Origin of the sequence: Rhodococcus sp. G-MC3 (assembly GCF_030063335.1) — a bacterium.
GTDB lineage: Bacteria > Actinomycetota > Actinomycetes > Mycobacteriales > Mycobacteriaceae > Rhodococcoides.
Window position 1 is genome coordinate 1 of the sequence record NZ_JASISW010000025.1, and the last position, 56,559, is coordinate 56,559.

The 56,559-nt window shown below is 62.3% G+C and carries 56 protein-coding genes and 1 pseudogene (1 of these 57 only partly in view); 32 read left to right on the forward strand and 25 right to left on the reverse strand.

Features of this window, described 5'->3' with window-relative positions; all coding sequences use genetic code 11:
• Positions 1 to 217: 217 nt before the first annotated feature.
• Together QMK17_RS22170 and QMK17_RS22175 are read right to left on the reverse strand one after the other, a co-directional pair.
• Entirely contained in the window at positions 218 to 1,066 is an 849-nt protein-coding gene (locus QMK17_RS22170) for a choline/ethanolamine kinase family protein (protein ID WP_283511467.1), read from the reverse strand.
• A gap of 7 nt (positions 1,067 to 1,073) precedes the next feature.
• Entirely contained in the window at positions 1,074 to 1,523 is a 450-nt protein-coding gene (locus QMK17_RS22175; protein WP_283511468.1) for an amidase family protein, read from the reverse strand.
• A gap of 92 nt (positions 1,524 to 1,615) precedes the next feature.
• Here QMK17_RS22175 and QMK17_RS22180 point away from each other — a divergent pair, with 92 nt between their 5' ends.
• From QMK17_RS22180 to QMK17_RS22195, 4 genes are all read left to right on the forward strand, one after another.
• On the forward strand, positions 1,616 to 2,167 hold the full coding sequence (locus QMK17_RS22180) for a DUF3558 domain-containing protein (RefSeq protein ID WP_283511469.1): 552 nt from the start codon (positions 1,616 to 1,618) through the stop codon (positions 2,165 to 2,167).
• Between the two features lie 10 nt (positions 2,168 to 2,177).
• Positions 2,178 to 2,558 carry a hypothetical protein gene (locus QMK17_RS22185; RefSeq protein ID WP_283511470.1) on the forward strand — a complete coding sequence of 127 codons (381 nt, stop codon included), beginning with the start codon at positions 2,178 to 2,180 and terminating at the stop codon, positions 2,556 to 2,558.
• Between the two features lie 148 nt (positions 2,559 to 2,706).
• A complete protein-coding gene (locus tag QMK17_RS22190; protein ID WP_283511471.1) occupies positions 2,707 to 3,726 on the forward strand; it encodes a crotonase/enoyl-CoA hydratase family protein in 1,020 nt (339 codons plus the stop codon).
• Between the two features lie 51 nt (positions 3,727 to 3,777).
• Positions 3,778 to 4,674 (forward strand): helix-turn-helix transcriptional regulator, encoded by an 897-nt coding sequence (locus tag QMK17_RS22195; protein WP_283511472.1) that lies wholly within the window; start codon positions 3,778 to 3,780, stop codon positions 4,672 to 4,674.
• A 5-nt stretch (positions 4,675 to 4,679) separates the two neighbouring features.
• On the opposite strand, the gene QMK17_RS22200 is transcribed toward QMK17_RS22195, so the two are convergent.
• Positions 4,680 to 5,882: an MFS transporter gene (locus QMK17_RS22200; RefSeq protein ID WP_283511473.1), complete on the reverse strand. Its 1,203-nt coding sequence runs from the start codon at positions 5,880 to 5,882 to the stop codon at positions 4,680 to 4,682.
• Between the two features lie 412 nt (positions 5,883 to 6,294).
• Here QMK17_RS22200 and QMK17_RS22205 point away from each other — a divergent pair, with 412 nt between their 5' ends.
• Positions 6,295 to 6,894, forward strand: coding sequence for an FKBP-type peptidyl-prolyl cis-trans isomerase (locus QMK17_RS22205; RefSeq protein ID WP_283511474.1), 600 nt, complete (start codon positions 6,295 to 6,297; stop codon positions 6,892 to 6,894).
• Positions 6,895 to 7,064: 170 nt separating this feature from the next.
• On the forward strand, positions 7,065 to 8,798 hold the full coding sequence (locus QMK17_RS22210) for a TerD family protein (protein WP_283511475.1): 1,734 nt from the start codon (positions 7,065 to 7,067) through the stop codon (positions 8,796 to 8,798).
• Positions 8,799 to 9,407: 609 nt separating this feature from the next.
• On the opposite strand, the gene QMK17_RS22215 is transcribed toward QMK17_RS22210, so the two are convergent.
• Positions 9,408 to 10,373, reverse strand: coding sequence for an ERCC4 domain-containing protein (locus QMK17_RS22215; protein ID WP_283511476.1), 966 nt, complete (start codon positions 10,371 to 10,373; stop codon positions 9,408 to 9,410).
• Between the two features lie 265 nt (positions 10,374 to 10,638).
• Between QMK17_RS22215 and QMK17_RS22220 the strand changes: the two genes are divergently transcribed.
• Together QMK17_RS22220 and QMK17_RS22225 are read left to right on the forward strand one after the other, a co-directional pair.
• Entirely contained in the window at positions 10,639 to 11,022 is a 384-nt protein-coding gene (locus QMK17_RS22220) for a hypothetical protein (RefSeq protein ID WP_283511477.1), read from the forward strand.
• Positions 11,023 to 11,036: 14 nt separating this feature from the next.
• On the forward strand, positions 11,037 to 11,417 hold the full coding sequence (locus tag QMK17_RS22225) for a hypothetical protein (protein WP_283511478.1): 381 nt from the start codon (positions 11,037 to 11,039) through the stop codon (positions 11,415 to 11,417).
• Positions 11,418 to 11,642: 225 nt separating this feature from the next.
• On the opposite strand, the gene QMK17_RS22230 is transcribed toward QMK17_RS22225, so the two are convergent.
• The 3 genes from QMK17_RS22230 to QMK17_RS22240 form a co-directional block, all read right to left on the reverse strand.
• Entirely contained in the window at positions 11,643 to 11,924 is a 282-nt protein-coding gene (locus QMK17_RS22230) for a type II toxin-antitoxin system Phd/YefM family antitoxin (protein WP_283511479.1), read from the reverse strand.
• Positions 11,925 to 12,025: 101 nt separating this feature from the next.
• On the reverse strand, positions 12,026 to 12,418 hold the full coding sequence (locus QMK17_RS22235) for a hypothetical protein (protein ID WP_283511480.1): 393 nt from the start codon (positions 12,416 to 12,418) through the stop codon (positions 12,026 to 12,028).
• A 270-nt stretch (positions 12,419 to 12,688) separates the two neighbouring features.
• A complete protein-coding gene (locus tag QMK17_RS22240; protein ID WP_283511481.1) occupies positions 12,689 to 13,027 on the reverse strand; it encodes a hypothetical protein in 339 nt (112 codons plus the stop codon).
• 36 nt (positions 13,028 to 13,063) lie between these two features.
• On the opposite strand from QMK17_RS22240, the gene QMK17_RS22245 reads away from it, so the two are divergent.
• Positions 13,064 to 13,462, forward strand: coding sequence for a PPOX class F420-dependent oxidoreductase (locus tag QMK17_RS22245; protein WP_283511482.1), 399 nt, complete (start codon positions 13,064 to 13,066; stop codon positions 13,460 to 13,462).
• 1 nt (position 13,463) lies between these two features.
• Here QMK17_RS22245 and QMK17_RS22250 read toward each other — a convergent pair whose 3' ends face one another.
• The 3 genes from QMK17_RS22250 to QMK17_RS22260 form a co-directional block, all read right to left on the reverse strand.
• Positions 13,464 to 14,039, reverse strand: coding sequence for an AAA family ATPase (locus tag QMK17_RS22250; protein ID WP_283511483.1), 576 nt, complete (start codon positions 14,037 to 14,039; stop codon positions 13,464 to 13,466).
• The gene (locus tag QMK17_RS22255) at positions 14,036 to 14,407 is read right to left on the reverse strand and encodes a TA system antitoxin ParD family protein (protein ID WP_283511484.1); all 372 of its coding nucleotides are present in this window, start codon (positions 14,405 to 14,407) and stop codon (positions 14,036 to 14,038) included. The genes QMK17_RS22250 and QMK17_RS22255 overlap by 4 nt, the downstream gene beginning before the upstream one ends.
• A gap of 72 nt (positions 14,408 to 14,479) precedes the next feature.
• A complete protein-coding gene (locus tag QMK17_RS22260; RefSeq protein WP_283511485.1) occupies positions 14,480 to 16,105 on the reverse strand; it encodes a long-chain fatty acid--CoA ligase in 1,626 nt (541 codons plus the stop codon).
• Positions 16,106 to 16,248: 143 nt separating this feature from the next.
• On the opposite strand from QMK17_RS22260, the gene QMK17_RS22265 reads away from it, so the two are divergent.
• Positions 16,249 to 16,920: a SanA/YdcF family protein gene (locus QMK17_RS22265; protein ID WP_283511486.1), complete on the forward strand. Its 672-nt coding sequence runs from the start codon at positions 16,249 to 16,251 to the stop codon at positions 16,918 to 16,920.
• Here QMK17_RS22265 and aztA read toward each other — a convergent pair.
• A complete protein-coding gene (gene aztA, locus QMK17_RS22270) occupies positions 16,877 to 17,557 on the reverse strand; it encodes a zinc ABC transporter ATP-binding protein AztA (protein WP_283511487.1) in 681 nt (226 codons plus the stop codon). The two genes, QMK17_RS22265 and aztA, sit on opposite strands and share 44 nt — an antisense overlap.
• Before the next feature lie 21 nt (positions 17,558 to 17,578).
• Here aztA and aztB point away from each other — a divergent pair, with 21 nt between their 5' ends.
• The 6 genes from aztB (at position 17,579) to QMK17_RS22300 (ending at position 24,571) form a co-directional block, all read left to right on the forward strand.
• Positions 17,579 to 18,451, forward strand: coding sequence for a zinc ABC transporter permease AztB (gene aztB / locus QMK17_RS22275; RefSeq protein WP_283511488.1), 873 nt, complete (start codon positions 17,579 to 17,581; stop codon positions 18,449 to 18,451).
• A 148-nt stretch (positions 18,452 to 18,599) separates the two neighbouring features.
• Positions 18,600 to 19,733 carry a hypothetical protein gene (locus QMK17_RS22280; protein WP_283511489.1) on the forward strand — a complete coding sequence of 378 codons (1,134 nt, stop codon included), beginning with the start codon at positions 18,600 to 18,602 and terminating at the stop codon, positions 19,731 to 19,733.
• The gene (locus QMK17_RS22285) at positions 19,730 to 20,620 is read left to right on the forward strand and encodes a metal ABC transporter substrate-binding protein (RefSeq protein ID WP_283511490.1); all 891 of its coding nucleotides are present in this window, start codon (positions 19,730 to 19,732) and stop codon (positions 20,618 to 20,620) included. The genes QMK17_RS22280 and QMK17_RS22285 overlap by 4 nt, the downstream gene beginning before the upstream one ends.
• A 139-nt stretch (positions 20,621 to 20,759) precedes the next feature.
• On the forward strand, positions 20,760 to 21,983 hold the full coding sequence (gene aztD / locus QMK17_RS22290; protein ID WP_283511491.1) for a zinc metallochaperone AztD: 1,224 nt from the start codon (positions 20,760 to 20,762) through the stop codon (positions 21,981 to 21,983).
• A 181-nt stretch (positions 21,984 to 22,164) separates the two neighbouring features.
• Positions 22,165 to 23,172: an AurF N-oxygenase family protein gene (locus QMK17_RS22295; RefSeq protein WP_283511492.1), complete on the forward strand. Its 1,008-nt coding sequence runs from the start codon at positions 22,165 to 22,167 to the stop codon at positions 23,170 to 23,172.
• A 70-nt stretch (positions 23,173 to 23,242) separates the two neighbouring features.
• A complete protein-coding gene (locus tag QMK17_RS22300) occupies positions 23,243 to 24,571 on the forward strand; it encodes a plasmid pRiA4b ORF-3 family protein (RefSeq protein ID WP_283511493.1) in 1,329 nt (442 codons plus the stop codon).
• Positions 24,572 to 24,596: 25 nt separating this feature from the next.
• Here QMK17_RS22300 and QMK17_RS22305 read toward each other — a convergent pair whose 3' ends face one another.
• Entirely contained in the window at positions 24,597 to 25,400 is an 804-nt protein-coding gene (locus tag QMK17_RS22305) for an acyl-CoA thioesterase (protein ID WP_283511494.1), read from the reverse strand.
• Between the two features lie 177 nt (positions 25,401 to 25,577).
• On the opposite strand from QMK17_RS22305, the gene QMK17_RS22310 reads away from it, so the two are divergent.
• A complete protein-coding gene (locus QMK17_RS22310) occupies positions 25,578 to 27,173 on the forward strand; it encodes an ABC-F family ATP-binding cassette domain-containing protein (protein ID WP_283511495.1) in 1,596 nt (531 codons plus the stop codon).
• On the opposite strand, the gene QMK17_RS22315 is transcribed toward QMK17_RS22310, so the two are convergent.
• Positions 27,174 to 28,226, reverse strand: a complete 1,053-nt coding sequence (locus QMK17_RS22315) for an alpha/beta hydrolase family protein (RefSeq protein ID WP_283511496.1) — start codon at positions 28,224 to 28,226, stop codon at positions 27,174 to 27,176.
• Positions 28,227 to 28,345: 119 nt separating this feature from the next.
• On the opposite strand from QMK17_RS22315, the gene QMK17_RS22320 reads away from it, so the two are divergent.
• From QMK17_RS22320 to QMK17_RS22335, 4 genes are read left to right on the forward strand one after another with little or no spacing between them, the layout of a single operon-like run.
• Positions 28,346 to 29,200 (forward strand): tryptophan 2,3-dioxygenase, encoded by an 855-nt coding sequence (locus QMK17_RS22320; protein ID WP_283511497.1) that lies wholly within the window; start codon positions 28,346 to 28,348, stop codon positions 29,198 to 29,200.
• A complete protein-coding gene (locus tag QMK17_RS22325; protein ID WP_283511498.1) occupies positions 29,200 to 30,417 on the forward strand; it encodes a kynureninase in 1,218 nt (405 codons plus the stop codon). Before QMK17_RS22320 ends, QMK17_RS22325 begins: the two co-directional genes overlap by 1 nt.
• Positions 30,398 to 31,258 (forward strand): PaaX family transcriptional regulator, encoded by an 861-nt coding sequence (locus tag QMK17_RS22330; protein ID WP_283511499.1) that lies wholly within the window; start codon positions 30,398 to 30,400, stop codon positions 31,256 to 31,258. The genes QMK17_RS22325 and QMK17_RS22330 overlap by 20 nt, the downstream gene beginning before the upstream one ends.
• A gap of 48 nt (positions 31,259 to 31,306) precedes the next feature.
• Positions 31,307 to 31,975 carry a DUF998 domain-containing protein gene (locus tag QMK17_RS22335; protein WP_283511500.1) on the forward strand — a complete coding sequence of 223 codons (669 nt, stop codon included), beginning with the start codon at positions 31,307 to 31,309 and terminating at the stop codon, positions 31,973 to 31,975.
• A 42-nt stretch (positions 31,976 to 32,017) separates the two neighbouring features.
• On the opposite strand, the gene QMK17_RS22340 is transcribed toward QMK17_RS22335, so the two are convergent.
• Entirely contained in the window at positions 32,018 to 32,551 is a 534-nt protein-coding gene (locus tag QMK17_RS22340; protein WP_283511501.1) for a CGNR zinc finger domain-containing protein, read from the reverse strand.
• 39 nt (positions 32,552 to 32,590) lie between these two features.
• On the opposite strand from QMK17_RS22340, the gene QMK17_RS22345 reads away from it, so the two are divergent.
• Genes QMK17_RS22345 through QMK17_RS22360 form a run of 4 tightly spaced genes read left to right on the forward strand, consistent with a single transcriptional unit; the run spans position 32,591 to position 34,674 of the window.
• Positions 32,591 to 33,571, forward strand: a complete 981-nt coding sequence (locus tag QMK17_RS22345; protein WP_283511502.1) for an EamA family transporter — start codon at positions 32,591 to 32,593, stop codon at positions 33,569 to 33,571.
• Positions 33,568 to 33,792 carry a hypothetical protein gene (locus QMK17_RS22350; RefSeq protein ID WP_283511503.1) on the forward strand — a complete coding sequence of 75 codons (225 nt, stop codon included), beginning with the start codon at positions 33,568 to 33,570 and terminating at the stop codon, positions 33,790 to 33,792. Before QMK17_RS22345 ends, QMK17_RS22350 begins: the two co-directional genes overlap by 4 nt.
• Complete coding sequence (locus tag QMK17_RS22355; RefSeq protein ID WP_283511504.1) at positions 33,759 to 34,259, forward strand: nucleoside/nucleotide kinase family protein; 501 nt, start codon at positions 33,759 to 33,761, stop codon at positions 34,257 to 34,259. Before QMK17_RS22350 ends, QMK17_RS22355 begins: the two co-directional genes overlap by 34 nt.
• Before the next feature lie 55 nt (positions 34,260 to 34,314).
• The gene (locus tag QMK17_RS22360) at positions 34,315 to 34,674 is read left to right on the forward strand and encodes a VOC family protein (RefSeq protein WP_283511505.1); all 360 of its coding nucleotides are present in this window, start codon (positions 34,315 to 34,317) and stop codon (positions 34,672 to 34,674) included.
• A gap of 52 nt (positions 34,675 to 34,726) precedes the next feature.
• Here the strand turns inward: QMK17_RS22360 and QMK17_RS22365 are convergent, their stop codons facing one another.
• The 3 genes from QMK17_RS22365 to QMK17_RS22375 form a co-directional block, all read right to left on the reverse strand.
• On the reverse strand, positions 34,727 to 35,209 hold the full coding sequence (locus QMK17_RS22365) for an SRPBCC family protein (RefSeq protein WP_283511506.1): 483 nt from the start codon (positions 35,207 to 35,209) through the stop codon (positions 34,727 to 34,729).
• On the reverse strand, positions 35,206 to 35,568 hold the full coding sequence (locus tag QMK17_RS22370) for an ArsR/SmtB family transcription factor (RefSeq protein ID WP_283511507.1): 363 nt from the start codon (positions 35,566 to 35,568) through the stop codon (positions 35,206 to 35,208). The genes QMK17_RS22365 and QMK17_RS22370 overlap by 4 nt, the downstream gene beginning before the upstream one ends.
• 107 nt (positions 35,569 to 35,675) lie before the next feature.
• On the reverse strand, positions 35,676 to 36,443 hold the full coding sequence (locus QMK17_RS22375; RefSeq protein ID WP_283511508.1) for an RsiV family protein: 768 nt from the start codon (positions 36,441 to 36,443) through the stop codon (positions 35,676 to 35,678).
• Between the two features lie 107 nt (positions 36,444 to 36,550).
• Here QMK17_RS22375 and QMK17_RS22380 point away from each other — a divergent pair, with 107 nt between their 5' ends.
• On the forward strand, positions 36,551 to 37,543 hold the full coding sequence (locus QMK17_RS22380; protein WP_283511542.1) for an isopenicillin N synthase family dioxygenase: 993 nt from the start codon (positions 36,551 to 36,553) through the stop codon (positions 37,541 to 37,543).
• 2 nt (positions 37,544 to 37,545) lie between these two features.
• Here the strand turns inward: QMK17_RS22380 and QMK17_RS22385 are convergent, their stop codons facing one another.
• On the reverse strand, positions 37,546 to 38,775 hold the full coding sequence (locus QMK17_RS22385; protein WP_283511509.1) for a DUF2786 domain-containing protein: 1,230 nt from the start codon (positions 38,773 to 38,775) through the stop codon (positions 37,546 to 37,548).
• A gap of 265 nt (positions 38,776 to 39,040) precedes the next feature.
• Here QMK17_RS22385 and QMK17_RS22390 point away from each other — a divergent pair, with 265 nt between their 5' ends.
• Complete coding sequence (locus tag QMK17_RS22390) at positions 39,041 to 39,889, forward strand: aldo/keto reductase (protein WP_283511510.1); 849 nt, start codon at positions 39,041 to 39,043, stop codon at positions 39,887 to 39,889.
• Positions 39,890 to 39,937: 48 nt separating this feature from the next.
• On the opposite strand, the gene QMK17_RS22395 is transcribed toward QMK17_RS22390, so the two are convergent.
• On the reverse strand, positions 39,938 to 41,488 hold the full coding sequence (locus QMK17_RS22395) for an FAD-dependent oxidoreductase (RefSeq protein ID WP_283511511.1): 1,551 nt from the start codon (positions 41,486 to 41,488) through the stop codon (positions 39,938 to 39,940).
• Between the two features lie 62 nt (positions 41,489 to 41,550).
• Entirely contained in the window at positions 41,551 to 42,567 is a 1,017-nt protein-coding gene (locus tag QMK17_RS22400) for an AurF N-oxygenase family protein (RefSeq protein ID WP_283511512.1), read from the reverse strand.
• Between the two features lie 230 nt (positions 42,568 to 42,797).
• Between QMK17_RS22400 and QMK17_RS22405 the strand changes: the two genes are divergently transcribed.
• Complete coding sequence (locus tag QMK17_RS22405; protein ID WP_283511513.1) at positions 42,798 to 43,733, forward strand: ADP-ribosylglycohydrolase family protein; 936 nt, start codon at positions 42,798 to 42,800, stop codon at positions 43,731 to 43,733.
• Positions 43,730 to 43,987, forward strand: a pseudogene (locus tag QMK17_RS22410) (macro domain-containing protein); the annotation flags it as partial. The gene QMK17_RS22405 and the pseudogene QMK17_RS22410, both read left to right, overlap by 4 nt.
• Before the next feature lie 44 nt (positions 43,988 to 44,031).
• On the opposite strand, the gene QMK17_RS22415 reads toward QMK17_RS22410, so the two are convergent.
• The 4 genes from QMK17_RS22415 to QMK17_RS22430 form a co-directional block, all read right to left on the reverse strand.
• On the reverse strand, positions 44,032 to 44,703 hold the full coding sequence (locus QMK17_RS22415) for an NUDIX hydrolase (protein ID WP_283511515.1): 672 nt from the start codon (positions 44,701 to 44,703) through the stop codon (positions 44,032 to 44,034).
• A 226-nt stretch (positions 44,704 to 44,929) separates the two neighbouring features.
• Positions 44,930 to 45,664 carry an excalibur calcium-binding domain-containing protein gene (locus QMK17_RS22420; protein WP_283511516.1) on the reverse strand — a complete coding sequence of 245 codons (735 nt, stop codon included), beginning with the start codon at positions 45,662 to 45,664 and terminating at the stop codon, positions 44,930 to 44,932.
• Positions 45,665 to 45,836: 172 nt separating this feature from the next.
• A complete protein-coding gene (locus tag QMK17_RS22425; RefSeq protein WP_283511517.1) occupies positions 45,837 to 47,000 on the reverse strand; it encodes a hypothetical protein in 1,164 nt (387 codons plus the stop codon).
• A 362-nt stretch (positions 47,001 to 47,362) separates the two neighbouring features.
• Positions 47,363 to 47,716, reverse strand: a complete 354-nt coding sequence (locus QMK17_RS22430; protein ID WP_283511518.1) for a VOC family protein — start codon at positions 47,714 to 47,716, stop codon at positions 47,363 to 47,365.
• 346 nt (positions 47,717 to 48,062) lie between these two features.
• Between QMK17_RS22430 and recC the strand changes: the two genes are divergently transcribed.
• The 3 genes from recC to recD are packed head-to-tail and all read left to right on the forward strand — an operon-like array spanning position 48,063 to position 56,487.
• Positions 48,063 to 51,335 carry an exodeoxyribonuclease V subunit gamma gene (gene recC, locus QMK17_RS22435; RefSeq protein ID WP_283511519.1) on the forward strand — a complete coding sequence of 1,091 codons (3,273 nt, stop codon included), beginning with the start codon at positions 48,063 to 48,065 and terminating at the stop codon, positions 51,333 to 51,335.
• The gene (locus QMK17_RS22440) at positions 51,293 to 54,613 is read left to right on the forward strand and encodes a UvrD-helicase domain-containing protein (RefSeq protein WP_283511520.1); all 3,321 of its coding nucleotides are present in this window, start codon (positions 51,293 to 51,295) and stop codon (positions 54,611 to 54,613) included. The genes recC and QMK17_RS22440 overlap by 43 nt, the downstream gene beginning before the upstream one ends.
• Positions 54,610 to 56,487: an exodeoxyribonuclease V subunit alpha gene (gene recD / locus QMK17_RS22445; RefSeq protein WP_283511521.1), complete on the forward strand. Its 1,878-nt coding sequence runs from the start codon at positions 54,610 to 54,612 to the stop codon at positions 56,485 to 56,487. Before QMK17_RS22440 ends, recD begins: the two co-directional genes overlap by 4 nt.
• Here the strand turns inward: recD and QMK17_RS22450 are convergent.
• Positions 56,449 to 56,559 carry the end of a TY-Chap domain-containing protein gene (locus tag QMK17_RS22450; RefSeq protein ID WP_283511522.1) on the reverse strand. Its footprint extends 756 nt past the window's final position, so the window shows 111 of its 867 coding nt (coding positions 757-867); its start codon lies beyond the right edge, outside the window; the stop codon is at positions 56,449 to 56,451. The two genes, recD and QMK17_RS22450, sit on opposite strands and share 39 nt — an antisense overlap.

Genomic DNA, 56,559 nt, shown 5'->3' on the forward strand with positions numbered 1-56,559 from the left:
TTTGCGCACGATGTCTTCAGCAGAGTTGCGCTTTCGTCCAGCCATGTTTCTCCGTCGTCCTATCCGCCCAGTTCACGGGCAACAAGACTCTAAAACAAAATGGCCCCGTTCACCGGGGACACGCCACCCCCGCCACCCAATATGCCCATCGCGGGTCCGCCATTATGATCCTCGCCCGCGCCAGCTTCCAGGACCCATATTTGTGGTAATCGAAGTTTCAGGCACCACTGAGCTTGTGGTTCACACACCCCCACAGGCCCCACTTCACGTCGGCGAGGAAACTGCACACCTGCACCCGGAGAACCATGTTCCATTCCGTCCGCCCGTAGAACTTCTCGATCAGCTCCATCGTCTGCTGCTCGATGTAGAACATCTCGGTGACCATGACAGCCAACTCGTAGGCCCGATCGTTGTTCGACGCGAACTCGTAATCCACCAACTTCATCGGCAGACCATCACCGATGAGGAGGTTGCCGGGCATCGGGTCGTTATGGCACGCAACCAGATCCAACCCCGACGCCAACATCGCAGCCTTCACCTGGCGATACTCGGCCAGGATCACCTCGGCGTCGCGCGGCAACCGCACACCGAGCTCGGCGACCTGCGCGAGGTGCTCGTCGATCATGTCGAACACTGTCTTCGTGACGCTGAGCTTGCTCCCCGAATGCAGCACCCGATATAGATCGATCATGCCCAGCGGAATCTCCGGGCGCTTCAGATCACCGTTGGTGCATGCCCGATAGCCCTTCAGGAACTCGATGACCTCGACGCCGGTCACCGGATCGAACTGCACCACCTCAGGCCCGATGTCCAAAGCACCCGCTCGTCGGGCAGCTTCGTTGGCGAGGGATCGGTCGATGAACGACTCGGTGCCGGCGCCGGACAGCTTCATGAAGTATCGCTTCGGTTTGCCTTCGACGGTGATGCGCCAGTTGCTGTTCATCAGCCCGCCGGGAACGGGGGAGTAGCTCATGGCCAGGCCCTCCCACTCAGGGACGGCAGCGAGTGCTTTCTCGACCTGGCGTTCTGGTTCGGTGCGGGCGGATCCGATTGCAATGTCATTCATGGTCACCTCAGATGTTCCGTAGTCGGTCGTCGAAATGGGGATCGCGCAAACCCGCTCGGGCACGCAGGAATTGCCAATCGGAGAACTTCGAATACTCGACGGTGCGGGTTATCGCCCCCGCCGAATGCATCGTCGACGGCGCGAGATGCGGAATGCGTCCTTGCGCCGGCTTCAACGCGACGAGCCCGCAGTGACCGGCGGGAAGCCGGGCTGATCCGGCGATATCGGAACCGACAGAACCGAATCCGATGCCCGACGCCGACGCCGACGCCGACGCACCGGAACTTGAGCCGCCGGTGTTGCGGCTGAGATCCCACGGGTTGTGCGTGATCCCGTACAGCGAGCTGACGCCCGCGGCCATCATGCCCATGTGGGGCATCGTGGTCCTGCCGAGAATGACGGCCCTGGCTTCTTCGGCCGCGCGCCTGCGTGGTCGACGAAGGTCCATTGCGTCCATGTCGACTGTCCGCGCAGCTCGTGTGAGGGGTGTGTAACTCTTGAAAGTTCGGTTCGAGCGGAACCGATCGGTCCGTGGGTGCGTCTAATCTGTTGACTGAGCTGATGGAGGGGGTTCCTGTGCGGAAAGCGGTGGTGGCGGTGATCGCTGCAACGGCGCTGGTCGGGGGGTGTGGGGGTGAGAGTGGTTCTGCTCAGCCGACGGCGGAGCGGTGGGATCCGTGCAGCATTCCTGCGGATGCGATCGAGAGGACGGGGCTGGATCCGCACTTCGTGAAACCGGGTTTGGGCGAAGGAATTGGCTTGCCGGATTGGGATGTGTGCAGGTTTCAAGGTCCGAGCGCGGCGCCAACCTACTTCGTCAACGTGACTTCGTCTGATATTCACACGATCGACGATGCTCGGAACAATCCCACGTACACGAGCGGGTTCGATTTGACGATCGGTGACCGCGACGCTTTTCGCTTCTACACGACGGCGACCGAACCCGGACGGGACTGCAACGTCGCAATCAGCGTGCGTACAGGTGTTGTGGTCTTTGGTGTCGACTTCAAGGGAGGAATTGAGCCGACCAGAGATCCCTGTGATCTCGTACTTCAGCACGCCGAAGATCTTGAAAATGTACTTCCGGGCAACGAGAAGTAGGTACGAAGCAATGGGCAATCCAGAAGTCCCGATGACATATTGGCAGTCACTTGCGGCTGCGGCCGACCGAGGGGAACTATTCCTCGACCCAGAGGTGGCGGCGATCTGCAGCAAGTCATGTACGAACTACGTAGCGAAACTTCAGGAATCGATCGCGAGCGCAAAACTTTTGGCTGGTATCGATGGGTGGGGCGAGTTCCAATCCGGACAGGCGCTTCGCGAGATATACGCAAAGAAGGCCGTCGGGGGCGAGAACAATATGGTCGACGTCCTGCAGAGCCACATCGATGTAGTGACAGAGATGCAGGCTGTTTTCAAGAAGTTCTTCGTCGACACCACCGTGACGGATGTGGGCACTGCCGCCGATATCGGGCAACAGATTCCGAAGTAGTTAACGAACAGATGACCGGTTTTCCGACTTCGACACCATCCGACACCACGCCCTCGTATCGTCGGCGATATGGCGCTCGTATCGCAGGGGTCGCTGGCGGAACCACGCGTACCTCTAGCCGTCCCGGTCTATCTGAAAGGCTTTACCGTTGAACGAGCATGACGATCACCGTGGTAGCCGACCCGCAGCGTGGTACGAAGGGTTGACCGAAGGCCCGGATTCGCCGTTCACCGATCGGCCACAGCAAGATCCTGCAGTCCAATACCGCACTCTGACTTACGAGGTCACCGACCGGGTCGCGCGAGTCACCTTCAACCGCCCCGAACGCGGCAACGCGATCACCGCCGACACCCCGACCGAGTTGGCCGCAGTGGTGGAGCGAGCCGACCTGGACCCCCGAGTCCACGTGATCCTCGTGTCGGGGCGCGGCAAAGGCTTCTGCGGCGGCTACGACCTGTCAATCTTCGCTGAGAACCTCAACGACGCGGGCGTGGATCCAACCGCCGGAACAACCGTGGACCCTCAGGTTCAGGCAAGCAACCACAATCCGGCCGGCACATGGGATCCGATGATCGACTACCAGATGATGAGCCGATTCAATCGAGGCTTTGCCAGTCTGCTGTATGCCAACAAACCGACCGTGGCCAAGGTGCACGGTTTTGCCGTCGCGGGCGGCACCGACATTGCCCTGTACGCCGACCAGATCATCTGCGCCGACGACACCAAGATCGGCTATCCGCCCACCCGGGTCTGGGGCATCCCCGCCGCAGGCATGTGGGCGCACCGCCTCGGCGATCAACGCGCCAAACGGCTTCTGTTCACCGGTGACTGTCTGAGTGGAAAGCAAGCCGAGCAGTGGGGTCTGGCTGTCGAATCGTGGCCAGCGGAGGAACTCGACGCGCGCACCGAAGCTCTCGTCGAGCGCATCGCGCGGATGCCGATCAATCAGCTGATGATGGCCAAGCTCGCCCTCAACAGCGCACTACTGGCTCAGGGCGTCGCCAATTCTGGCATGGTCAGTACCGTTTTCGACGGCATCTCTCGGCACACCCGCGAGGGCTACGCTTTCCAGCAACGTTCGGCCACAGTCGGTTTCCGTGAAGCAGTCCGCGAACGCGACGAACCCTACGGCGACTGGAAGCGTGCCCAGTTCGACAAAAACACCTAGACGACGCGGTTGCGGCGCTGCGTCGACGGCGGAATATTGCCGGAGGCATCGGTGCTGAACGCGAATGTGCATGGGATTTCGGATCGCGACCACGTGGGCGATGCCCTCGACCGAGCTTTGGGAGCACTGGAATGGGATCTGCAGGCGTCGCGGCGCAGCACGTTAGCCGCCCACGAACAGCTGGACACCATCGGGGAGGGCCCAGGGTTCTTGTACATCCTGAACGGAATGGCCGAGATTCGCACTGGTGCGATGTCCACCGATGTGGCCGAAGGTGACTTCCTGCTCTTCTCGCATGGCATTCGGCGACAGATCCGCGCCCGCACCGACATCGAGCTGATCAACGTGACGTTCGCCCCGCCTGCCCGGAAGCGACCCGCGGTGGAGACATTGCCCGACGCCATGGTGGTGCGGCAGTTCGATGAGCGCGAGCCGGCCATGGTCGGTCTCATCGAGAGTATGGCGTGTGGCCCGGCCCTCGCCTCGAAATTCACGCGGGCAGGTGATGGCGTGATCTGCAGCCGAATTGCTGTCACGATCGTGTCGGCTGCCGTCCGTGCCTGGTCCGAGCTCGGATGCGCCCCTGAGCGTTGGCGGCAACGGGTGATTGATCCTCACCTGGTTCACGCGCTCGACGCTCTTCACGCTGACCTGCGCCGCCCATGGACTGTGGAAAGCCTCGCACGGGTAGCTGCGATGTCGCGTTCGGGTTTTGCCGAGAGATTCCGTGCCGCGATGGGGCAGTCACCCGCCGCATACCTGACCGCCGTGCGCATGGATGCAGCCGCCGATCTGTTGATTCGTGAGCACGCGAGCGTGGCCGAGGTGGCGCGCCGTCTGGGGTACGAGTCCGAGGCCGGTTTCAGTCGGGCGTTTCGGCGTCACATCGGGTCGACGCCCAGTCGGTGGCGACTGGGCGTCGCCGCGCCCGTCCAAACCGCTGTCTGAGCCGATCACCGCGCGACGACGAGCGGCGAATCCGCTCGACCTCTGACCAGGCCGAACATAAGCCCGCCGACCAAGCTTGAGATCGCTGCGAAGATCAATGCCAACTCGATGCCCCCGCTGTCGACCAACAGGCCCCCGAGGCCTGCTCCCAGAGTGATCGCGAGTTGGAATCCCGCCACCAGAAGGCCGCCCCCGGCCTCCATCTGGTCGGGTGCGTTGCGCCCCATCCAGGTCGCGGCGACGATCAGCCACGCCCCGAACGCGAAACCCCATATTCCGACGGCGAAAATCACGAGCCACGTCTGACTGGGGAAGGCAGCGAGGCCGGCGATCCCTGCAGCAATCAGGGTTGGAACTAGAAGACGCATGGTTTGCAGGTGGTTGTCCACGAGGAGGCCGATCAGCAGATTGCCCGCGAAACCGCCGATGCCGAAGACCGCCAGCACCACGGCAACGCCCCCCGCGTCGAGGTCCGGAACGCGATCCAATGCGGCCCGGACATAGGTGAAGGCAACGAAATGCCCGAGAACGGTGAGCACGTGGCCCGTCAGCGCCACCCGCGTTCCGCCAATAGTCAGGGTCGTGCGCAAGGCTTCGAGACCTGTGGCCGCGGCTGGCGCGACTGGAGGCAGGGCCAAGAACACGAGGACCGCAACGGCGAGGGTGAGAGCTGCAACGCCTATGAACACTGCGCGCCAGCTGGACAGCGAACCCAGATAGATTCCGAGCGGCACTCCGGCGACCGTGGCGAGCGTCGTGCCGGTGTTGACCAACATCAGGGCGCGGCCGAGGTGGTGCGGTGCTGCAAGTCGGGCGGCGACGGCGATGGACATGGCCCAGAAGCCGCCGATGGCCGCACCCAGCAAGAGTCGCGCAACCAGGAGGACTGCCAGGTTGGGCGACATCGCCACCAGGACGTTGGATACCGCTGCCGAAATCGCCAACGCGCCGAGTAAGGTCCGACGATCCATCCGGGGGAACAGCATCCCGATCGTGGGAGCTGTCACGAACCCGATCAACGCCGTGGCTGTGACCGCTTGCCCGGCTTGCCCTTCGGTGATCCCAAGTGACGCTGCCATCGAAGGAAGCAGACTCGGTGGAAGGAATTCGGCAACGACGAGCACGAAACTCGTGGCCGTCATCGCGAGGATCGCACCCCACGACGTACGCGAGGGTGCGGCTGTCTCAGTGGTGTTGTCGATGGACATGTTGTCAGTCTTACGGGCGCAGATCTGATTCGGGTGATCGATCGTCCAGGGCACCCGACCATTCGTCTACTTCCTTGCCACCGATCCTGCGATACGTACATCTCGAAGCTCCAGATACGTCAGGGTGAGGCTAGGCGGTTGGCAACGGTGGAAGGTTGGGGCGAGTTTGACTCCGGCAAGGCGCTCCAAAAGCTCTACGCAGACAAGGCAGTTGGAGGCGACAACAACATGGTGGATGTACTGCAGAGCCATATCGATGTCGTCCGCCTGATGCAAGCAGTCTTCATGAAGTTCTTCGTCATACCGGTGCTACTGATGACAGCAACGCCACCGACCTCAGTAAACAGGCCCCCGGTCGATAGTCGACCGCCCGTTTTGGAACCCCCGGCGGTCCGTAGGTACCGTTGCCGTCGTGAACTCAACTCGCGTGCCTTGGTCAGGCCTAGTCGCAGCCGGTGCTGCCTCCATCGTTCTTCTCGCTGGGTGCAGTTCCAATTCGGACACGTCGGCCACCCCGTCTGCCGCTCCATCCGCATCTACCGCTGCCGCCACCTCGTGTCCCACAGCAGCGCCAGACGCGACAGGCACACCGGAGGCGACGTTCGCAGGATCCACAGGCAACGCGTCGGTCACCGGTTCCACGGATTCGTCGGCGCCGCTGGTCGATGTCGAAGCACCGTTCAGTGTCACCGAGACGCAGGTCCAGACACTGACGGCCGGGGACGGTCCTGTCGTCGCGGACGACGCGGAGGTGTCGGTCTGCTACATGGGCGTCAACGGCCGAGACGGGTCGGTCTTCGACAACAGTTACGAGCGCGGTGCCCCCGTCGATTTCCCATTGACTGGAGTCGTACCGGGCTTCCAGAAAGCAATCGCCGGACAGAAGGTTGGATCAACGGTCGCCGTCGCCATGAACTCCGCGGACGGGTACCCCAACGGGCAACCGCGTGCCGGCATCGAGGCAGGCGACAGCCTTGTTTTCGCAATCAAGATTCTCGACGTCACTGGCTGAGCAACAGCGCGGGTATCCACAAGCCACAGATGCAGGCTTCATTCACTTGAATGAAGCGTTGTGATCGAGGCGATGACACTCGCAGTTCCGCCAGCCCCGCAGCCGCCGCTGATGCATAGTGAACCTAACAAGATGCGGCGTTGTGAAAGTGGGAATTCGTGCGGAGTGGCGTGCTTGTCGACGATCGCTGGGTCGTCGTTGATGTCGAAACGTCCGGACTCAAAGCCAGCCGAGACCGGGTGCTCAGTGTCGCGGCGCTGACTCTCGACGAGCACGGTCGAGTCGGACGTGAGCTGTCGACGCTCGTCAACCCGGGGTGCGATCCAGGACCGGTGCACATCCACAAGTTGACCCGCGAACGACTGGCCGGCGCACCCACGTTCGACGCCATTGCACCGCGGCTGATGGAGTTGCTCGACGGCCGGACGATGGTTGCGCACAACGCGAGCTTCGATCACAGCTTCCTGCGATTGGAAGCGATGCGTGCGGGTGTGGAGATGCCCACGACGCATCGGCTGTGCACCGTCGCGCTGTCCCGGCGACTTCAACTCGATCTTCCGAATCACAAGCTCTCGACGTTGGCGTCGCACTGGAAAGTGCTGCAGGCCAACGCGCATGACGCCTACGATGACGCCCGAGTGTTAGCTCAGGTATTCACGCACAGCTCGCGCCTCGCTCGATCGCTGGATTTGCCCCTCCCCGTGGTCAGGTGCACCGAGCGGCTGTCGCTATACCCGGATTCGGTACCGCGCACCGAGTGCGGCTGGGAGAACCCCGGTCGGCTCGAGTTCGACGCGCCTCTGGTGCAGGGCATGCGCGTCGTCATCAGCGGTGACACCCGACTGCCGCGGTTGAAGCTTGCTGCGGCATTCACCGCCGCGGGGCTCGACGTGATGAACTCGGTGAGCCGATACACGAGTCTCGTTGTCTGCTCGAATCTCTCGTCGAATTCGGCAAAGGTTCGACGGGCAAGGACTCATGGTCTTCGGGTCGTCACCGAATCGCACGCCATCGACTTGCTGGACTCGGTACGGGCGGGAACGTTGAAGGGAGGCCGTCCCGCCGTCGCCGTCAAGCCGGTTCGTGCGCCGATACAGACCGTCGTGATCAAGCCATGGCACGACCGTCGAGTACTCGTGATGGGCGGCTCGCACGCGGAGTCCGTCCTGATGAGGTCACGGTTGATCCAGTTGGGAGCCACACCGGCAGTAAACCTCAGCGCCGGTGTCACCGATGTGCTGGTTCTGTCCGACGGCGAGGGCGACCCGAGGATGCCGCGTGTCGTCGATCGAGGTCTGTCGTTGCTGACGCCCGTGCTGATCGACGGAGCGCTGAATATCGAGCAACCGGTGACCGCGCGGCCTGTGCGTCGTGCCATTCCGCCGCTGGTACCGCGCGGAGGGGCCGTGGACCTGGATCCGACGACTACATCGTTGTCGGTCAACAGTTCGTGGCATGCGCGGGACTTCGATCCGATTAACGTCGATGTCGTGGCGTTCCTGCTGAACTCGGACGAATTGGTCATCAGTGACGAGGATTTCGTGTTCTACAACGCGCCGTCGACTTCGGACGGTGCTGTCGCATTGACCATCGACGGTGACAGCGAGCAGGGGATTAGGATCGACCTGAGTGTGATCCCGCATGACTGCAGCAGGATCGTCGTTGCTGCGGCCATCGAAGGTGACAGGACATTCGGCGATATCGGCGCAGTGTCGATCGCGCTCGATGGTAGCGAATCCTCCATCGCCACATCTGTTCTCGATGCTGCGACGACAGAACGGACCCTCCTCCTCGCTGAGATCTACCGTCGGGGTCCGGGTTGGCGATTCCGCGCCATCGGTCAGGGCTATGACGACGGGCTTGGCGAACTCGCCGTTCGCTACGGTGTGGAGGTAGACGACTGACGGAGGCACGAAACGACGGCCCAGCCTGTGCCTCCGATGTCGCATCGCCGCCGTGCCGAGATGATTGACGCTGCTCACGGCCGCTGAAGGAAGATGCTGCCGACCGCGGCGTCAGCTGCTAGTAGATCGAAATCCGTGGGATCGATCGTTCGCACCTTCCTGAGACCAAGCCACCGGCGGAACTGTTGGTCGTTATGCCGAGGATCGCTGCGACGTCCAAATGATACGCCCAGCCCATCAGAAGCCGGAGTCCTCGAAGGGCGTCATATTCTCGCCGTCCACGCATCGTGCCCCCAGGGCGGTGCGGATCAAAGGAATGAATGGTGTCGAGTGTGATCAGATGCTCGCCGTCGCCGAGTGGCCGCAGCAGTGAGCCGTTCGTGACAGTATGCTTGGCGCGCGAGTCCCGGCCGATTTCGGCGATAAATTCGGTGGGAACATGGGTGGTCGCATCCCCTTGCAGTCCCCGACAGGAATTGGTGGAGGTGTGCGTTTTTCCAACCGAAAGCGGACTGAAGAACATCGTGCACCGGCACCATGTCGTCGGCTGTCAGTTCACGATCGAAGGCTGTGTTGTCGATGAGAAAACCTGGCAGCACTTTTGAAGTTCTATCGGTCCTCGTGCTCGGCGTCGAACTTCTCCCGTATTTCGCGCGAGATCGCACCTCGATCAGCGACGGCGTAGCCCTGAGCCCGTGCCCAGGTACGAACTTCGCTGTTCGACGGGCCCGATCGTACTGGCTTCTTCGATGGCAGGGCGAATGCGCTTTTCATCGCGTCGGCGTCCTCGGAGACCCACACCATCGCGGCCGCGAGATAGCGGAAGGTCCACTCCTCGGCGAGTTTTCGAGTCTGGGCAAAGACAATGGGAACCGACGGATACCGGACTTGTAACTCGGCGAGTCCATCGGCAGCATCTTTCGCTGTCACGAACTTCGAAGACAGTACAGTCGAGTACTGGTCCTCGATGACAACCGCGGCACGCGGGAGGGCGGCGAGATCGGCCATGGCGTAGCGCAGCCGGCCTGATGTCATGCTAGACAACAGATCTGCCGAAGTCTTCCGCTCGACGGAAGCGACGATTTTCCCCTCGTAGGCAACGGCATAATCTCCACACGGCAGAGCCTGTTTGGTAGTGCACGCGCGCTGTTGGGTGAAGCTGTACGCGTAGCGCTCGTGGGCGTCGACGATGATTTCGAGATCCGAGATTCCCGAAGCCTTCGACCGTGACACCGCGGTCTTCGGCTTCGATTGGGTCCGCGTTCGGGGTGACTGCCAGAACACCATGTCTCGACCGCGAGCGGTGGTGAAGACGATTTGCGAACGGTTTTCGCGGCTGCGGTTCGCGACGATGTCGATGGCGGCGCCCCGACGCTCGCACACCCGCAATTCGATTCGCTCCACGATTTCGGCATTGTCGGGCCATTCGCTGTCGGGCACGGGGTGGCAGTACACGGCGCTGGTTCGTGGCCATACGTCTCGCGCGCGCAGTAACGGCACTCCCGCGATCGGAATGCGGACGAGGTACGGCAGCGAGGAATCCGTGTCCGGATTCTTGGCGATCACGAGCTCCACCGGGCTGATCCTGCCACGCATGCTGCGGCCACGGACGATGTGCCACTCGAGAAGTTCGGGTTGGAGTGGAACCGATTCGTTCGGGGATGCGTCTAATCTGTTGACTGAGCTGACGGAGGGGGTTCCTGTGCGGAAAGCGATAGTGGCGGTAGTTGCCGCATCGGCGCTGGTCGGAGGGTGTGGTGGGGAGTCTGGTACTGCTCAGCCGGCGGCGGCGCGGTGGGATCCGTGCAGTATTCCTCGGGAGTCCATCAAGGAGACGGGGTTGGATCCTGAGCCAGCGGAGAGCGGTTGGGGAGACGGGATAGTTGTAGGGGATTGGTTGCGCTGCGTCTTCCGAAGCCCGGATCCCGATCTCACTTACTTCCTCAATGTGAAGTCGTCATTGATACACACGATAGTCGAGGCCCGTGAGAACCCCAGCAATTTACAGGGTGAGGACTTGAGAATCGGTGCGCATGATGCATTCCGCTACAAAACAAGTGTGGCCAAATCAGTGGTTGATTGTAATGTCGCCGTCGAACTTGATCCGGGGTTGATCGTGTTTACCGTCAACTTCATGGAAGACAGCATGGATGAGCAACTGCCTTGTGATATCGCCTTGGCTCATACTTCGGAGCTTGAATCTGCCCTACCGATTACCGCATGAAGTGGAGACAATGAATGGTGTACCCATCAAGCCCGCTCACGTACTGGCAGTCATTGGCTGTCGCCGCTGATCGAGGGCAACTTTTCCTGAATTCGGAGGCTGCCGCCGCCTGCAATAAAGCGTGCGAGGACTACATCGATAAGCTGAAGCTGTCCAAGAACAAGGCTGGTGACTTGGCGAACGCAGACGGCTGGGGTGAGTTCGAATCTGGTAAGCAAATTCGGAAGCTATTCTCGGAGAAAGCTATTGGCGGAAAGAACAACATGGTCGACGTGCTTCAGAGTCACATCGACGTCGTGGAGCAAATGCAGGCAGTCTTCAGGAAGTTCTTTGTCCTCACCTATGCGACCGATAGCGACAACGCTTCGGACCTCCAGCAACATGGGCCGAATTGAGTTCGGCACGAGGCAAGAGTGTTTACGCGGCCGTTCAGTTGGAATCGAGGCGACAGCGCTCCAAGCGTGGAGATCGATTGACTTGGTGCACCGGATCGTCAAGATCGACCTGACCCACAGAAGCGGCCTCCGTCGCGCGAGCGCAGGCCGTTGGAAGCTGCGTTCGGTGGGCTCGGCGGTTGATGGAATCGGCAGGCTGGTGTGGCGAATGCCTGGGTGAGAAAGCTAGTCTTCGTCAGCTATCAACTGATGCTCGCCAACTTGGCCCAGCCGCACCTGTTCGAGAGACTCGAATAGCCGCTGTGCATTGGTTGGGCTGGAAAGTACGTGAAGTGTCTCCATCGTCGACCGATATTCAGCCGCGGACATCAGAACCAGGTCGCCCGCCGTGGACTCGATGACAACCGGCCTGGACACACTGTGGATCTTCGTCGACAGTTCCTCGAACCGCGCAAACGCTTCGTCTGCGCCAATAGCAGTCGGGTAGGTATCTCGCCAGTCGTCCATCTGTTCAACTCATTTCTGTCTACCGGTCACTTGGGGTGGCCACGCAATGAACTTGCTGTCGTCGGCGCCGTATCTGTGGAGAAGCTGTGAAGTACGTGTGTTCACCCCTGGAACGGATACTGCTGATTCGCTTGCTGCGCAGCCGGATACCCCTGCGCCGGGAAGTGACCATGCGTCCCGAACTGGTGACCGTTGAGATATGCCTGATTCTGCGCCTCCGCGCTGGCGATGAGTCGCTGCTGTTCCTGACGAGCAAGTTCCTGACGCCTCTCGTGCGACCGGTACGCGCGCACTCCGAGCCAGACCGCTCCAACGACGAGCAGAATCCACCAATTGTTCGCGATGAACCCGAGCCCGAACAGCACCAGGATGGCGGTGAGGATCGGATGCCGGCGGGGCCACGAGCGACGCGGAACGACATAGCCGACGTTGGTGGTCTGGTGAATGTTGATGGTGCCGTAGTTGGGGCTGTTGTAGAACTGGTTGCTGCTCATGGCGGGCTCTTCTCGGGGGCGATGGTCAGGTGTTGAGCAGTGTGCCAGAGGGGTACGACATGGTCGGTCGGTTTTGGAACCGAACAGCGATGACTTGCGTACGACCACCGACTCTTGGTGCTGTTGGGAATCGGCACCTTGTCTCTCGCCGTCCTGGCGATCGCGTTCGGACTCGCGGCTGGTGCCCCCTCACCCCTCGGGCGGCACGGATCGAGCTGGGAACCGAGGCAGCGGCAACGCGGCTGATGGCGATTCGCAGCTAGCGGCAGCTCACGAGCGGTCGAGATAGAACTCCGCGATTTCCGTGGCGACGGCAGCCATGGCGTCGGCGAGATCGGGTTCCATGTCGAGTTCCGCGGCCAGTTCGGCGCCTCGCAGGCCGCGGGTGCGCAGGAGCTCCCAGGCCTGTTCGACGGCCCGTACCGATGTCGCGAAATCGAGCTCCGGTCGGTTGGACCGCAGAGCCGTCGCCGCCCAGTCGGCGTCGAACGTTCCGCGCGGCGGACCGAACACGCGCTCGCCGGACGAATAGCTCCTGGGATCCATCCCGTGGCTTTCGGCATCCATCCCGTGGCTTTCGGCGTCCATCCCGTGGCTTTGTGCATCCATACTCGCCGATAGTAAGCGTCACGTAGTTTGACACCGGTGACGTCCACTTCCGATACACCGTTCCTGGCCCTCGGCGACGAGGCCTTCGTCTCGCTCACCACGTTCCGCCGATCAGGGGACCCGGTGTCGACGCCGGTATGGATCGCCCGTGACGGTGACGAACTCGTTGTCATCACCCCGGACGACAGTGGCAAGGTCAAGCGGATCCGCAATTCGGGCCGCGTCGAACTCCGTCCCTGCAGTCGCCGAGGGAAGGTGCCCGACGACGCCGTCGCGGTGCCGGCATCGGCATCGATCGTCGCCGGTGATCAGCACGCCACAGACGTCATCAAGAAGCAGTACGGCGTCGAATTCCGTGTCGTGAAGTTCGTCGAATTGCTGATTGCCCGGCGTCGGAAACCGCGGGTGATACTGCGGATTCACGCGGATCGATAGTTCACGAGCGGAGATCTGACGGCATCCACTTCGGCCATTCGGCGTGCCCGATCAGTTGTCCACGATCGAAGCGAGCGACGGTACGGAACGGAGTCTTCGCACTCGAGTTGTCGTAGACCTGAGCGCGATCCACCATCTCGATGGCCGAGCGAATCAGGCCCCACAGCCGGTCGTATCGTTCGCGAACTTTCGCCTCGGGCACCGCGTGGCCACCCAGGTGAACGCGGTTGGCAACTCGTGCGACGGCTAGCTCCACCGGTATGGCGACGACGTGCAACGTCACCAGATAGCCCGAGCCGACGGCTGATTCGACAAGGCTCAACTTCGATTCGTGGGAGAAGACGGTCTCGGTCACGAAGGACTGCTGCGCCGCAAGCAATTCTGCTCGCTGATCAGCAGCTGCGCGTGATGCATCGTACGCATGTGCCGACTCGTCACCTGGCCAACGAGCATGAGCGATCTCGTCTGCATTCACGAACGGTAAGTGGGTGCCCGCGCCGAGCACGCGCGCGTAGAACGTGCTCTTACCGGCGCCGTTGGGTCCAGCGAGCAGGTGCAGGACCGGGTCGGAACTCATTGCCGAAGGTGGTCCGATTCAGGGTTGACGTGCTTCACATTGCCGTCTTCGTCGGCCTCGACGTATGGCCGTCCCTCGGCTGCGAACTCACTTTCGAAGTCCAGCGACTCCGTCAGCGATTCGATCCTTTCCGACCATTCGGCGCGAACGACTGCTTGTCCCCGCACCGGCAGCGCGTCGTAGCTCTGTCTACCGGCCAGCACATCCGATATATCGCGCGCGGACAGGTGGTGCGAGGATTCGATCTCGCGCCCGAGTAATGCCCAGTGCGCTACCTGCTGGGCGGCGCTCCGGCTGGCGACGGTACCTGCAAGTTTGGCGGCGGCGAACAAGTCGTCGTCGATGCGTAAGGACGATGTGGTTCCCATGGTGATCTCCGATCCGCTTCGCGGTGCACCACCACTGTAGCAATCTGCCACAGATCACGCCCGAGCGTCTGCCTAGCCGAGTTCGACCACCTCGAGTGCTCCGTCCGCGTGGTTACTGCGCAGCCGCTTCTTGTCGTACTTGCCGACACTCGTCTTGGGGACCTCGTCGAGGAACGTCCACCGCTCGGGGAGCTGCCAGTGCGCGACGCGGGAGGTCAAGAACTCACGCAACTCCTCGGCGGTCACCGTTGCGCCGTCGCGTACCACCACGGCAACGAGGGGCCGCTCGTCCCACTTCGTGTCGGGCACGCCAATGACAGCAGCCTCGCGGACCGCGGGATGCTCCATCACGTGGTTCTCCAGTTCGACGGACGAGATCCACTCGCCTCCGGACTTGATGATGTCCTTGGAGCGGTCCGTCAGTCGCAGATATCCGCCGGGGGAGATGGTGCCGACGTCACCCGTCCGCAGCCAACCGTCGTCGAACTTGTCCGGTGCATCGACCCGGTAGTAACTGCCGGTGACCCACGGGCCACGAACTTCGAGTTCGCCGACCTGCACACCGTCCCACGGCAATTCCTTACCGGCATCGTCGACGAGACGGGCACGGACTGCAGCCACGAATCTTCCTTGCGTGCAGCGTAGATCGAATTCGTCCTCGGGGGAAAGTCCCACATCCGGACGGCCTGACGTTCCCAGTGGGGACGTCTCGGTCATTCCCCAAGCCTGAGAGATGTGCACACCGTACTTCTCGTGGAACTCACGCAGCAGACTCGGGGGGCACGCGCTTCCGCCCACCACCACGTCGCGCAAGGACGACAGGTCCACTGGATGTTCGGCGAGGTGCACGAGCAGCGCTTGCCAGATGGTGGGGACCGCGGCTGCTGCTGTCGGCTTCAAAGTTGCGATCATCTCGGCGAGGGGAGCCGGCTGCAGATACTTGTCCGGCATGATCAGCGACGCACCGACCATCAGGGCCGCGTAGGGCAATCCCCAGGACATGGCATGGAACATCGGGACGATCGCGAGGACCTTGTCGGACTGGGAGAGGGCGATGGCGTCGGTCATGCAGGCCTGCATGGAATGCAGCCAGATCGAGCGATGAGAGTAGACGACGCCCTTCGGGTCTCCGGTGGTACCGGAGGTGTAACACATTGCTGCAGCTGATCGTTCGTCGAGCTCGGGCCAGTCGAACTGCTCTGGATTGCCGGCGAGCAACTCCTCGTAGTTCAACACATCGATGTGCTCCGGTGCCGTGACAGCCGAAGGATCGGCTCCGACAACAACGAGATGGCGCACCGTCGTCATCGTGGGCAGTAGGGGAGTGAGCAACGGCAGCAGACTCGCATCGGCGATGATGACGCGGTCCTCGGCGTGCTCGGCGATGTAGGTGAGCTGCTCCGGGAACAGCCGGATGTTGAGGGTGTGGAGCACCGCGCCCATGGCGGGCACTGCCATGTAGGCCTCCATGTGCGCCGAGTTGTTCCACATGAAGGTGGCAACCCGCTGGTCGTCGTCGATGCCCAGCGAACGGAGACCGTGTGCGAGTTGTGCTGCTCGCTTGCCTAATTCGTCGAACGTCACCGTCGTTGGTCCGTTGTCACCCCAGGTGGTGATCTCTGCGGTGGGGTGAATTGTCGTCCCGAACCGGACCAGCTGTCCGATGGACATCGGGGTGTCCTGCATCGTGCTCTTCATGTATCCGCTGCTCCTCGGTTCTCGGCGCGACACCGCTGTCCTGTGCCGTGAATCACAGTATCCACAGTACGGACTCCGTTCGGGGCGGATCACTCCAGTATCCTTAGGCTCGGACACTTTTTATCGGCGAGGAACGGACTGCAATGAGCTCGTCGGGTGGCAGTAAACTGCGGCGCAGGATCTTTCGTTTCGTTGGTTCTGCAATCGCGGTCGTTCTAGCGGTTGTCCTCGGATCGGCGGGGTGGATTGCATACGCATCGTTCGGTCGCGTCCACGACGCCGCGGACTCACCTGTTGCACCGGTGGTCATCGTTCTCGGTTCTCAGGTTCGCGACGGCAAGCCGATGAAGTACCTGTCCGGCCGATTGGATGCGGCAATCGCGGTTCTGGAGTCCGGGCGCGCGAAGGCAGTGCTGGTATCGGGTGATGCGAACGGCAAGTCCGGCAACGAGATAGCCGCAATGACCAACTACCTGGTCGACGCCGGAATCGACCCCGCGAAGATCGTCGGCGACGATTATGGCCTCGACACCTACGACACCTGCCACCGCGCGGCGACAACATTCGGTGTCTCGAAGGCGCTCGTGGTGAGTCAGGGATTGCACGTGTCTCGGGCCGTGGCGCTGTGCCGCGACGCCGGCGTCGATGCCCAGGGCGTGGATGCGGAGTGCGAGTGCAACTGGCTTGCGGTCGCCCGCAACTACGGGCGTGAGTGGTTGGCCCGGCCCAAGGCGATTCTGGATCTGTGGTCGGGTCGGGAACCAGCAGTTGTCACTCCGCCGGACGACTCGCTGACGACAGCGTCCGTGAGCTGACCGACAGAATTTCCCCGCGGCCGAGCGAGATCGTCGTATTCGCCCGTCTCGCGTCGTCCACATCATGAGTGGCAAGGATGACGACGGCGCCACGTGCGGCCTCGTCGTCGATGACGGTGTTGATGATCTCGCGGGCTTCGGCGTCGAGACCCGTCGTCGGCTCGTCGAGGAGGACGAGATCGCCGTTCTCTACGAGGGCCTGCGCCAACAGGGTTCGTTGACGCTGACCGCCCGACAGCATCGCCAGTCTGCGCGATCGCAGTTCGGTGAGCTGCAACCGTTCGATCGCTTCACGGATGGCACGTGTGTCCGACGCGCTGGCTCGGCCCAGGATTCCGCGCCTCGGCCAGGTGCCCATTGCGACAACGTCGCCGACGGTGAGTGCCATCCGATCGTTGACGTCGCTGCGTTGCGGGACGTAGCTGACTCGTCGCTTGCCGGTATGGATCGTGCCCGAGGTGGGCTTGATGACGCCTGCAAGTGTCTGCAGGAGAGTCGATTTGCCGGATCCGTTGTGCCCGACGAGTGCGGTGACGGTACGTGGCTCGAAACTTGCGTCGATGTTGGAAAGTGCGACGGTTGATCCGTACGTAACGGACAAGGACGACACCGACACCAATTCGCTCACGACAACCATTATCGCATAGTGTTCTGCGTCGTGGACTGGCTACTCGACCCCTTCGCTGTGTCGTTCGTGCAACGCGCCCTCGGGGCAGGCATGCTCGTATCGATACTGTGCGCGCTCGTCGGAACTTGGGTTGTATTGCGCGGCATGGCATTTTTCAGCGAAGCCGTGTCGCATGGAATGCTGCCCGGTGTCGCAATCGCGTACCTGTTCAGTGCGAATCTGCTCGTCGGCGCCGCCGTCAGCGCGATCGTCATGATCGGGGGAGTGGCGTGGATATCGCGGAATTCCTCGCTGTCGGAGGACACCGGAATAGGGTTGTTGTTCGTCGGGATGCTGGCCCTCGGAGTGGTGATCGTCTCGCGGGCGCGATCGTTCGCGGTGGATCTGACGGCCTTCCTTTTCGGTGATGTGCTCTCGGCCTCCTACGGCGATCTGACGTTCCTTGCGGTGGCAGCGTCCGTCGCCCTTGTGATTTCCACAGTTGCGTACCGGCCGTTCGTGGCTATGGTGTTCGATGCGCGTAAGGCGCAGACGTTCGGCTTCCGCCCCAGGCTTGCGCATCTTCTGCTGCTGGCGTTGGTGGTGCTCGCGGTGGTGGCGTCGTTCCGAATCGTAGGGACCCTGCTGGTCTTCGGGTTGCTGGTGGCACCGTCGGCCACTGCCTACCTGTTCGAGAAGTCGATTGCGCCGTCGATGGTGATCGCCACGCTGTTCGGGTGGTCGGCTGTGGTGGTCGGACTGCTGGTCTCCTGGCATGCGAACACCGCGGCGGGTGCGACGATCGCTGGGCTGGCGGTGCTGCAGTTCTTCGTTGTAGCGGGGATCAAATCTGCTCGGGAGTTGGTTCGGGGGCGGACATTGGGTGACCGAATGAGGCCTTCGCTCCGCGTTGGGACCGAATGAGGCCCTCGCGCACTCTGAGTGCCCGGCTGTGACATTCGGTCCGCCGGGGGACCGAATGACGCATTCGGTCACCCGGGTTGGGGCGAACTTTTAACACTGTTTACTATAACGACAATCGTTATCATTCCTGATTGGGGAGCTCTTTCTCGTGCGTACATGGATTCTCGCTGCCGGCATGGTCGCGCTGACGGTCGCTGGCTGTAGCAGTGAACAATCGGCCGAACCGGAGGCCGGGGCAGCACGCCCCGGCAGCGACCTTGCCGCGGAGGCAGGCTCGACCGAAGTGGAAGGTCCGCATCCCCGCCTCGTGGTCGCCGACGCCGACTCCGGTCGCATCGAGGTCATCGACCTTGCGACCGAGGGCACCGTCGGGACGTTCGAGCTCGACAATCCGACCAGCCTGACCACTGTCAACGGACGCTATATCGTCGCTGCCGATGATCAGCATGCGCACATCCTCGACCCGGGGTCATGGTCGATCGATCACGGCGACCACTCGCATTCCTACGTCAAGGAACCTGTCGCCATCGGCACCCTCGAAGGGGACGGGCCCGCGCAAGTCACCGCGGGCGATCGTAAGGTCGCCGTGCCCTTCGATGGACGCACGGACATCGTCGACTTCGATTCCCTGAGTGCCGGAAATGCCGACATCGCAACGACGATCGACCGCGAAGGTGCTGTAGTCCCCATCAAGGATCAGTTCGTCGCTGTGGGAGACACACTCGAACTTCTCGACAGCGAAGGCGAATCCGTCCGGACACTCGACGGGTCCTGCCCCGAGGTGCAAGGCAAGGCAGTGTTCTCCAGCTACTTCCTCGTTGCGTGCGCGGATGGAGCGCTGAAGGTCGACGGCACCGACTTCACGACCGCGAAGTTCCCGTACCCGGTGACCCGCGCCCTGTCGCTCGATCAAGGCTCAGGCACACTCGTCACGGCTCCGACCGCTACCGGCATCCTGGTGCTCGACACCAGGTCAGGGGAGTGGGTGGAGGCGAAGACATCGGATGCGGCTGTGTCGTCGGGTATTTCGAGCGACGGCAAAACTGCGTTCTCGCTCCAGGCCGACGGAACCTTCCGAACGTTCGACGCGGCGACGGGTGCGCAGCTGTCGTCGACCCCGGTGGGGGCGGGGTCCAGCATCGAGGTCGCCGGCACCCGGGCCTACGTCGCCGATTCGACGGCCAGGACAGTAGTAGAAATCGACTTTTCCGACGGCGGACGCATCGCGCGGACGCTCGACCTCGACTTCGCCCCCGGTTCGATCGGCGTGGTGGGAGCGTGAAGAAAATTGTGCTCCTGGCACTTCCGTTGTTGGCGATTCTCGCCGGATGTTCCGCCGCGGACTCGTCGGGCAAGCCGACGATCGTGGTGACCACCAACATCTTGGGTGATATCACGTCGAACATCGTCGGCGATCAGGCCGAGGTGATGGTGTTGATGCCGGTCGACTCGGATCCGCATTCGTTCGATATTTCTGCATCCGAGGCAGCTCGTGTGGAATCGGCAGACCTGCTGATCTCCAACGGGCTCGGGTTGGAGGAAGGCGTCGCCGAGACCATCGATGCCGCCCGATCCGAGGGGATCGAGATCGTCGAGGCGGGTTCGGTCGCCAATCCCATCCAGTATGTTTCCGGGCAGTCTGCAGGGGCAGCAGATCCGCACATCTGGACCGACCCCGAGCGGATGCGTAGCGTGGTCGCGCTGATTCGGGATGCGGTGAACACTATCGACGACGTGAACGTCGATGCGGATGCCGCAGACTACGACGCGAAATTGATCGATCTGGATGAGCGCATGGCGGAGCGGTTTTCGGCGATTGCTCCAAGTCAACGCAAGCTCGTCACCAACCATCACGTCTTCGGTTACTTGGCCGATCGGTACGGTTTCGCGGTGATCGGCGCAGTCATCCCGAGCGGCACGACGCTGGCATCGCCGAGTGCGTCCGACCTGTCGGAGTTGGCCTCCGCCGTCACCGACGCGGGCGTGCGCGCAATCTTCGTCGACTCTTCGCAACCCGACCGATTGGCGCAGGTCATGGCGTCGGAAGCTGGTGTTCCGGTGGATGTGGTGAAGCTGTTCACCGAGTCTCTGGGTGGCGAGGATTCCGGGGCGTCGACGTATCTGGACATGATGGATTTCAACAGTGAGGCGATTTCGGCTGGCCTGTAGTCCGTACCCGTGAGTGCAAAGTGCCCCTGTGGTGTTACAAAGCACTCACGGGCGCGAAGCGCAAATGCGTTGTGAGACATGCATTTGTGCGCACAAGAGGCTTTGACAGGCGTTTACTGGTCCCTGTACTTCTTTGGGTATGAACACCACTCGCTCGTATCGAAAGTTCGGCGCCGCTGTTGCGTTGGGCACTTCGGTTGCCCTTCTGGCTGCTTGCTCGTCCGAATCGTCAGCAGACGCAACCACCGAAACCTCACCTGCTCAGATCAATTCGACGGCCACCCCGAGGCTCGCCGTCAGCTATGACGGTGGCGTCGTCATCCTTGATGCCGCTACCCTCGAGACCGTCGACGACGTCACTGGAATCGACGGCTTCACGCGGCTGAACCCGGCAGGCGATGGCCGGCACGTACTTGTCAGCGGCTCGGCAGCGTTCTCCGCGCTCGACGTCGGAACCTGGACCGAAGGCTCGCAGTTCTACACCAGCACGCCCGCGTTGACGGATGTGAAGTTCGGCGCCACCGCGCCGGGGCACGTTGTGCGCCACGACGGCAAGACGGTGTTGTTCGACGACGGCACCGGCCTGGTCCAGACGTTCGAATCTGCGGCACTGCTCGATGGCAGAAAGCCCGAAACGGTGGACTACACCACACCCGAGGCCCACCACGGCGTCGCAGTGGAACTCTCCAACGGCTCCCTACTGACCACCGTCGGCAACGAAGACGAGCGCACCGGCGTCGTCGTACTCGACGAGGATCGCAAGGAAATCGCACGCAACGAGCAGTGCCCCGGCGTCCACGGTGAAGCGGTAGCGGCAAACGAGACCGTTGTCGTGGGGTGTGAAGACGGCGTGCTGATCTACCGCGACGGCGCGATCACCAAGGTTCAGAGCCCGGATGCATACGGACGCATTGGAAATCAGGCAGGCGACGAGGACTCGACCATCCTCCTCGGCGACTACAAGGTCGACCCGGATGCCGAGCTCGAGCGTCCCACGCGGGTCTCGCTCATCGACACTGCCACTAACCAGCTTTCGCTCGTCGACCTCGGAACCAGCTACACATTCCGTTCACTCGGCCGCGGACCTGCAGGTGAAGCGATCGTGCTCGGTACTGACGGTGCGTTGCATGTGATCGACGTGAACACCAAGGCAGTCACCAAGACGATCTCCGTCGTCGACGCCTGGGAAGAGTCCGTCGAATGGCAGGAGCCGCGTCCGGCGCTGTTCGTGCAGGACGGTACCGCCTACGTGTCCGACCCGGCCAAGGATGCAATCCACGCCGTGGATCTGGCGACAGGAACCATCTCGGCCACTGGCGAACTCGACCACACTCCGAACGAGCTCACCGGGGTCACCGGATAGCCGCAGTCGCTCTTTGCCCGGTTGCAGCGACTGTTTGCTGCAACCGGGCTTCATGGTTCTGTGTGTACTTCCCAAGCCCGCGAATTGTGTGTAACTTGAATTACCAGCAACGTCGCTTGTTTTTGTGGGTGTGCACCGTTGACCACGGTGAGTCCCGCGGATCGGAAGAGGTGAGGAACACATGGTTACAGTTACGCGCGGAAAACGGCCGCGGTCAGCCGATACCCGGCTGCCGGTCGAGGCCTATCGCGAGATGCTCAGCGTCTTGTCCGAAGGCTCGGTGGCCCGAAACTTCGACCCTTACCTCGACATCGACTGGGACAGCGAAGAATTTCAGATGTTCCCCGACGATCCCCGCTGGGTGCTTCCCGACTATCACCCGCTCGGCGGTACAGACTGGTACCAAAGCTTGCCGTTGGAGCGAAAAATCAAGGTGGGGCACCACCTTTCGATCAATGCGGTCAAGGTTGGTGCAGCGTTCGAGAGCATCCTGATTCGCGGGATGATGCAGTTCATCATGGCGATGCCCAACAACTCGCTCGAGTTTCGCTACTGCCTCCACGAGATCACCGAGGAGTGCAACCACATCCAGATGTTCCAGGAGTTGGTGAACCGATCAGGTGCCGACGTTCCTGGCATGCGCAAAGATTTCCGGCTCGCGTCACCGGTGATGGGGATGCTGGGCGCGTCGCTTCCCGTCATCTTCTTCGTCGGTATCCTCGCAGGTGAGGAGCCGATCGACCATTGGCAGAAGGAAGTCATCCGCCAGGGAAAAGATGTTCCGCCCGCGATGCTACGGACGATGGAGATCCACATCGCCGAGGAAGCACGGCACATTTCGTTCGCGCACCACTTCCTGCGTCAGCATTACCCGAATCTTGGCCGTGTGAGCAAGTGGCTCGTGTCGGTGTCGACGCCGATGGTGATGCGCTGGCTTGCCGGGGTGATCATGGCGCCGTCGCGGAAGTTGTCCGCAGACTTGGGGATCCCACGCGAGATCGTGAAGGAAGCGTACTGGGACGGAGCGGTCGGGCGCGAGCAGCTGGCGTCGTACTTCGGTGACGTGCGCATGCTTGCAACGGAACTGGGCATGATGAACCGGTCGTCGACCTATCTGTGGAAGCGGCTTCGGATCGACGGTGCGGTGTCGCGGTTCCGTGGTGAACCGGATCGATCGGTCCGCCTCTGATTATCTCAATGTCGAGTAATTGGATCGGGCCACGCCGGCAACGATGACAAGGCTGACTACTCTGTCAAAGATGACGGCCACACCCAGTAAGGCTGCGCACGCTCGCGTCGGCGAATCGATGACCATCAGGGTCACTCTGGATGCGGTCCGACCGCTGGTGTGGAGGCAACTCGACATCAGATCCGATCTGATGTTGCCCGATCTGCACGCGCTGATACAAGACGCGATGGGCTGGCAGAACCGTCATCTGCACATGTTTTTCACCGGCAAGGACCCCTATGGTGAGGGGCAGCGCTACGAGATGCGCGAGTCCCTCGAAGAAGACGACGATGGATCCGGGATCGTCGAGGACGGCGTTGCCGTCGGAGACCTACTCACTGCCGTCGGTGACAGTCTTGGCTATGAGTACGACTTCGGCGACGGCTGGAGCCATCGGGTGGAGGTGCAGTCGATCGGTGGTGACGTGCCCGAGAGTGCATGCACCGGAGGAGAACGAGCCTGTCCGCCCGAGGATTGCGGTGGACCACACGGGTATGCGGAGCTACTGAAAGCAATTTCGGATCCGCACCACTGCGAGTACCAACAATACCGTGAGTGGCTTGGACCGTTCGATGCCGAGAAGTTCGACCTTTCGGATGCAAACGCGCGAATCGACGCTCGGAGAGGCGGAATCGAACTGTCCGTGCGCGTCACTGCGCAGTGGCCGAAGCTGAGTCCGCTCTTCTCTCGTGCGCCGCTCGAGTATCACCGGAAATTGGCAATGATGCTCGGTTCCGTTGAATTCAACAGTGAAGCAATCGATCCCACGGTCGCGACGGTGGCGATGGAAAAGTTGTCGTGGTTCTTGGCTCGTGTAGGCGCGGAGGGCCTGACATTGACTGCTGCCGGCTACCTTTCGCCAAAAGATGTGACCGCCATTCGCGACGAACTGAACTGGGGACGCGAATGGATCGGCAACTCGTCGCGAGAGGTCGACAACCAGCCAGTGCACTGGCTTCGATGGTCAGCCAAAGCACTCGGTCTCGTCAGAATCCTGAAAGGGAAGCTCCTTCTGACCCGTGACGGCAAGAATCTCGTCGACGATCCAGTAGGTCTGTGGAAGCGAGCTACCTCTCGTATGCCGTTGTCGAATCAAGAGTTCGAGGCTGATGCCGGGCTACTGCTGCTGGTATCGGTCGCCGCCGGATCCGATCCGATCGAGCGTAATTCGATGATGATGGAGTCGATGGAGTTGGCCGGCTGGAGCGTCCCCGTGCGCGAGACAGGCCTCATGCAGTACACCGCCAGACCTACATTGGACTTCCTCACGCTCATCGGCGCATTGACGTGGTCGATCGGGAGTGCAGATGTTAACCCGGACTGGGGACGGACCTTCGCCGCCCACAGCCTCATCCGATAACCTCCGCTTTACTCGCTCACGCTGGTCAGCCCTTGTAATACACAACCTGGTGGCTGGTGGCGAGGAGTTTCTCGTCGCTGCTCCAGAGTTCCGCGGACTGGTCGAAGTAGCCCTTATGGAAGCGCCGTGCTTGAGCGTGGGCCAAGACGTAGGAATCGGCCTGAGTTTTGAGATCCTCGGGTGTGGCGAAGTAGTGGATCGTCAGCGAGATCGTCCCGGCAGGAACGTAGGATCCAAGACGTTGGAAGATGCGCGGGTAGAAGATGTCCGCCATCGACGTCAGCGACGTGAAATCGAGCGGGCGTGACGGCGTGTCCCGCACCCACAGTGAGATCGTCGAGTTTTCGGACTTTTCTTCGCGCAATTGACCGGCAGCGAAACGCATCTCGTAGTTGCGGGCCCAGGCAATGAAGTCCGGGAAGCCTGTCGTGTCGAGTTCGGAGGGGGCGGGCAGCGACGGGGGAGTGGCTTCGTCGTCGTCCCAGGTTTCCCGACGGGTTCCGAAGACCGCGGTCGCAGTGGTCGCAACCACATCGTTCTGGCGAAGCTCGAGATACCAGTGCTGGTTACTGCGGTTGGTCCGGACTGCGCGAGCGACGACCTCGAAGTCGCCCTCGGCTACCGGGCCCGCGAAGTTGATGGTGAGAGATATCGGGTCACCGAGGCGGTCGGGATGGTCCTGGATCGCCTTGATGAACGTTGCCGCCGTCAGCCCACCGAACGGGCCGACCATGTTGTTGTACGCGGGAGATGTCCGACCGTGGAAAACGCCATCGCCGTCGTCGGCCAGCGTCAGGGCATCGTCGAAGGGGTGCGGTGTGCTGGTCATGGTTCTCCCGATTGTCGAAATTCGTAATTATGCTAAGCGTCATAGTAGCGGTAGCCCTGCAACCCGTGAGTGGTTGGTTACGTCCGGCTGTCACCAAACGCGCACCGGCGGCGGAGCCGCATATAGTGGGCAGGCGGTTCGACCAGGTACCGCCTGCAATCCCGGGAGCTGTTTCACTTGAGTTGGATCCGCCTGAACGACGTCGCCAAGGGTTACGACGGGAAGGTGATGCTCCGCGAGGTGTTCTTCCGCCTCGCCGACGGCGATCGCGTTGGCCTCATCGGCCGCAACGGCACCGGAAAGACCACCCTCCTGCAACTACTGCTAGGCCGCGAGACCCCGGACACCGGAACTGTCGACGTCACCGAGGGTGCGCGCATCGGCTACTTCTCGCAATTCTCCGAACTCGACGGCGACCGCAGCATCCAGACTGAACTCGAATCGCTCTTTTCCGAGGTCCATGCGATCGAGAAGGAGCTCGCCGAGGTCGAAGCGGCTCTCGGCGGCGATCTCGACGAGAAGCAGATGTACAAGCTCGTCGATCGCCAAGCGGAACTGCTCGACGCCATGGAGAACAGCGGCGGCTGGACCTATCACCAACGCATCGACACTGTGCTCTCGATGCTCGGATTCAACGACGAGCGCCGCGAGCTGCCGGTGGACCGCCTCTCCGGTGGCTGGCGAAACCGCGCAGCGCTCGCCAAGATTCTCATCGAATCGCCTGACGTACTGCTGCTCGACGAGCCCACCAACTTCCTCGACGTCGCCGGCATCGCCTGGCTCGAACGGTGGCTACGCGACTTCCGCGGCGCTCTGCTCGTCGTCTCGCACGATCGGCATTTCCTCGAGCAGGTCGTCACCGGCATCGTCGAGATCGAGAACCATCACCTGCAAACCTACGACGGTAGCTACTCGGATTACGTTACGCAGAAACAGTTTCGGCTCAAGAACCTCGAACGCGAGTTCAGCAACGAGCAACAGCTGCTCGCCTACGAGCAGGAAGCCATCAGCGACCGCAAGGAATCCGTCAAGAATCCGAGCGGTGTGCTCAAGCGCCGCCTCGCGAACATCAAGAAGAGCAAGAACCCTCGCCCGGTCGACACCGTCGTCACCGCGATCTACGGCGGACTGCACGTCCACGACAACCTTGCCGAGATCTCTGGGATCTCGAAAAGTTATGGCGATCAACAGCTGTTCGACAATATTTCGTTCACGGTCCACCGCGGTGATCGCATCGCCATTACCGGTCCGAACGGCTGCGGCAAGACCACCCTCGTCGACATCCTCACCGGTTCCGAACAACCGGACCACGGAAAGATCAAGTGGAAGACGAAGGCGCCGTCGTTCATCTACTACAACCAGGTCCTCGCAGACCTGGACCCGGACGACACCGTCACGCACTCGGTCAACGCGATGCCCGACAGTCTTGCTCTCACAGCGACGAAGAAGGAAGTCAACCGCTTCCTGACGCTGCTGCAGTTCTCCGAGATGGATCTCAAGACGAAGATCGGCGTGATGTCCGGTGGTCAGAAAGCCCGTGTGGCGCTTGCACAGTGCCTGCTGTTCGGTGCGGGTGTCATCGTTCTCGACGAGCCGACCAACCACCTCGACCTCCAGAGCACGCAGGTTCTCGAGCGTGCGCTCATGGCGTTCCCTGGCGCGGTGATCCTGGTCAGCCATGACAGGTTCTTCGTCGAGAAGGTCGCGTTCCGGCAGCTGTCCTTCGACGGCAAGGGTGGCGTCGAAGAAATTGCGGGCGTTCAAATGGCGTAGCTAGCGGGGACGCATACGCACATCGACCTCGGTCATGACTCTCGCCCAGATCTCGCTCGTCGGATCGACGACGTGGAAGTGTCCGCCGGGACCTTCCACGAGCGTCACACTGCTGTCTGCAGCGGCGTAGGCGCGGGTCATCTCGAGAAGGTTCGGGTCATCGTCGACGGCACACACCACGATCGTGGATCCTGCATTCGGAACACGCTCTATCGGCGATGACCGGTCGTACAGATCCGCGAGATTGTCGGCGCGCCCGCCCAGCGCGCTCGCGACAGCACCTTCGCTCAACCACCGCTCGTCCGCGAGGCGAAGATCGAGCACTCCAGCCAGACTGACAGTGACCGACGCCATCTCAGGCGCGTCGGCCGCGAGACGGGTCACCAATTGCCCGCCTGCCGAGTGACCGAACATGACGACGCGGTCGGAGTCGAGTGTTTGCGGCGCATTCTGCACAACTGTCATGGCGGAGGCGATATCGGACGTGGTTGCAGCCCAGTCATGCTCGTCCGGCCGGCGGTACTCGACATTCCACGTCGCGTATCCGCGTGCAGTCAAATCGACGGCGAGTGCGTCCATGAGGTCGAGTGCCCAACGCGAGCGCCAGTAGCCGCCGTGCACGAGAACGGCCGTGGGGCAGTGGTCGTTCCCATCGGGTAGTCGCACCTCGATGCGTTGCTCCGGGTGCTCGCCGTAGTGAATCTCGGTAGCCGGGTGAAAACGCCGGTGATAAAGGCTTTCGATGGCAAAGCGGAGACCTTCGAGACCGCGGCCGCGAATATGAACGTGGACGCCATCGCTACGGTCGGCAGGACATTGCCCGAAATCGACTCTGACGACGCCATGCTTCAGCTCGGATGCATCGAACGGGCCGGCCGGCACCACGATGATTTCGCCGTCGAAGTGTCCGTCGGGGACAGTGTCGGACCAGAAAACATCAGCGGTCAGGTTGCGCCGTGCCGATGCCCGATCGACCAGATCTTCGGCAGTGCGGCGGTCGCGGACGGTCGAGGGGTTCACGACAATGGTGATTCGGGTCGATGGCGCGTCCACAGCACGACGGTACTGGCCACTACCCCTTGCTGCCACTGCCCAGCGATTGCACTTCTCTGGCGTGCGTCACAGATATGTAATACCATGATCACATCAGCCCACCATGTCGAGGACACCTCATGAGCGTCGAAGCAAACACTCGGGCAATCGAGAAAGATGTCGTCACCGATTTCAGTACGCGGATGAGCTACGCGTCCTACTTGGACCTCGACACGCTGCTGAGTGCGCAGAAACCGGTCAGTTCCCCGGAGCATCACGACGAACTTTTGTTCATCATCGCGCACCAGACGACAGAACTGTGGCTCAAGTTGGTGCTGCACGAAACCCTGGCTGCACGAGCCGCATTCGATGCCGACGACATCGGCACCGCACTCAAGTGCGTGGCTCGCGTCAAGCACATCCAGAAGACACTCACCGAGCAATGGTCGGTACTCGCGACACTCACGCCCACCGAGTACTCCCAGTTCCGCGGCTTCCTCGGGAACTCGTCGGGATTCCAGTCGTATCAGTATCGCGCTGTGGAGTTCGTTCTCGGCAACAAGAATGCCGCCATGCTTGCGGTCTTCGAATCCGACCCTGCCGCACACGAACTGCTGTCGACACTTCTCCATGAACCGAGCCTGTACGACGCCTTCTGGCGGTGCCTGGCCAGGCGCGGTTACGAGGTTCCCGAGTCGGCTCTGTCGCGGACGGTCAGCGAGGCATACACGTTCAACGCCGACCTGATGCCGCTCATCACGTTCGTCTACGACAAGAATGCCGAGCATTGGGCCGTGTACGAGGCGTTCGAGGAATTCGTCGATCTGGAAGAAAACTTTCAATTGTGGAGGTTCCGGCACATGCGTACCGTGCTGCGGACGATCGGGATGAAACGCGGAACCGGCGGGTCGAGTGGCGTCGGATTCTTACAGAAGGCACTGGTATTGACATTTTTCCCGGAGTTGCTCGCTGCCCGTACCGAGATCGGACGCTGATGACCGCGGTGAACCGAGCAGCCGATTTGGATGCTGCCGATTGCCTGAGCGCCTATCGGGATCGCTTTCTCGGTAGTGACGACGCGTCGATCGAGGCGTACCTCGACGGCAATTCGCTGGGCAGACCTACGAAGGCAAGCGTCGAACGAATTACCACGTTCATGAGCGAGTCGTGGGGTGGTCGGTTGATCCGCGGTTGGGACGAGCAGTGGTTCGACCTCCCCATCACCGTCGGCGACGCTTTGGCTGCCGCGGCCCTCGGGGCCGAGTCCGGACAAACGACGATCGGTGACTCGACCACTGTTCTGCTGTACAAGTTGGCTCGGGGTGCACTCGCGCTGAGGCCGGGACGCACCGAAATCGTGCTCGATCGCGACAACTTCCCGACCGACCGATACCTCCTCGAAGGCATTGCGGGCGAGCTGAATCTGACCTTGAGATGGATCGAATCCGACCGCCGCAGCGGAGTCACGGGCGCACAACTGCAGGACGCCGTCGGCGACGAGACTGCCCTCGTTGTCCTCAGCCACGTCGCCTACCGCTCCGGATATCTGCTCGACGCGGCAGGGGCTGCCGATATCACCCACCGTGCGGGTGGGCTACTACTGCTGGATCTGAGTCATTCGGTGGGTTCGGTTCCTATCGAACTTGATTCGTGGGGCGTGGATCTGGCGGTGGGGTGCACCTACAAGTACCTCAACGGCGGACCGGGATCGCCGGCCTTCGCTTATGTTCGCCAGGAGCACCTCGAGGACTTCGTCCAGCCGATCTGGGGATGGATGGGCCGCGCCGATCCGTTCGAGATGGGACAGGGATACGTCCCGGCGCCAGGTATTCGACGCGTCGTCAGCGGCACGCCCTCGGTGTTCGGGATGATCGCGATGCAGGACACCATCGAGATGATTGCTGAGGTTGGCATGCAGGCGATCCGCGACAAGTCGATAGCGCTGACCGAATATGCACTCGAGCTGGTGCGAGAACAACTCGTGCCGCTGGGTGTCGAAATTGCCTCACCGGAGGACTCGGTGGTCCGGGGCGGGCATGTCACCATCGACCACCCCGACTTCAAGGCCGTGACTGCCGGACTGTGGGACAAAGGAGTCATCCCGGACTTCCGTGCCCCCCACGGAATCCGACTAGGCCTGAGCCCGCTGAGCACGTCGTTCAACGAAGTGCGTGTCGGTATTCTGGCAATCCGTGACGAACTTCTCGCCTGACACCGCGGGCGCGATTCTCGACGATTTCGATTCTCGCCCGGGAAGCGCGACATCGCTCGTACGCACCGTGCTCGGTGCCTACGTGCGGCCGCTGGGAGGTTGGTGTGCAATCGCGGACTTCGTGGTGTGGATGGACGCGCTCGGCGTGACGCCGGACAGCACCCGGATTGCCGTCACCAGACTCAAGAAGAAGGGAATCGTGCGGGCCGCAGCACGCGAGGGCCGCGCGGGATACGACATCACCGAACCCGCCGCAGCCATGTTCGCGCGCGGGGACGGCCGAATCTTCGGATTTCGGCGGATGGACGACGGCGACGAATGGCGCTTGATTTCGTTCACCATCCCCGAGACGCATCGAGCAGCCCGGCATCAGTTGCGCAGGCGTCTCGCAGGAATTGGTTGCGGCACAGTATCACCCGGACTCTGGATCGCACCGGAGTATCTTGCAGCCGAAGCAAGTTCCATCGTCGACGCGCTGGATCTCACCAGTTACGTGACCACGTTCGTCACCGCCGAGATCGAGGTGCCGGTAACAGCGCGCTCAGCCGCTGCGCAGTGGTGGGACCTTCGCGATATAGCGGCACGGCATCACGCATTTCTGGAGACATGTGCGCGCGCGGGACCCGACCCACACACAGTGGACCCGCGTGACGCGTTCGTCAGATTCGTGCCGCTCCTCGACGCGTGGCGCATCATCCCGTACCTCGATCCCGGTCTTCCCCCGAGCATGACCCCCGTCGACTGGCCTGGTGAGCGCGCCGTCGCACAGTTCTCGTCTGCTCGTGATCGCTATCTCGAGTCGAGCACGCGGTTCGTCAGTGGGATCGACTACGGTCCCTGATCGGTCTCGACCACCGCTGGGGTCCAGCGAATCGGGCACAGTGGAAGCGTGAGCTTCGATTTCCCCCGCAACAATGGTCCGGCAGCATTCGGTGCTCTGTCGATCATCGTCGGCGCACTCGTCGTACTGTCCCTCGACATCCACACCGCGGTGAGCGACCCTGCGCATCTGCGTCGGACCATCAGTGAGTACGGACTCGGTGCACAGCAGTGGGTCTTCGCGACGGGTGTGCTGTTGCTGGCCGTCGGCTCGGCATGCACGTTGGTCGCAGCCGTACGCGCCGGTCTGGTGAAGGTGTCGTCGACCGCCGCCGTTGCTATGACGTTGTGGACTGTGGGGCTCGTGGCCGTGGTGGTGGTACCGAAACAAGACTGGAGCAACGATGCGACTCTAGGACTCGGAGGCGCGGTGCACCGGCTAGGCGCGACCCTCGCGTTCGTCAGCATTCCGATCGCTCTCATCGCCTTCTCGATCCCGTGGATCGGTGAGGGACGCTGGAGGAGTCGGGCACGTACGACGTTGGTCCTTGCGGCACTCGGTGTTGCAGCACTGCTTCCGATCGTCTACGCGCTGCTCGTCGGGATGACGACGTCGACGCCGTGGTACCGCGTCGTGACGCTGGGCTACGTGGAGCGCCTGCTCGTCGTCGCCGAAGTGATTGCGTTGATTTCGCTCGCGCTGTGGGTGAAGGCGACGTCGTCAGCCGTGCGCGTTTAGGAACACCCCTGAGTCACGAAACGCACACCGGCGCGAAGCGCACTACCGTTCGGATTTCCTGACCCGATACGCGGCAACCGCTTCCCGATTGCCACACGCAGTACTGCAGAACTTCCGCGATCGATTGCGGGACAGATCGAGGACGATGCCGTCGCAGTCGGCGGCGCAGACGCCGAGCCGGGAGAGCTCATCGGCCCTGATGACGTCGATCATGGCCATCGCGGTTTCGACGGCGATCCGGTCGGCCAGTGGCCGATCGTCCTCGACGGCATGGAGGTGCCAGTCGGTATCGCCGTGACGGACCAGTCGCGGCAGGGCGCGGGAGTCGGCCAGAATGCGATTGACGATGTCGACGGCGTCGTCGCGCTCGCTGGTGAGCAGACGTCGAAGAGCCGGACGCAGGCCTCGAACTGCGTCGAGCTCTGCCTGGTCCCCGTCGAACCGTCCGGTGTAACCCTGCTCGACGAAGAATGCGGCGAGCTGCTCCAACGACAGAAGTGTGTCCGGTTCCTCGCCTGAGTTCACCAGATCCACGGCCGCGACGAGAGCGCCCGCCGTGTCATGAGTAAAAACCATGTTGACAGCTTACAGGGGCGGTGCTTAGTGTCATCGCTCATGACGATGTTGACTGATGACATGATGGCCAGGCGGCCCACTCGACTCGCTTCCGGGTTCGGGCTCGCCGTCGCGTCGTCTGCTGCGTTCGGTCTGTCCGGTCCGCTCGCGAAAAGCTTGCTCGACGCAGGGTGGACCGCGGGCTCCGCAGTAACGGCGCGAGTGCTCATCGCCGCCGCGGTACTGCTCGTGCCAGGGATGTTGGCGTTGCGCGGTCGATGGAACCTGCTCGCGCCCAACGCCGGAACAATTCTCGCCTACGGCGCGTTCGCTGTCGCGGGATGTCAGCTGGCGTTCTTCAACGCCGTCGGGTACATGCCCGTGGGCGTCGCGCTGCTGATCGAGTTCACCTCGCCGATCGCAGTGATCGGCTGGATGTGGTTGCGGCGGGGGCAGCGTCCTACTGTGAAGACCTTCGTCGGCGCGGTAGTGGCCGCCGTCGGGCTGGTTCTCGTTCTCGACCTCGTCTCGGGCACGTCGCTCGATCCGGTAGGAGTGCTCTGGGCGCTCGGCGCGATGGCGGGCGCGGCTGTCTACTGGATCATGTCGGCGGACGAAGGCAACGGTCTCCCGCCGCTGACCCTCGCGGCCGGCGGATTGCTGTGTGGCGGAACGTTGTTGCTACTGGCGGGATTGATCGGAATTGTCCCGTTCGGTGCCAGCACCGCCGATGTCGTTCTCGCCGACGTCGCGATGCCGTGGTGGGTCTCGATCCTCGGGCTCGGTGTGGTGACCGCCGCACTGGCCTACGTCTGCGGCATCGCGGCGATCAGACGGCTCGGATCTCGGCTGGCGTCGTTCGTCGGACTGACCGAGGTGCTGTCCGCGTTGGTGTTCGCGTGGCTGCTGCTCGGTGAAGCGCCGCGGCTGGTCCAGGTCGGTGGGGGTGTGCTGATCTTGATCGGTGTGATCGTCGTCAAGCTGGGGGAACCGTCGAATGCCGGCACACCGGTGAAGTGTGCGTCAGACTTCACTGCATGAGCTCGGAGAGGTTGTATCGGCCCACAGGGTTCGAGGAGATGATCGATGAACTCGTCGTCCGGGCTCGAAGACTCGTCGTCACTGGTGAACGAAGGCTTCTGGGAATCACTGGTCCCCCCGGGTCCGGTAAAACGACCGTCTGCGACGCGCTTGCTGCGCACTCGGTTCCGCGGCCACCGTCGTCGGGATGGACGGATTTCATCTGGGGAACGACGAGTTGATCCGGTTGGGCCGGCGGGATCGCAAAGGGGCGCCGGATACCTTCGACGTGGATGGCTATACAACGATGTTGGGGCGGCTGCGTAATCAAGACGCTCCGACCATCTACGCGCCGCGCTTCGATCGACACCTGGAGGAAGCTGTGGGATCCTCCGTTCCCGTCGGCCGGGAGACGCCATTGGTCATCACCGAAGGCAACTATCTGCTGCTCTCGGGTGGCGGATGGGCGAACGTTCGTCCGGCGTTGGACGAAGTGTGGTTCCTCGACGTGGCCGAGGCAACCAGGGTGAGCCGGCTCGTCGATCGCCAACGCGGTCACGGAATATCCTTCGACGATGCCAGGCGGTGGACCGAGCAGGTCGATGTACCGAACTCCAGGTACACCCTCGCGGGGCGTGGCGAAGCCGACCTGATCGTGATGGTCCCAGCGCGCGAGGCCATCCGTGGCGAGTTGGGCCGAGACCTATGAGAGCGGAAATACGTCCCCTGCTGTGTATTTCCGCGCACATGAGTAGGGTTTGCGCATGTCCAAGAACCAGCATCATCGATTGAACTACATAGAGCTGTCGGTCACGGATCTGGCAGCGGCGCAGGCCTTCTACTCAGGGGCGTTCGGCTGGGAGTTCAACAGTTACGGGCCGGAATACGCCGGAATCGTGGGCTCGGACGGCAACGAGGTCGGCGGGCTTCTGCAGGTTCCCGAGCCGAAGCCTGCCGGCGGGCCGTTCGTGCTGTTGTACTCGGACGATCTCGATGGTTCCGTGGCCGCGGTGACGGCAGCGGGCGGAACCGTCGTCAACGGTCCGTACGGATTCCCCGGGGGCAGGCGCTTTCACTTCACCGACCCGAGCGGCAACGAGCTGGGGGTCTGGGCGTCGTCCTGAAAGCCGTGTGTGTGCAGTAGGTCTGGGGACCTACTGCACACACACGGGTACGTCAGCGAAGGATGTCGTCGATCTGACCCATCGCGAGCCTCACGCCCTCTTCCATGCCCATCTCGATCATCTTCTGCATCTGGTCGGCGCTCTCGAAGGTCGACGTCATCGTCATCCTGGTACGTCCGCCGATGTCCTCGAGAGTTGTCTGCATCTTGGTGACCCCCATCGAGTCGACGGGCTCCCAATTGTCGTCTGCGAAACCGTCGTCGAGCGACAATGTTGTCGGCTTGTCGATGGAGGTGAATTGCCACCAACCGCGTGCCTTTTCGCCGTCTGGGCCCGTCATGTAGTAGTTGGCCTTACCGCCGGGAGTGAAATCGAGTAGTTCGAATGTGGCAGGCCATGTCGGCGGACCCCACCAGCGTTCCAGCTGACGCGGGTCTTCCCAGATCTGCCACACACGTTCTACTTTCGCGTCGAACTCGGCAACGATCACAAAGCTCAGATCCTCGGGGCTCTTGGATGTGCTGATTACAGTCATGTATGGTCTCCCTGGTTCTTGGCGGGCTGGTCTTCGGCGAGAATGTCGGAGATCCGGTCGACGCGTTGCCGCCAGATCGTTTCGTATTCGTCGAGGAGCTTTCGTGCTCTCTGTATGCCCAACAGATGAATTCGCACGATTTGCTCCCGTCCGCGCTTCTCCTTCGTCACGACCGAAGCGCGTTCCAAAATCGCAACGTGCTTCTGCACGGCTGCGAAACTCATGGAGTAGTGAACGGCAAGTCCCGACACCGAATGCTCTTCGATCAGCACACGCGAGACGATGTCGCGCCGAGTAGTGTCCGCGAGCGCCTGGAACAGACGGTCGAGGTCGGCGTCGGCGATCTCATCTACAACCATTTGGTTGTAGGTTAGGCCGATACTCGCGCGGCGTCAGGGGTCAACGGGAAGCGCATGTCGACGCGAACATATGGGGGCGTTCCAAGCTCTCCTCAGTGCTCTTCTGTCTACGAACTGAGGGCATTCAAGGTACGAGGATCGGCGACATCGGCCAACGCGCCCCACGGAATCGTCACGTCGATCAATCCAATTGCGTGCGGGCCCACTTGGTAATCGCTGAAGCGGATGTTCATGCCGGCGGACGATGGAACCCAGTTGGCGAAGTTGCTTTCGGCGGGTTCGATTCCGCTCGCTTCGAAATCGGTTCCGGCGGGGGTCGAGGGCAACAGCAGAGCCGATTGCTCCGACAGCCGCTGAAGGCCGACTTGGAGATCAGGAAAAACATCGTGCAAGGTAATCGGTTCAGCGGTCGCGGTGTTCACCGTCACGGTGGCGATGACATACGTGGGATGCGCACCAGGGGGATTCGCGTCCCACGACGTGTTGAGAACTGCGCCCACGACCGAACTCCCGGCATACGTCGGACCTGGCCGCGCATCCGCGAGAGAGAACCGTGCGTTGGCGAATCCATCGATCTGATCCTGGAAAGCGGCGTGCATCGACTCGTTGAACTCTCCGACCACTGCGGGGTCTGGGCCCTCGATCTGGGGAATCGAGACGTCATAGGTGACGCGATCGGTGGACCCCGCAACGCGAACAGTGCTGAACGAATACCCGACCGGCGAGGTGAAGGTGGTGGGGCTGGGCGCCGAAGTGATCGGTAGTGCCATCGAGGTCGGGGAGGCTGCGGTATCCGGCGCGGCGGTCGGCGTCCCGGCCGTCGAGCATCCAGCAAGAAGTGCGACGATTCCCGCGGTCACGATGGCTGTGCGCATATGCCTTGCCTATCACGACAGGTCCCAGTCCCGACGAACTCTCGGCCATTTCGCTCGACCGCTCGGACTGGTGGCGCGGGTGCCCAGGTGGTCCGATACTGGAGAACATGCTTCCTGTACTCGACCTTGCACTTGCCGACTCCGATCCGGACGCCTTCCGCGCTCAGTTGCTATCGGCCGGGCACGAGTCGGGGTTCTTCTATCTCGTCGGGCATGGTGTGCCGCAGGTTCGCATCGATCACGTTCTTGCCTTGGCTCGTCGGTTCTTCGGGCTGGATGCAGATGCCAAGAACGAGATTTCGCAACTGAAGAGCCCACACTTCCGGGGCTACTCACGACTCGGCGGCGAACTCACCAACGGTGAAGTCGACTGGAGGGAACAGATCGACATCGGGCCCGAGCGCGAGGTCATCGACGCCGCTGAGGGGTACTGGAACCTCCAGGGCCCGAACTTGTGGCCGTCGGCCCTCCCCGAGATGAAACAGGCATTCGAGTCGTGGGAGCACGAGTTGTCGGAGGTTGGGCTGAGACTGCTTCAGCACTGGGCGCTCGCGCTCGGTGCGAGCCGAGATGTGTTCGACGCAGCCTTTGCGCACCATCCGGCCACCCTGATGAAAGTAGTGCGTTACCCGGGTAACGCAGCCAATCCGCAAGGCGTCGGCGCCCACAAGGATTCGGGCGTCCTGACCCTGTTGCTCGTCGAACCAGACTCGAAGGGCCTACAGGTCGCGCTCACTCCAGGGGAGTGGATCGACGTGCCTCCGGTCGAAGGAGCGTTCATTGTCAACATCGGCGAGCTTCTGGAAGTGGCGACTCACGGGTATTTGCGTGCTACGCGGCATCGCGTTCTTGCGCCGACGCCCGGCGTCGACCGTGTGTCGATTCCTTTCTTTCTGAGCCCAGCGCTGGATGCGGTCATCCCCGTCGTGGCGCTGCCCGAAGACTTGGCCGCGCTCTCACGCGGCGTCGAAGCCGACCCGAACAACCCGATCTTCGCGACGTACGGGGAGAACGCGTGGAAATCGCGCACGCGCGCTCACCCCGACGTCGCCGAGTTACACCACGGAATTGTGCCGAAGGGCAATACCTCGGCGTACTGACCTCACTCGTCGATCCGCGCGCGGCCGCCGTTGAGGTCCGCATGCTCGGCGGCCTTGCGGCCCTGGAGCACACCGTTTCGATCCGACACAGATATCTTGATGGAACGTAGGTCGGGAAACAGAGCCTCGAACACCGACGACACAGCCTTATCTCGTTCTGCGAGTATCGGAACCAACGACGAACCGTAGGTCTGCCCCGCCTCGCGATCCGCGCGCGCCCTGGCCTCGGCGAGGCGCTCTCTGATCCGCCAGGCGTATCCGAGAAGGAAGGCTCGTCGGAACCCTCGGGAACGGCATGTGGGATCCGACCCCGCCTGGTCGAGGGCGCGCGCGGATTGCACGAGCAACGAGGTGTACAGAAGTTCGCACAGGTCCAGATCGACCGGCATTCCGGTAATGGAGATCAATCCGCGCTTTTTGTGCCACACAGTCTTTACGCCGTTGGTTGCAGCGACGCTGGACATCAGTTGCATCTTCGCATCGGCGTACGGGTTGTCGACCAGAATCCTCCTGGTCATCACCATCGCCCCGAGTGGCGAGCCCTCGGCGGAGTCCACGACCGCGGTATCGATCGCATAGCGCGTCATCAACTCCTGCGCTTTGGCCGAGAACGATTCTGCTTCCTTGATGAAGGTGGTCGATTCGGCTTTTGCCAACAGTCCGCGAATCTTGTTCAATACCTTGGTATCCGGATGGTGGGTGGAGTGGACTGAGGTGGCTGCGGTCCACCGGGATGGTGGTAAGCCGATCTCTTCGATCGATCCCGAGTAGCGGAACTCGGCCAGCAGCCGGAACAGGGCCGTCCAGAACGTCCGGGCGTCCACTCTGAACGAACGCCGATAGTGCACGAGGTCTGTGCTCGGATCGACTCCGAGATCGAGCAGCTGCTCGCGCCATTCGTGCGGCGCAATCGACAGCGCCCGCGTTTTTCGCGAGTGCGATCCCATCAACGCCTTGATCATCGGTACGTTCGGCTTGTCGAGCCGCCGTTTGATCACGTGAATCAGTTCGGCAGGCTGCCAACCACGTTCGAAGACGTCGGCGAGCACTACGTCCGCGTATCGGACGCACTTGGTGTCCAGGCCGCCCGACGTCCGCGATTCCAGTTCGATCACGTGATCGACGAATCGGTTCAGCGCGCCGAGCGATGTCGCTGGGTCCGCAGCCAGCCTGATGCCGGACGCCATCAAGGTATCGATGTCGATCATCTGATGTACAGCGTGAACATTCATGTTCCCCCTCGTCGAAGCAATGACGACATCCAGTGAGGGGCCTGGTGTCGGTGTCGCCCTGATATTTATCAGCCGGGACCGACACGTTCGTCGAGGAGCTCCCTGTGTGGAAGCTTCAGCAGCTGGCCATCGCCGACGACCGTCGTACCGGGTCTGCTGATGCGGTGGCTGGTTCTACAAGCACTACATCTGGTGAGCGTGTAAACGGCGATCCGGCGGGTAACCAGGGTCTGTACTCGATTACCTGAAGGAGATGACAACACTCGTGAGCGTTGTACCCATTATTACTTTGAACAACGGCCAGACGATCCCGCAGTTGGGCTTCGGCGTGTTCCAGATCGAACCCGACAAGACCGCTGACGCGGTGAAAACAGCACTCGACATCGGCTACCGCCACATCGACACCGCCGAGATGTACGGCAACGAGAAGCAGGTCGGGGAGGGAATCCGAAACTCCGGGCTCGACCGCGGCGAGGTCTTCGTCACCAGCAAGCTGAACAACGGCTTCCACGAACCCGGCGATGCCCACAAGGCGTTCGAAGCGTCGTTGCGAGACCTCGGAACCGACTATGTGGATCTCTTTCTGATTCATTGGCCTCTGCCCACGCGGTACGACGGCGACTTCGTGTCCACGTGGAAGGTGCTGGAGGAGTTCGCTCGCGATGGGCGTGCTCGCAGCATCGGCGTCTCGAACTTTCAGCCTGCTCACCTCGAGCGGCTCGCCGAGGAAACGGATACGGTCCCAGCGGTCAATCAGATCGAAGTGCACCCGTACTTCGTGAACGAGAATGCTCGGACCGCCAGCCGAGACAATGCGATTGCAGTCGAGGCGTGGTCACCCATCGCTCAGGGCAAGGTGCTGGACGATCCCGCCATCGAGAAGATCGCGTTGGCCGCAGGCAAGTCCACCGCCCAGGTGGTGTTGCGCTGGCACATTCAGCGCGGCGACATCATCTTCCCGAAGTCGGTGACGCCGGATCGTGTGAAGGCGAACTTCGACATCTTCGATTTCGAACTCAGCGGCGACGACGTCGATGCCATCACTGCGCTCGATCGGGGTGAAGAAGGCCGCACCGGCCCGAACCCCGATACGTTCGACATGATTCCGGACTAGCGCTTCGCGCATGTGAGTGGAAATACACAGCAGGACAAGTATTTTCGCTCACATGCGGCGGAGCCGCCACGGCCGTCGCCGATCCTGAACGACCTCGACATCCGGTAGTAAACCCTTGTTGAAGTCGTCGACGAGATGAGCCACAGTGCTTTGTGCGCACGACTTGTTGGTGCCGATGTATCCCGACGGCCCGCGCTTTATCCAGCCGGTGACGTAGGTGCCGCGCACGAGGTCGCCACCGGGAGTGTCGAGAACTCGACCATCGTCGTTGGGGATGATCCCGCGGCGATCATCGAACGGAACACCGGGCAGGGCGACCCCGCGGTACCCGATCGACGTGAGTACCAGTCCGGTATCGACGGTCTCCACCTCGCCGGTGGCGATGCTGAGCACCGATCCGTCTGCGCCGGTATCGAGCGTCATACGACTGAACTCGATGCCGGTCACTGCAGCGCTGCCGAGAATCCGAGTCGGAGACAGCAAGTAGCGCAGCATGATTCGCTTGTTGTCTGCACCTGTCATGTCGTCGACACGGCGCAGCAACTGGAGTTTTTGAGCCACTGCATGCGGGAGGTCATTTGTTTCGGCCAGCTTGATCGTGGTCGTGTCGAGCATGATCTCGTCGCGGTGAATCGAGACGTCGACACCGGGGGTTGCCAGTAGACCTGCAAATTCGGGAACAGTGAAAGCCGATTGTGCGACGCCACGGCGTCCAACCACGAGAACTTCCTCGATATTGGACTCGCGCAGCGCTTTCAGGGCATGCGCCGGGACATTGGTGCCGACGAGGCGGTCAGGATCGATCGTCAGGATGCGAGCGACGTCCAGGGCAACGTTGCCGTTTCCGATGATCACAGCACGCTTGTGGGAGAGATCGTACCGGCGGTGCGAGTGATCCGGATGGCCGTTGTACCAAGCAACGAAATCGGTTGCCGACGATCGACCCGGTAGATCCGCGCCGGGGATCGTCAATTCACGATCTCGCGAGGCTCCGACGGCATAGATGACGGCGTGGTGATTTTCGAGAAGCTGATCGTGCGTGACGTCTGTGCCGATCTCGACTCCGAGATGGAACTCGAAACCGGGCTGCGCCGAGATCTGATCGAACAGTCTCGATACCTGTCGTGTCTTCTCGTGATCGGGCGCGACCCCGAGCCGCGCCAATCCATGTGGCTGGGGGAGCCGATCGTAGACATCGACGGCAACGCCTGGCTGCGTGAGCAGTTCGTCTGCCGCGTACATTGCCGACGGTCCTGATCCGACAATTGCCACTCGCAGTGGCTGTCGATCCTTGGTGACCGTCGGTGCGGGCGCAACTGGCGCCAGTAGAGGCTTTTTCGGCCTCTCCTGCTTGTAGAAATCAGCGTTGATCGTCAGGAATGGCAGTTGGGCGTCTGTCAGCTTCGACTTCGGCACGATCGCATCGACCGGGCAGGCCGAAACGCACGCGCCGCAGTCGACACACGACATCGGGTCGATGTGCAGCATCTCTGCCGTCAGGAAATCCGGTTCGTCCGGTGTCGGATGGATGCAGTTGACGGGGCATGCGTAGACGCATGACGCGTCACTGCAACATGATTGGGTTACGACGTGGGGCATGACGGATTCCTGACGGCAGGCGCTGCTGTGGGGCTAACTGGCGCTGTGGGTGAAGAAGAGGATCAGGCTGCGAATTGGCTGGAACTGCGGTCCGGCTCACTGCGGAAGCGAGATGCCTTGCCGTCGATTCCGCAGATTTTCCATACGAGCTTGGCAGCGCGGTTCATCATGCCGGTGTCGGCCGCGAGCATGCGCACGTCGCCGAAGTAGTCCTGCAAGGTGTGCTGGGCGTCTTTACTGTCCCAGAACAGCTCTTTCTTGACGGACTTCGGGATGTCGAACGTCTGCCAGAACTGCTTCGGCGGTACGACGATGGCGTCGGCCAGCACGCGCATCACGATGGGGAACATCAGTGACAGGAAGAATCGCCCGACCGTGGACATCTTCGGAATGCGGCGGCGCAACAGCTGATGCGCGAAAGAGATGTGGCGCGCCTCTTCGGCTACGTGAATAGCCATGACGCCCTGCATGATCGGGTGAATGTCTTCACCGGATCGCAGTACGCCCTTCTGGATGTGGTCGATGGGCTCCTCGCCTGCGAGAACACCGACGAAGAACAGCTCAGGGGTGAGTGACGCGAAAAGGGGCAGGAACGGCGCGATCATCTTCATCGGCCTGCTCATGCCGGGGGAGTCGGCGCCGACGCGGTTCACCATCTCCTGGAACATCAGGGTGTGGTTGCACTCTTCCACGCACTCGTGGGTGCAGTAGCGGGCCTCGGGATCGCCGTTCGGCAGCGAGAAGACGTACTGCATCATGCCGCGAATCAGGATGTTCTCGAATTGCAGGCCGACCTTGGCGATGTTGGCCTGACGCCACATGCCGATCGCTATCTGCTTCTCCTCGGGAAGCGCCTGGTACCAGGCGTGTGCACCCATCGGATCGGTCTTCGTCGGGAGGATCCACCGACGGTCGTTCTCGAACACCTCGAACTCGGGGGAGTCCCAGTCGATGTCTACGTACGGATCGAAGTGCTTGTGCACTGAGCCCTCGGACAGAAGCTTCAAGGTCTCGTTGTACTGCTCGGTCTCCGCGTCGGTGTGGATCGAGCGCGTCTGGCCTTCCGACGTCATTGTCATCGCTTCTCCCTACGTGGTGCGAACATAGAGTTAATGTAACTCGAAGTATCACCAAATGGAAGTCAAACGCTGGATTAGTTCGCACTGGGTCCTGGGCCAGCGGTTCTGTCCGGACCGAGTTTCGTCCGATTTCTGTCGTGCATGTGCGCGACGGGATATAGGGAAGGTACGGATTGGCCTTAGAGTGATTCTGCGCTAAAGTAAGCGCAGAATCGAGCTAAGGAGTTCTCATGGCACTGACACCTCGACAATCGGACCGCGCCGCGGGTGTTCTACTCGGAACGGCAGCCGGGGATGCCCTCGGCGCCGGTTACGAGTTCACCCATCCGACGGCGGGGACCGTCGTCGACATGATCGGCGGCGGACCGTTCGACTGGGCTCCGGGTGAATGGACCGACGACACATCCATGGCAGCAGCAGTGGCCCTGGCGGCCCGTGGCGGGGTCGACATCGGCGTCGGAGCCGGCCTCGACTCGGTCGCCGCGAACTTCGTCGCTTGGTACGACACGAAGCCCGCCGATATCGGAAATCAGACCAGGGCGGTTCTGGGATTCCGCAGCCCGTCCGCTGCAGCGATGACCGCACAAGCAGCCTTGCTCACCGGGCGAGCCGGCGGAAACGGATCCTTGATGCGTACTGCGCCGGTGGCGCTGGCGTACCTCGACGACCCCCAGCGATGCGTCGACGCGGCCGCAGCCGTCAGTGCACTCACACATTCCGACCCGCGCGCCGGTGAGGCGTGTCAGATGTGGTCGTTCGCGATCCGTCATGCAGTCCTCGAGGGAAACTTCGACGGCGTTCGTTCCTGGCTCGCGACATCAGACGCCGCCGACTTCTGGCGTCCGTTGCTCGACGAAGCCGAGGAGGGTGAGCCCGCCGACTTCGCCAACAACGGGTGGGTCGTCCATGCGCTTCAGACCTCATGGTGGGCGATCGTGCGTGCCGACGGTAGTGGACCCGAGCACCTGATCCGCGCACTCGAACTGTGTGTATTGGCAGGCGGGGACACCGACACGACTGCGGCTATCGCCGGCGGTCTGCTGGGTGCGCGGTGGGGAGCGTCTGCGGTGCCCCAGAACTGGCGCGACATGCTGCATGGATACCCATTCCTCACCGGCGAGGGCCTCGTAGCGATCGCCGCAGCCATAACCGGCGGTACGTCATGACCGTCATCGACGTCGTGCGCGGCGACATCACAACCATGAGGGTCGACGCGATCGTCAACGCAGCCAACTCGACGTTGCTGGGCGGTGGGGGAGTCGACGGCGCCATCCACCGGGCCGGAGGCCCCCAGGTTCTCGCCGAATGCAAAACCCTGCGGAGCGCAACTCTGCCGAACGGTCTCGTCAATGATGCAGTGGCACAGCAGGTTGCGGCGGTAGCTGGCGCCGCGACGTCGGTGGATGTCATTTCACTCGTCGCGTTCTCGGGTGAGATCGCGCGGTTGACGATGCGACTGCTCGGCTAGCTTCGGAAGAATGCGGAGGCCGACTCGGGGAGTGTGGCCCGCGCCTTACGGCGATATAGCTCCGCGGGTCGGCCCCCTCCCGCTGTCGACGTCGTGTTGGTGCCCGCAACCGATCCTGCGACCTGACGGCGAAACGTGTCCTTGGGGAGCGTTTTGCCGTACACCACTTCGTAGAGGCGGCGGAGTTCCAGCAGTGTGAAGTAGTTGCCCAACAGGAGGGCGGGATCGACGGCTCTGCCGTACCTCTGCCTGACGTCGTCGACCGCAAGTTTCACCATTGCCCCGTGATCGAACGCGAGCGGCTCGGATGTGGTGGTTTCGGTCAGTTTCACGAGGTCGACTGCATCGGTGAGGATTTCGACCGGAACGACTGCGGTGTGGGCCATCGAGAGTACCCATCCTCGCTCGTCGCGTTCAGGGTCGTCGAACATCCCTATCTGGTGAAACTCCAAACCGTGCAGATCGGCTTTGGTGCTCAGCGCCCGATCGGCAGCGTCGGCCAGTCGTTCTCCTGGATGGAGAAACGTACCGGGCAGGGCAAGGCCACGCGGAGACGGGACAGTAACCACGTGGAGTGCGTTCGCTCGTACGGTGAGAACGGCAACGTCGACGGCAACCGACGGGCGTGGATAGTCCGTCAACTGCTTCTGGTCCCCGTCTGCTGCCATCGATGCAGATTAGCGCACTATCGAGCTATGGCTGGTTCTTGCTGATGCCGAACAGTCGTCCCAGCGTCGGTCCGCTGAAACAATCGTGCGGATGATGCGCCTCGGGGTCGGTCTCCAAGTCGAGTTGCAGTTCCACACGTGAGCGATCAGGAACGTGGGGTGCGGGACATTGCCTGAGCCTCCAGCAGGACGCTAGCGGGTGTCACCGACATGACCGCGCTTCGCATCATTTTTCGCAAGCGACCCCGTCACCGTCGCGGTCGAGCTTGGAGCTGTAACCGGGATTTCCTAGATAGATCGGTGCTGCGCCGGCTGCCTTCACCTCGGTGCAATTCGCGTAGGACACATACGAAGACGTATCGGGGACTGCCGCGAGCGGAGCGGGCGGCACATACACCGGCTCCGGTTCTGCGACATACACCGGCTCCGGTTCCGCGACATACACCGGCGCGGGAGCAGGAGCAGGCACGTAAGGGATGGTCGTCGTCGGGGCGGGAGCGTAGACGGTGACACTTTCCGGCGCGACCGTCGCGGTGGGAACCGTGGTGGTTGTGGGTGTTGCGGTGGTTGTACGAGTGGTTGTCGTCGGTCGCGCGGTCGTCGTCGACACGTCAGCGATGGCGGGGGCGGCGAAGCTGCTGGCCTGCGCTGTCTCGACCGGCTCAGGTGTTGGGGTCGAGAGTCCGAACGCGATGAGTGCGGGCAGAGTTGCGATTGCCGGTGTGGCCCAGACGATCCGCCCACGCGACGGCGCGCTGAACAGGTACAGCCCACCGGCGGCAGCGGCGCACAGGCCGAGCACTATCCCGGCAACGGAGAAGTCGACGAGGGACGCGAGCACGACCACAAGTCCGATGATCAGGGCGAACCAGCCCACGATCCTGGCAAGCAGTGGACGTGAGCGTTCCGGTCGCTTGGCGCCGGGGAAAACATAGGGCTGGGAGTTGAACGGATCGGTCATGATGCGGTCCTCGAGTCGGCCTACGGGCGGGCAGAGGAGCACCACTCGTCGCGGCTGCGCTGTGTCGAGGGGGGCTCGAATCGGGCAACAACCGTCGCGACTCCTTCGCGTGAGGGCATTGCAGTATTCCGAGCACCTTGTCGGTGGCCGGGCCACCGCCGTTACAGACTGATCAGAACGCTTCGTCCGGATCCTGATCGCCGAATGGTTCGGCAAGGGTGACGCCGGCGAGAACCGCAGGCCGGAGGGCGTTCGGCACCTCTAGTGCGTCGTCGGTGGGGATCAGGACGCCCTGCTCCTGAAGTGTGCGGACACGGTAGTCGATCAACTGCGCGGTGCGGAGATCTTCGCCCTCTAGACCGTCGTAGTTCTCTTCTGGGTTGTCCAGGGGCGGGTCCTCCGTCATCGCCGCCAGCAGAGTTTGGATCGCGAACGTATTGGACAGAGCCATCGAGACGTCGACCTCGCTGAGAGTCAGCTGGTGCCGGACGTGCTGGGTCAAGGCGGAGCGGAGCACGTCCACCGATCGAGACCGGAAACCGTCCGCGGCAGTTCCGGGGACTACGTCGGCCCCCTCGATCTGCAGTACGTCCGAGGCGAACGCTACGGCCCAATGGTCGAGAGCGGTGATGTTCTCCGGTGATGCATCATTCTCGTGGTCGTGGTCGTGGTCGTGGTCGTGGTCGTGGTCGTGGTCGTGGTCATGATCCTCGTCGTCGGACAAGGCGCCCTCGAGCTCTGCGATGTCGGCGACGGGGACTCGGGTGCCGACGCGTGCCAGGAGGGCGTCGAGCCCGGCGATCAACGGTAGGCCGGACAACGCAGCCTGCTCAGCGGCCTCGGAGACCTCGGGTAATTCGATGTCCTCGGGATCGAGGACGTCCGGATCGTTGTCGATGAAGTCGGTGAGGTCCTCCATGCAATGCGAGAAGTCTTCGTCCGAACCGGTCCACGTGTCGGTCTCGTCGAGGAACGTGAGGAACTCCAGCAATGTCACGACGATGTTCGTCGCTGCTGCCGGTCCGTTGTCCGGGTCGGACTCCTCGATGCGCTCGACGGCGTCGACGATGAAGTGAGCGTCGTTGGGGGTCCAGGAGGTGACGGAGAACCCTGTATTCGCCCGATCGATCTGAGTCAGCGTGGTGCGGACAAGACCGACAACACGTTCTGCGTGCTCGCCCATGTCCCGATCGGTGAGCCACTCGCCGAATTCTTCGAGTACGCCCACGGGGAACGTTGGAAGATGAGATCCCGGCGACGACTGCTGACGCCGTTGGCGTGCCTTGGTCTTCGCTGCTCGCTTCTGCCCACGACTCGCCGGTCCCCTGGATCCCATGGGTCAAGCCTAAACGTTCGCTGACAGCCGTCGGAAGCGGTGTCACGCCTGGACGTAGGGAAATGTGGGTCCAGGCGTGGGCACGCTCAGTCGTTCGATGACGGTCAGCCGGCGACAGTTTTCACCGACAACCCCTTGCCTGCAAACCTGAGATCGATCTCGGCGAACACCGCAGCCATTCGTGTTTCGCGGTCGAGGTAACTGATCTGATGAAGGATTGCCGCGCACACGTGGCATCGACATCGGTTGTGTCGTAGAAGTTTCCGACATGGTCGATGTAGTCGACGACGAACTGCGCGCAATCGTCGATGATGTCGAAGGTTTCGACCGAATTCTATTGTGCGAGAGTAAAAGTAAATAGTTCAATAGGAAACCCGGAATCCGCCGATCAGAGTGACGATATTGCCGTCAGGATCTTCCAGGCTCGACAACTGCACTCCCTTGTTGGCGTCGACGATCTCGCCTGCCTCGATTCCTCGCTTTCCGAGTTCGGTGATGGAATTTTCGAGATCGTCGACGGCGAAGTTCAACATCCCGTTTCCCGCCCGATTCTCGTCGACCGTGACCTGCACCCAACCGTGCTCGGTGACCTGCCACTCGACCAGCACCGGCATGGGGTTGTTGTCGGCTGGTCGACCGATCAACGCCGAGTACCACGCGTTGGCTCTGACGATATCGGTCACGGGTACGACGGCAAGTACGTGTTGGAAGTCCATTGTGTGCTCCTGAGTCGACGAACTGGGCCGCAGAGGTAGACCGATGCTCAGCCGGAAAGTCATCGGCAAGGCGGATCTACTCCCGACTTGTGCGTCGAACCGCTGCTGACGCGTACATCAGGGGCGCGAGTTTCCGAGGGTCGGACTTCGGCAGTCTCGGCGCTGTGGTCACGCCGATCGCTGCCCCGATAACTGCTGACGATTGTCCAGAGTGGAGGCGGCTGTGGTCGGCGATTCGAGCCGACTGCATGCCCTGTCGTGAGACCGGATCTGAAACAAAACTTGTCGGTGCCTCGAGTAGGGTCATGTGCATCGGTTCGGTTCGAGTACGACGAAGGGGCGGAAGTTGGTACTGAGGATTCACCGCGGCGCCAGTGCATCCTCGCTCGCATCTGCATTGGCCGACGTCCTGGCAGTGCCACTGGCGGATCCGTTCACCGCGGAGGTGGTCTCGGTGCCGGCCCGCGGAGTGGAGCGGTGGCTGACACAACGGCTTTCACTGTCGCTCGGTTCCGTCGACGCAGACGGAATTTCGGCGAACATCGAATTTCCTTCGCCTGCGGCTCTCGTCGAGAACGCGCTCGCATCGGTTCGGAACGTCGATCCCGACGACGAACCCTGGTCGCGCCGTCGAATGCTCTGGGAGACATTGACACTGATCGACGAATCGATCGATCAACCGTGGTGCTCGGTGTTGGCCGCACACCTCGGCAACGGCACCGACGAGCACCGCGCAGGACGTAGGTGGTCCACCGCAGCGCACCTGACGGATCTGTTCGGAAGCTATGCCGCCGATCGGCCGGCGATGATCACCGATTGGGCCGCCGGAGTCGACAGCGACGGACTCGGGGGCACCTTGCCCGTCGATCAGCAGTGGCAAGCCGAGCTGTGGCGATCGATTCGCGCTCGCATCGGGTCTCCGAGCCCAGCCGAACTGTTGGAGAGCAGTTGCGTTTCCATCGCAGCGAATCCGGGTTTGCTCGATCTTCCCGATCGTCTGTCGATTTTCGGTGCCACTCGATTGACCACCGATCAGCTTCGGGTCGTTGCAGCACTCTCCGGGCACAGGGATGTGCATTTGTGGATTCCGCATCCGAGTGAGGTGATGTGGAACAAGCTCACCGAGCAGAAACATATCGGTCGGCGTCGTGACGATCGGTCCGCATTGGCACTCGAACATCCTTTGCTTTCCAGCCTCGCCCGCGATGTTCGCGAGCTGCAGTCCCGCATTCTCGGCATCGATGCGACAGTGGAACATACTGTCGGTCCGGCAGATTCCTACCCGTCCACGCTCCTCGGGTGCGTGCAATCCGATATTGCGTATTCGCGAAAGCCGGTCAGGTCCGCTGTCCCCGACGGCACGATCGCAGTCCATGCGTGTCACGGCGCTCCGCGGCAGGTCGAAGTTCTTCGCGAGTGCCTGCTGCATCTGTTCGACGGTGACCCGACGCTCGAACCACGGGATGTGCTCGTCATGTGTCCCGACGTCGAGACGTATGCGCCCTTGGTCCGAGCGGCGTTCGGGCAGGGTGGTCTCGGACATCCAGGTCACAAACTCCGAGTCCGGCTTGCCGATCGAGGGCTGCGGCAGACCAATCCACTGCTCGCCGTCGTGGCGACAGTGCTCGATCTCGCGGTCGGCCGGGTCACGGCCAGCCAGGTACTCGATCTCGCGGCGTCCGGTCCGGTGCGCACACGGTTCGGATTCGGCGACGACGATCTCGAGCGGCTGCGCGAGTGGGTTCAGGTGTCCGGGGCACGGTGGGGTATCAACTCGCGCCAGCGCAGTCGTTTCGGTCTCGGTGACTTCGCTCAGAACACCTTCAATTTCGCGATGGACCGTCTGTTGCTGGGAGTGGCGGCCGACGAAACCTCGCACGAGTGGCTCGATCTCGCGTTGCCGGTGGACGACGTCGACGGAAACGACATCGACCTCACCGGCAGGCTCGCCGAATTTCTGGACCGACTGGCAGTCGTGTTGCGTGATCTGCAAGGCCCACAGAAGGCCGCGGAGTGGCAGACAGCGCTGGTTCGCGCACTCGACCTTCTCACGGACACCGACGCGGCCGATCAATGGCAACGCGCACAAGCTCTTCGAGAACTCGCTGACTCGACCCGGTACGGCGACGAGGTAGTGCTCAGGCTGTCGGACGTGCGTGCCATGCTCACTCGTGCACTCGCGGGGCGACCGTCTCGCGCGAACTTCAGAACGGGTGAACTGACGGTATGCACCATGGTTCCGATGAGATCGGTGCCGCATCGCGTAGTAGTCCTGCTGGGTCTCGACGACGAGGTGTATCCGCGTGCGGGAAGTCTCGACGGGGACAACGTGCTCACGCGTGACCCGGCGATCGGCGAACGCGATGTGCGCAGCGAGGACCGGCAACTGCTACTCGATGCCGTCATGTCCGCCGAACAGAAGCTGCTGCTGTTCTACACCGGCGCCGACCCTGTGTCGGGAATGGTCAAACCACCTGCAATTCCGCTGACCGAGTTGCTCGACGTCATCCGAACCACGGCCGACGCCGACATCGTGCAGCGTCACCCGCTACAGCCTTTCGACGCTCGGAATTTCGACCCCCGCTCACCGTTCAGTTACGACCGCGCGGCCCTCGATGGAGCGAGAGCAATTCAACGAGAGCCCGCCGCACCGCCGCCGTTTCTGCCGGGGGTCTTGCCTCCCGCCCAACCCGGCGACATCGAACTGAGGGATCTGATTGCGTTCGTCGAACATCCGATTGCCGCATTTCTCAAGCAGCGCCTCGGAATCCGTGTCCCTGATCTGGACGACGATGTCTCCGATTCCCTCACCGTCGAATTGGACGGGTTGCAGAAGTGGGATATCGGCGACCGGATGCTCGCCGAGCGACTTGCGGGCACCGCTGTAGCTGATTTTCGCGCCGCGGAGTGGAGGCGCGGCACGCTGCCACCTTTCGGGCTCGGCGACACTCAACTCCAGGACATCACCCGAGCGGTGGAAGCCCTGTTCGAGGTGTCGCGCGATGTCCACGCAGGCGAATCCCATGTGCTCGATGTATCGATCCAACTGAGTTCGGGTCGCCGAGTCACTGGGACGGTTACCGGTATTCACGGCAATACCATCGCCCGTACCTCGTACTCGAGACTCGCGCCGAAACATCGACTGGCCGCCTGGGTTCGCGTTCTTGCCGCTCGGGCTCAAGACCAGTCCACAGCCTGGCAAGCGCTGACGACCGGCCGAGGACCAGGCCGTCGAGCTGCTTGGCGCTCGACCATCACGGCGCCGGTCGATGCTCTCGACCTGCTCGAGAAGTTGGTCGAACTACGCGACCTCGGCCTCGCATCGCCGCTGCCGATGGGGCCGACGGCATCGGCAGCCTACGCCGAGCGAAGATTTCGGGGAACATCCGCCGAGCTCGCCATGGACGCGGCAGCGAAGCAGTGGAACGACAAGTTCGGCGACATCACCGATCGCAGCATCGCGTACGTACACGGACGCTCTCCCGAGTTCATGAGCGTTCGCGACGCTGCTTTCGGTGAAGGGGTCCCGCGCTGGGGTGACGAAACGACGGCCTTCGGCGCGTTGTCCTGTCACCTGTGGTGCCCGCTTCTGGACGCCGAAACGGAGGGACAGCCGTGACGGATTTCGATCTACTGGGGCCGTTGCCGCAGGGTACTACGGTGCTCGAGGCAAGCGCCGGTACCGGAAAGACGTACGCGATCGTCGGGTTGGCGACGCGTTATGTTGCCGAGGGGATAGCAGAGATCTCCGAGTTGCTGCTGGTCACTTTCTCTCGCGCGGCAACCCAGGAACTGCGGGAGCGCACTCGAAATCGGTTTGCCGAGGTCGCTGCAGAACTCGGCGAGCCGTCCCCACAGACGAGCACCGATGCGCTGGTTCGGCATCTGGCACGCGAGGACGCCCCGGCCCGTCGGCTCCGTCTGATGCGCGCACTATCCGAATTCGACTCCGGCACAATCGCTACCACGCACAGTTTCTGCCAGCGCATGCTCGACGGCCTCGGGATTGCAGGTGAACGCGAACCGGAGACGACACTGGTCGAGGCCGTCGACGACCTGACAGGGGAGGTCGTCGTCGACATCTATCTTCGGCGATACAGTCGCTCGGAATTCCAGCCGCCGATCAGCCCGAACGATGCACGTCAGGTTGCACGGGAAGCCGTGCGCGATCGTCAGGCGCACCTGGTCCCCGAGCCGACAGACGACAGCGAGGCCGGCCACCGCGTGATCTTCGCCGAGGAAGTGCGCGCCGAAGTCGGGCGGCGTAAGCGATCTGCGGGCGTGCGCGACTTCGACGATCTACTGAGTTTGTTGCACGGTGTTCTCGTCGACCCGATCCACGGTGAGTCGGCCTGCGCTCGGGTCCGCGATCGCTTTCGAGTGGTCCTCGTCGACGAGTTCCAGGACACCGACCCATTGCAGTGGGACATCCTGCGGCGTGCGTTTCACGGTACGTCGACGCTTCTTCTCGTCGGAGATCCCAAACAGGCGATCTATGCCTTTCGTGGCGCCGAGGTACTCAGTTACCTGGATGCCGTTGCGCTCGCTGATCGTCACCTGGAATTGACCACGAACTGGCGAAGCGACGCGGGCCTCCTGGCGGCACTCGAAACCGTCTATGCCGGTGCTGCTCTGGGACACGACGACATCGTCGTCCACCCCGTTGCCTCGACGCACGCACATTCAAGGATTCCGGATGCTCCACCGCTGAGGGTTCGATACCTACCGAGGACGGGTGCGGGGCCGCTGAACAAATCGGGATTCCCCGCAGTCGGCGCCCTCCGAAGCCGCGTTGCGAACGACCTCGCCGCGGACATCGTCGGCATGCTCGAATCTCCAACGAAGCTGGCGCTTCCCGGACATGGCGATGTCGTCACACCAGGTGATGTTGCGGTACTCGTGCGCACTAGGTCGCAGATCAGTCTCGTTCGAGAGGCACTCGATCAAGCCGGGGTTCCCTCGGTGCTCGCCGGTGGTTCCAGTGTGTTCGAGACGCCGAGCGCAACCCAGTGGCTGTGGCTGCTTCAAGCGATCGAACAACCCCATCGAGCGGACCGGGTGCGGTTGGCCGCTCTGACACCGCTGCTCGGATGGACGGCGGACACACTCGACGCGCGAGGAGACGATGCTGTCGCCGAGGTGAGCAGCACGCTGCGCGACTATGGAGTGCTGTTCGGGCAGGCAGGGTTCGCCGCGGTATTCGAGAAACTGTCGGCCGAGACCTCGCTCGAAGCGCGACTACTCGGAATACGCTCCGGTGAGCGTCAACTGACCGACCTGCGGCATGTCGCCCAGCTCCTCAATCGTGCAGCGGTCGAGGAGTCGTTCGGTCCGAGTGCACTCATGAGATGGCTCACCGACCGAATCGAAGATCCGGCGTCGGGAAGTGTCAGTGATCGAAGCAGACGTCTCGACAGCGACGCGGCGGCAGTCCAACTAGCGACAGTCCACGCGAGCAAGGGGCTGGAATTTCCGGTTGTCTACGTGCCCTACGCGTGGGACGCATCGAAGAACCCATACCCGAGCACCCTTTTGCTGCACGACGAGAACGGCCAACGGGTCCTCGACGTCGGCGGCAGCAGCGGGCTGGGCTACGCCCAGCGGAAGCTTCTGCGGGACAAAGAAGAAGCAGGCGAAGAGCTCCGGTTGCTGTACGTGGCGTTGACTCGCGCACAGTGCCAGGTGGTGTTGTGGTGGGCGCCGTCGTACGGGACATCGTCCTCGCCGCTGCACCGGCTGCTGTTCGGTAGAGTCCCCGGAATCCTCGCGCCCGAGGACAAGATCAAGGTTCCCGACGACGCCGGTGCCGCCCGTCGGCTCGAATCTTGGGCAGGGTCGTCGGCAGGGAAGATTTCGATCGAGTCAGCAGGCGGTGCCGCGCCACGGCCAATTCGAAATGTGTCCGACCGCCATGAAATCGAGCTCGATGCTGCGACGTTCGGGCGATCACTCGATCATGTGTGGCGTCGCACGTCGTACTCGGCGCTCACGGCAGGCGCTCACGAGAGCCCAGGAGTCAGCAGCGAACCCGAGCAGCCGGATAAGGATGACGAACCCGCCTTCGAGCCTCCCGCCTTCGAGTCTCCCGTCGACGAGACCCTCGAAGGCATTGCCTCGCCGATGAACGGGCTGCCTGCAGGCGCGGCGTTCGGAACCCTCGTCCACGAGATCCTCGAGCACCTCGACACCGGGGCCGAGGATCTCGAAGCCGAAGTACTTCGTCGCTGCGTCGATGCAGTCGGTGAACGGCTGGCAGACATCGAACCGTCAGACTTGGCGTCGGCATTGCTGCCGGTGCTGCGAACACCTCTCGGGTTCGGCACGCTCGCCGACATTGCACCGGCCGATCACCTTGCAGAACTGGACTTCGAGCTCCCGCTGGCAGGCGGCGATGCTCCGGTATCGCAGACTGTGACTCTGCGCGCAATCGCTGCCCTGATGCGGAAATATCTGCCTCTCGGTGACGTACTGGCTTCCTACGCCGACCAGCTCGAGATGCTCGAGTCGACGCCACTGCGCGGATACCTCACCGGAAGCATCGATTCCGTGCTTCGAATCCCTGGTCCGAGGTACGTCATCGTGGATTACAAGACAAACAGGTTGTCCACAGGTGACCTCACCGTCATGAATTTCACTCGCGACCGAATGGCTCAGGAAATGCTGCGCTCGCACTATCCGTTGCAGGCGTTGCTGTATGCCGTCGCGCTTCATCGATACCTACGTTGGCGCCAGCCCGGATATGATCCGGGCACGCATCTCGGGGGAGTGCAGTACCACTTCGTCCGAGGAATGGTCGGCCCCGAAACACCTGAGGGCTGCGGCGTATTCGAATGGAATCCTCCGGTCGAACTCGTCACGTCCGTCTCCGATCTGCTGGCAGGGATCGAGACCTCATGACCGAAGCGAACTTCGTTCAGCGGGCCAAGGGCCGCCTCCGAACATTCAACGAAGCCGGAATCCTCGCCGCAGCTGACGTCCACGTCGCACTGAGACTCGGGTCGTTGGGTGGGGAAACATCGGAGGACGTTCTGTTCGCGACGGCACTGGCAGTCCGAGCTGTTCGGTCCGGCTCGGTGTGTCTCGATCTGAATCGCCTGCGCGATGTCACCGTCGATGAGGAATCCGACGTCGACATCGAGTCGCTTCCATGGCCGGAACTCGAGGATGTGACCGCTGCACTGCGGGCGAGTCCGTTGGTACTCGGTAGCGAACGAGGTCCACTGAAGCCGCTGCGGCTGGTGGACACCGACGAGGGTGAGCTTCTGTACCTGCATCGGTATTACTTGCAGGAACAAACAATTCGGCTCGTGCTCGACGGCCGCGATGTGACGGGCCCTGAGGTGGATGCCCAGGCGGTTCGGGAGATGCTCGGCACACTGTTCACTGCCACCTCGGAGGATGGCACAGATCAGGTCGCGGCCCCTGCGCCCGACCGCCAACGCATCGCGGCAGCGCTCGCTGCAACGCGGTGGACCACAGTGATCGCGGGTGGGCCAGGCACCGGCAAGACACACACCGTCGCACGTATCCTCGCCATGTTCGCGGCGCAGCACGGCCCGGGTCTTCGTATCGGACTCGCGGCACCGACCGGCAAAGCCGCTGCGCGACTTCAGGAATCGGTCACCGAACAGTCACCGGCGCTCTGTCTGCCGGACGGCCTGACGGCGATGACGCTCCACCGTCTGCTCGGATGGCAACGCGGAAGCAAGAGCCGATTCAAGCACAACGCGTCGAACAGGCTGCCTTACGACGTAATCGTCATCGACGAGACGTCGATGGTGTCTCTGACGATGATGTGCAGACTGCTCGAAGCGGTCAGGCCCGACACACGGCTCATTCTCGTCGGGGATCCTGATCAGTTGACCTCGGTCGATGCAGGCGCTGTGTTGTCCGATCTGGTTGCGCGTCCGGTTCGCGGTGACGCGAACCCCGAGCTCCTCGCCTTGATCGCTGGCGACCTCGACGCGAAGGACGACCCTCACGAGGCGGCACTGTCCGTGTCGGAGAGAGATCGCCTGCGGAGCGGAGTGGTTCGCCTCAGCCGAGGGCGGCGGTTCGGCGGAGCGATCGCCGAACTGGCCGTCGCCGTGCGCGACGGACGGGCCGATCGGGTGATGGAACTCCTGCTCGACGGCGGCGAGCAGCTGTCCTTTCATGCGCCGGCCGACGTCGGTGCGCTCCACGCCGACATTGTTTCGACGGCATCGAGCGTGACCGAGGCAGCGCGTGCGGGACACGCGACCGAGGCGTTGTCCGGGCTGGAAACGCATCGCTTGCTGTGTGCACACCGGCAGGGTCCGTTCGGGGTGCAGCGGTGGGCAAGACAAGCAATGGAATGGGTGGGCGAAGCGTCGGGCGAGTTCTTGGACTCGGCCCGGTGGTACGCCGGTCAACCTCTCCTGGTGACTGCGAACGATCACGAGGCGCGCATCTACAACGGTGACACCGGCGTGGTCGTGGACACCGGAGGGACTCTCATGGCGGCCTTCCAGCGCGGAACCGAGCCGCTCTTGGTACACCCGAACGTTCTGTCCTCGGTGCAGACCGTCTACGCCATGACGATCCACCGCAGTCAAGGCAGTCAGTACGACACAGTGTCGGTGATGCTGCCCGACCGAGCGTCATCTCTACTGACGCGCGAGCTTCTGTACACCGCCATCACGCGCGCACGACAGCACGTACGGATCATCGGTACCGAAGATGCCATCAGAGCCGCGGTGGAACGTCAGGTGTTACGAGCCAGCGGACTTCGCCGGACGATCAGGTCCTGACAGCCGTCGCTCGGCAGCCGCAAGGCTCAGCGCAGTGTCGAACCAGGAACGGGCCTGTAGCTCCCACACCCG

Excerpts from the sequence above, each read along its gene's own strand:
- QMK17_RS22170 (WP_283511467.1), bottom strand. The coding sequence starts at position 1,066 with ATGAATGACATTGCAATCGGATCCGCCCGCACCGAACCAGAACGCCAG.
- QMK17_RS22175 (WP_283511468.1), bottom strand. The coding sequence starts at position 1,523 with ATGGACGCAATGGACCTTCGTCGACCACGCAGGCGCGCGGCCGAAGAA.
- QMK17_RS22185 (WP_283511470.1), top strand. The coding sequence starts at position 2,178 with ATGGGCAATCCAGAAGTCCCGATGACATATTGGCAGTCACTTGCGGCT.
- QMK17_RS22200 (WP_283511473.1), bottom strand. The coding sequence starts at position 5,882 with ATGTCCATCGACAACACCACTGAGACAGCCGCACCCTCGCGTACGTCG.
- QMK17_RS22225 (WP_283511478.1), top strand. The coding sequence starts at position 11,037 with ATGGTGTACCCATCAAGCCCGCTCACGTACTGGCAGTCATTGGCTGTC.
- QMK17_RS22230 (WP_283511479.1), bottom strand. The coding sequence starts at position 11,924 with ATGGACGACTGGCGAGATACCTACCCGACTGCTATTGGCGCAGACGAA.
- QMK17_RS22235 (WP_283511480.1), bottom strand. The coding sequence starts at position 12,418 with ATGAGCAGCAACCAGTTCTACAACAGCCCCAACTACGGCACCATCAAC.
- QMK17_RS22240 (WP_283511481.1), bottom strand. The coding sequence starts at position 13,027 with ATGGATGCACAAAGCCACGGGATGGACGCCGAAAGCCACGGGATGGAT.
- QMK17_RS22250 (WP_283511483.1), bottom strand. The coding sequence starts at position 14,039 with ATGAGTTCCGACCCGGTCCTGCACCTGCTCGCTGGACCCAACGGCGCC.
- QMK17_RS22255 (WP_283511484.1), bottom strand. The coding sequence starts at position 14,407 with ATGGGAACCACATCGTCCTTACGCATCGACGACGACTTGTTCGCCGCC.
- QMK17_RS22260 (WP_283511485.1), bottom strand. The coding sequence starts at position 16,105 with ATGAAGAGCACGATGCAGGACACCCCGATGTCCATCGGACAGCTGGTC.
- QMK17_RS22265 (WP_283511486.1), top strand. The coding sequence starts at position 16,249 with ATGAGCTCGTCGGGTGGCAGTAAACTGCGGCGCAGGATCTTTCGTTTC.
- aztA (WP_283511487.1), bottom strand. The coding sequence starts at position 17,557 with ATGGTTGTCGTGAGCGAATTGGTGTCGGTGTCGTCCTTGTCCGTTACG.
- aztD (WP_283511491.1), top strand. The coding sequence starts at position 20,760 with ATGAACACCACTCGCTCGTATCGAAAGTTCGGCGCCGCTGTTGCGTTG.
- QMK17_RS22295 (WP_283511492.1), top strand. The coding sequence starts at position 22,165 with ATGGTTACAGTTACGCGCGGAAAACGGCCGCGGTCAGCCGATACCCGG.
- QMK17_RS22300 (WP_283511493.1), top strand. The coding sequence starts at position 23,243 with ATGACGGCCACACCCAGTAAGGCTGCGCACGCTCGCGTCGGCGAATCG.
- QMK17_RS22305 (WP_283511494.1), bottom strand. The coding sequence starts at position 25,400 with ATGACCAGCACACCGCACCCCTTCGACGATGCCCTGACGCTGGCCGAC.
- QMK17_RS22320 (WP_283511497.1), top strand. The coding sequence starts at position 28,346 with ATGAGCGTCGAAGCAAACACTCGGGCAATCGAGAAAGATGTCGTCACC.
- QMK17_RS22325 (WP_283511498.1), top strand. The coding sequence starts at position 29,200 with ATGACCGCGGTGAACCGAGCAGCCGATTTGGATGCTGCCGATTGCCTG.
- QMK17_RS22340 (WP_283511501.1), bottom strand. The coding sequence starts at position 32,551 with ATGGTTTTTACTCATGACACGGCGGGCGCTCTCGTCGCGGCCGTGGAT.
- QMK17_RS22345 (WP_283511502.1), top strand. The coding sequence starts at position 32,591 with ATGACGATGTTGACTGATGACATGATGGCCAGGCGGCCCACTCGACTC.
- QMK17_RS22350 (WP_283511503.1), top strand. The coding sequence starts at position 33,568 with ATGAGCTCGGAGAGGTTGTATCGGCCCACAGGGTTCGAGGAGATGATC.
- QMK17_RS22355 (WP_283511504.1), top strand. The coding sequence starts at position 33,759 with ATGGACGGATTTCATCTGGGGAACGACGAGTTGATCCGGTTGGGCCGG.
- QMK17_RS22360 (WP_283511505.1), top strand. The coding sequence starts at position 34,315 with ATGTCCAAGAACCAGCATCATCGATTGAACTACATAGAGCTGTCGGTC.
- QMK17_RS22365 (WP_283511506.1), bottom strand. The coding sequence starts at position 35,209 with ATGACTGTAATCAGCACATCCAAGAGCCCCGAGGATCTGAGCTTTGTG.
- QMK17_RS22370 (WP_283511507.1), bottom strand. The coding sequence starts at position 35,568 with ATGGTTGTAGATGAGATCGCCGACGCCGACCTCGACCGTCTGTTCCAG.
- QMK17_RS22375 (WP_283511508.1), bottom strand. The coding sequence starts at position 36,443 with ATGCGCACAGCCATCGTGACCGCGGGAATCGTCGCACTTCTTGCTGGA.
- QMK17_RS22380 (WP_283511542.1), top strand. The coding sequence starts at position 36,551 with ATGCTTCCTGTACTCGACCTTGCACTTGCCGACTCCGATCCGGACGCC.
- QMK17_RS22385 (WP_283511509.1), bottom strand. The coding sequence starts at position 38,775 with ATGAATGTTCACGCTGTACATCAGATGATCGACATCGATACCTTGATG.
- QMK17_RS22395 (WP_283511511.1), bottom strand. The coding sequence starts at position 41,488 with ATGCCCCACGTCGTAACCCAATCATGTTGCAGTGACGCGTCATGCGTC.
- QMK17_RS22400 (WP_283511512.1), bottom strand. The coding sequence starts at position 42,567 with ATGACAATGACGTCGGAAGGCCAGACGCGCTCGATCCACACCGACGCG.
- QMK17_RS22405 (WP_283511513.1), top strand. The coding sequence starts at position 42,798 with ATGGCACTGACACCTCGACAATCGGACCGCGCCGCGGGTGTTCTACTC.
- QMK17_RS22415 (WP_283511515.1), bottom strand. The coding sequence starts at position 44,703 with ATGGCAGCAGACGGGGACCAGAAGCAGTTGACGGACTATCCACGCCCG.
- QMK17_RS22420 (WP_283511516.1), bottom strand. The coding sequence starts at position 45,664 with ATGACCGATCCGTTCAACTCCCAGCCCTATGTTTTCCCCGGCGCCAAG.
- QMK17_RS22425 (WP_283511517.1), bottom strand. The coding sequence starts at position 47,000 with ATGGGATCCAGGGGACCGGCGAGTCGTGGGCAGAAGCGAGCAGCGAAG.
- QMK17_RS22430 (WP_283511518.1), bottom strand. The coding sequence starts at position 47,716 with ATGGACTTCCAACACGTACTTGCCGTCGTACCCGTGACCGATATCGTC.
- recD (WP_283511521.1), top strand. The coding sequence starts at position 54,610 with ATGACCGAAGCGAACTTCGTTCAGCGGGCCAAGGGCCGCCTCCGAACA.